Source organism: Granulicella sp. S190, assembly GCF_009766095.1.
GTDB lineage: Bacteria > Acidobacteriota > Terriglobia > Terriglobales > Acidobacteriaceae > Edaphobacter.
Genome location: NZ_LMUD01000019.1, coordinates 215,877 through 268,315, shown reverse-complemented (window position 1 = coordinate 268,315; position 52,439 = coordinate 215,877). Strand labels below are relative to the sequence as shown.

Annotated in this window: 41 protein-coding genes; 25 read left to right on the top strand and 16 right to left on the bottom strand. The window is 57.6% G+C overall.

Annotated elements, in window-relative coordinates; genetic code table 11:
• Positions 1 to 600 (bottom strand): mechanosensitive ion channel family protein (locus GSQ94_RS12985; protein WP_158944286.1); only part of this gene is annotated, 600 nt, incomplete at its 3' end.
• Between the two features lie 115 nt (positions 601 to 715).
• On the opposite strand from GSQ94_RS12985, the gene GSQ94_RS12980 reads away from it, so the two are divergent.
• A complete protein-coding gene (locus GSQ94_RS12980) occupies positions 716 to 1,075 on the top strand; it encodes a hypothetical protein (RefSeq protein ID WP_158944285.1) in 360 nt (119 codons plus the stop codon).
• A 166-nt stretch (positions 1,076 to 1,241) separates the two neighbouring features.
• On the opposite strand, the gene GSQ94_RS12975 is transcribed toward GSQ94_RS12980, so the two are convergent.
• Positions 1,242 to 2,828 (bottom strand): S8 family peptidase, encoded by a 1,587-nt coding sequence (locus tag GSQ94_RS12975; RefSeq protein ID WP_158944284.1) that lies wholly within the window; start codon positions 2,826 to 2,828, stop codon positions 1,242 to 1,244.
• A 307-nt stretch (positions 2,829 to 3,135) separates the two neighbouring features.
• On the opposite strand from GSQ94_RS12975, the gene GSQ94_RS12970 reads away from it, so the two are divergent.
• From GSQ94_RS12970 to GSQ94_RS12955, 4 genes are all read left to right on the top strand, one after another.
• The gene (locus GSQ94_RS12970) at positions 3,136 to 5,445 is read left to right on the top strand and encodes a sodium-translocating pyrophosphatase (protein WP_254063849.1); all 2,310 of its coding nucleotides are present in this window, start codon (positions 3,136 to 3,138) and stop codon (positions 5,443 to 5,445) included.
• Positions 5,446 to 5,618: 173 nt separating this feature from the next.
• Positions 5,619 to 7,805, top strand: coding sequence for a thiamine pyrophosphate-dependent enzyme (locus GSQ94_RS12965; RefSeq protein WP_158944283.1), 2,187 nt, complete (start codon positions 5,619 to 5,621; stop codon positions 7,803 to 7,805).
• Positions 7,806 to 8,026: 221 nt separating this feature from the next.
• Positions 8,027 to 10,219, top strand: a complete 2,193-nt coding sequence (locus GSQ94_RS12960; protein ID WP_254063848.1) for a DUF1800 domain-containing protein — start codon at positions 8,027 to 8,029, stop codon at positions 10,217 to 10,219.
• A 317-nt stretch (positions 10,220 to 10,536) separates the two neighbouring features.
• Entirely contained in the window at positions 10,537 to 11,835 is a 1,299-nt protein-coding gene (locus GSQ94_RS12955; RefSeq protein WP_254063852.1) for a DUF1501 domain-containing protein, read from the top strand.
• 284 nt (positions 11,836 to 12,119) lie between these two features.
• On the opposite strand, the gene GSQ94_RS12950 is transcribed toward GSQ94_RS12955, so the two are convergent.
• Positions 12,120 to 12,518 (bottom strand): DoxX family protein, encoded by a 399-nt coding sequence (locus tag GSQ94_RS12950; protein WP_158944282.1) that lies wholly within the window; start codon positions 12,516 to 12,518, stop codon positions 12,120 to 12,122.
• A 53-nt stretch (positions 12,519 to 12,571) separates the two neighbouring features.
• Complete coding sequence (locus GSQ94_RS12945) at positions 12,572 to 13,501, bottom strand: alpha/beta hydrolase (protein WP_158944281.1); 930 nt, start codon at positions 13,499 to 13,501, stop codon at positions 12,572 to 12,574.
• Between the two features lie 96 nt (positions 13,502 to 13,597).
• On the opposite strand from GSQ94_RS12945, the gene GSQ94_RS12940 reads away from it, so the two are divergent.
• The 3 genes from GSQ94_RS12940 to carB all read left to right on the top strand — a co-directional run bounded on the left by GSQ94_RS12940 (position 13,598) and on the right by carB (position 18,862).
• The gene (locus tag GSQ94_RS12940) at positions 13,598 to 13,909 is read left to right on the top strand and encodes a Rieske 2Fe-2S domain-containing protein (RefSeq protein WP_158944280.1); all 312 of its coding nucleotides are present in this window, start codon (positions 13,598 to 13,600) and stop codon (positions 13,907 to 13,909) included.
• Between the two features lie 424 nt (positions 13,910 to 14,333).
• Positions 14,334 to 15,476, top strand: a complete 1,143-nt coding sequence (gene carA / locus GSQ94_RS12935; RefSeq protein WP_158944279.1) for a glutamine-hydrolyzing carbamoyl-phosphate synthase small subunit — start codon at positions 14,334 to 14,336, stop codon at positions 15,474 to 15,476.
• 71 nt (positions 15,477 to 15,547) lie between these two features.
• Positions 15,548 to 18,862, top strand: coding sequence for a carbamoyl-phosphate synthase large subunit (gene carB, locus GSQ94_RS12930; protein ID WP_158944278.1), 3,315 nt, complete (start codon positions 15,548 to 15,550; stop codon positions 18,860 to 18,862).
• An 18-nt stretch (positions 18,863 to 18,880) separates the two neighbouring features.
• On the opposite strand, the gene GSQ94_RS12925 is transcribed toward carB, so the two are convergent.
• Positions 18,881 to 19,366 carry a hypothetical protein gene (locus GSQ94_RS12925; RefSeq protein WP_158944277.1) on the bottom strand — a complete coding sequence of 162 codons (486 nt, stop codon included), beginning with the start codon at positions 19,364 to 19,366 and terminating at the stop codon, positions 18,881 to 18,883.
• 117 nt (positions 19,367 to 19,483) lie between these two features.
• Between GSQ94_RS12925 and GSQ94_RS12920 the strand changes: the two genes are divergently transcribed.
• Positions 19,484 to 20,536 (top strand): dihydrodipicolinate synthase family protein, encoded by a 1,053-nt coding sequence (locus GSQ94_RS12920; RefSeq protein WP_158944276.1) that lies wholly within the window; start codon positions 19,484 to 19,486, stop codon positions 20,534 to 20,536.
• A 3-nt stretch (positions 20,537 to 20,539) separates the two neighbouring features.
• Here the strand turns inward: GSQ94_RS12920 and GSQ94_RS12915 are convergent, their stop codons facing one another.
• From GSQ94_RS12915 to GSQ94_RS12890, 6 genes are all read right to left on the bottom strand, one after another.
• The gene (locus GSQ94_RS12915; RefSeq protein ID WP_158944275.1) at positions 20,540 to 21,544 is read right to left on the bottom strand and encodes a tetratricopeptide repeat protein; all 1,005 of its coding nucleotides are present in this window, start codon (positions 21,542 to 21,544) and stop codon (positions 20,540 to 20,542) included.
• A gap of 155 nt (positions 21,545 to 21,699) precedes the next feature.
• Positions 21,700 to 22,452, bottom strand: a complete 753-nt coding sequence (locus GSQ94_RS12910) for an OmpA family protein (protein ID WP_158944309.1) — start codon at positions 22,450 to 22,452, stop codon at positions 21,700 to 21,702.
• Positions 22,453 to 22,537: 85 nt separating this feature from the next.
• Entirely contained in the window at positions 22,538 to 23,908 is a 1,371-nt protein-coding gene (locus GSQ94_RS12905; protein WP_158944274.1) for a DPP IV N-terminal domain-containing protein, read from the bottom strand.
• Between the two features lie 98 nt (positions 23,909 to 24,006).
• The gene (locus tag GSQ94_RS12900) at positions 24,007 to 24,867 is read right to left on the bottom strand and encodes an energy transducer TonB (RefSeq protein ID WP_158944273.1); all 861 of its coding nucleotides are present in this window, start codon (positions 24,865 to 24,867) and stop codon (positions 24,007 to 24,009) included.
• Complete coding sequence (locus GSQ94_RS12895; protein ID WP_158944272.1) at positions 24,806 to 25,219, bottom strand: biopolymer transporter ExbD; 414 nt, start codon at positions 25,217 to 25,219, stop codon at positions 24,806 to 24,808. The genes GSQ94_RS12900 and GSQ94_RS12895 overlap by 62 nt, the downstream gene beginning before the upstream one ends.
• 2 nt (positions 25,220 to 25,221) lie before the next feature.
• Positions 25,222 to 26,013 (bottom strand): MotA/TolQ/ExbB proton channel family protein, encoded by a 792-nt coding sequence (locus GSQ94_RS12890; protein WP_158944271.1) that lies wholly within the window; start codon positions 26,011 to 26,013, stop codon positions 25,222 to 25,224.
• Positions 26,014 to 26,178: 165 nt separating this feature from the next.
• On the opposite strand from GSQ94_RS12890, the gene recN reads away from it, so the two are divergent.
• From recN to GSQ94_RS12850, 8 genes are all read left to right on the top strand, one after another.
• Positions 26,179 to 27,873 carry a DNA repair protein RecN gene (recN, locus tag GSQ94_RS12885; RefSeq protein WP_158944270.1) on the top strand — a complete coding sequence of 565 codons (1,695 nt, stop codon included), beginning with the start codon at positions 26,179 to 26,181 and terminating at the stop codon, positions 27,871 to 27,873.
• A gap of 442 nt (positions 27,874 to 28,315) precedes the next feature.
• Positions 28,316 to 29,278: a 4-hydroxy-3-methylbut-2-enyl diphosphate reductase gene (locus GSQ94_RS12880; protein ID WP_158944269.1), complete on the top strand. Its 963-nt coding sequence runs from the start codon at positions 28,316 to 28,318 to the stop codon at positions 29,276 to 29,278.
• A gap of 30 nt (positions 29,279 to 29,308) precedes the next feature.
• Positions 29,309 to 31,333: a squalene--hopene cyclase gene (gene shc, locus GSQ94_RS12875; protein WP_158944268.1), complete on the top strand. Its 2,025-nt coding sequence runs from the start codon at positions 29,309 to 29,311 to the stop codon at positions 31,331 to 31,333.
• Positions 31,334 to 31,370: 37 nt separating this feature from the next.
• Complete coding sequence (gene hpnH, locus GSQ94_RS12870) at positions 31,371 to 32,510, top strand: adenosyl-hopene transferase HpnH (RefSeq protein ID WP_158944267.1); 1,140 nt, start codon at positions 31,371 to 31,373, stop codon at positions 32,508 to 32,510.
• Positions 32,511 to 32,515: 5 nt separating this feature from the next.
• Positions 32,516 to 32,962: a hypothetical protein gene (locus tag GSQ94_RS12865; protein WP_158944266.1), complete on the top strand. Its 447-nt coding sequence runs from the start codon at positions 32,516 to 32,518 to the stop codon at positions 32,960 to 32,962.
• 86 nt (positions 32,963 to 33,048) lie between these two features.
• On the top strand, positions 33,049 to 34,059 hold the full coding sequence (hpnA, locus tag GSQ94_RS12860) for a hopanoid-associated sugar epimerase (protein ID WP_158944265.1): 1,011 nt from the start codon (positions 33,049 to 33,051) through the stop codon (positions 34,057 to 34,059).
• Positions 34,056 to 34,784, top strand: a complete 729-nt coding sequence (locus tag GSQ94_RS12855) for a phosphorylase (protein WP_158944264.1) — start codon at positions 34,056 to 34,058, stop codon at positions 34,782 to 34,784. The genes hpnA and GSQ94_RS12855 overlap by 4 nt, the downstream gene beginning before the upstream one ends.
• A 35-nt stretch (positions 34,785 to 34,819) precedes the next feature.
• The gene (locus GSQ94_RS12850) at positions 34,820 to 35,893 is read left to right on the top strand and encodes a zinc-dependent dehydrogenase (protein ID WP_158944263.1); all 1,074 of its coding nucleotides are present in this window, start codon (positions 34,820 to 34,822) and stop codon (positions 35,891 to 35,893) included.
• 2 nt (positions 35,894 to 35,895) lie between these two features.
• Here the strand turns inward: GSQ94_RS12850 and GSQ94_RS12845 are convergent, their stop codons facing one another.
• Positions 35,896 to 37,341: a sigma-54 dependent transcriptional regulator gene (locus tag GSQ94_RS12845; RefSeq protein ID WP_158944262.1), complete on the bottom strand. Its 1,446-nt coding sequence runs from the start codon at positions 37,339 to 37,341 to the stop codon at positions 35,896 to 35,898.
• A complete protein-coding gene (locus GSQ94_RS12840) occupies positions 37,334 to 40,309 on the bottom strand; it encodes an ATP-binding protein (protein ID WP_158944261.1) in 2,976 nt (991 codons plus the stop codon). Before GSQ94_RS12840 ends, GSQ94_RS12845 begins: the two co-directional genes overlap by 8 nt.
• A 346-nt stretch (positions 40,310 to 40,655) precedes the next feature.
• Here GSQ94_RS12840 and GSQ94_RS12835 point away from each other — a divergent pair, with 346 nt between their 5' ends.
• Positions 40,656 to 41,573: an alpha/beta fold hydrolase gene (locus GSQ94_RS12835; protein ID WP_158944260.1), complete on the top strand. Its 918-nt coding sequence runs from the start codon at positions 40,656 to 40,658 to the stop codon at positions 41,571 to 41,573.
• A gap of 4 nt (positions 41,574 to 41,577) precedes the next feature.
• On the opposite strand, the gene GSQ94_RS12830 is transcribed toward GSQ94_RS12835, so the two are convergent.
• Positions 41,578 to 42,264 (bottom strand): alpha/beta hydrolase, encoded by a 687-nt coding sequence (locus GSQ94_RS12830; protein ID WP_158944259.1) that lies wholly within the window; start codon positions 42,262 to 42,264, stop codon positions 41,578 to 41,580.
• A gap of 64 nt (positions 42,265 to 42,328) precedes the next feature.
• On the opposite strand from GSQ94_RS12830, the gene GSQ94_RS12825 reads away from it, so the two are divergent.
• The gene (locus GSQ94_RS12825; protein ID WP_158944258.1) at positions 42,329 to 43,366 is read left to right on the top strand and encodes a M20/M25/M40 family metallo-hydrolase; all 1,038 of its coding nucleotides are present in this window, start codon (positions 42,329 to 42,331) and stop codon (positions 43,364 to 43,366) included.
• Between the two features lie 25 nt (positions 43,367 to 43,391).
• On the opposite strand, the gene GSQ94_RS12820 is transcribed toward GSQ94_RS12825, so the two are convergent.
• Positions 43,392 to 43,766, bottom strand: coding sequence for a DUF3592 domain-containing protein (locus tag GSQ94_RS12820; RefSeq protein WP_158944257.1), 375 nt, complete (start codon positions 43,764 to 43,766; stop codon positions 43,392 to 43,394).
• Positions 43,767 to 43,838: 72 nt separating this feature from the next.
• On the opposite strand from GSQ94_RS12820, the gene dnaE reads away from it, so the two are divergent.
• From dnaE to GSQ94_RS12790, 6 genes are all read left to right on the top strand, one after another.
• The gene (gene dnaE / locus GSQ94_RS12815; RefSeq protein ID WP_158944256.1) at positions 43,839 to 47,375 is read left to right on the top strand and encodes a DNA polymerase III subunit alpha; all 3,537 of its coding nucleotides are present in this window, start codon (positions 43,839 to 43,841) and stop codon (positions 47,373 to 47,375) included.
• A gap of 50 nt (positions 47,376 to 47,425) precedes the next feature.
• A complete protein-coding gene (locus tag GSQ94_RS12810; RefSeq protein ID WP_158944255.1) occupies positions 47,426 to 48,283 on the top strand; it encodes an acetyl-CoA carboxylase carboxyltransferase subunit alpha in 858 nt (285 codons plus the stop codon).
• Between the two features lie 31 nt (positions 48,284 to 48,314).
• On the top strand, positions 48,315 to 49,349 hold the full coding sequence (locus GSQ94_RS12805; protein ID WP_158944254.1) for a CPBP family intramembrane glutamic endopeptidase: 1,035 nt from the start codon (positions 48,315 to 48,317) through the stop codon (positions 49,347 to 49,349).
• 165 nt (positions 49,350 to 49,514) lie between these two features.
• Positions 49,515 to 50,600: a hypothetical protein gene (locus GSQ94_RS12800; protein WP_158944253.1), complete on the top strand. Its 1,086-nt coding sequence runs from the start codon at positions 49,515 to 49,517 to the stop codon at positions 50,598 to 50,600.
• Between the two features lie 200 nt (positions 50,601 to 50,800).
• Complete coding sequence (locus GSQ94_RS12795) at positions 50,801 to 50,980, top strand: hypothetical protein (protein ID WP_020713649.1); 180 nt, start codon at positions 50,801 to 50,803, stop codon at positions 50,978 to 50,980.
• 203 nt (positions 50,981 to 51,183) lie between these two features.
• Entirely contained in the window at positions 51,184 to 52,098 is a 915-nt protein-coding gene (locus tag GSQ94_RS12790) for a dimethylarginine dimethylaminohydrolase family protein (RefSeq protein ID WP_254063846.1), read from the top strand.
• Here GSQ94_RS12790 and GSQ94_RS12785 read toward each other — a convergent pair.
• Positions 52,095 to 52,439, bottom strand: a 345-nt coding sequence (locus tag GSQ94_RS12785) for a hypothetical protein (RefSeq protein ID WP_216843083.1), incomplete at its 5' end; no start/stop codon positions are given. The two genes, GSQ94_RS12790 and GSQ94_RS12785, sit on opposite strands and share 4 nt — an antisense overlap.

Sequence of the window (52,439 nt, the reverse complement as noted above, 5' to 3'; positions counted from 1 at the left end):
GCTGACGTTGAGGGCGGCGATGGAGTAGTCGCGGGAGAGATTGGAGACGGTGGCGATCTGGCTGTTGGGGATGATGTAGAGGGTGCCGTCACCGTCGCGGAGGGTGGTGCGGCGGAGGGAGAGGTCTTCGACAGTGCCTTTGAGGCCGGCGAGGCTGACGACTTCGCCGACGTTGTACTGGTCTTCGACGAGGATGAAGATGCCGTTGAGCATGTCTTTGAAGATGGACTGCGCGCCGAGGCCTACGCCGACGCCGACGATTCCCGCGGAGGCGAGGATGGGCTGGTACGGGATATCGAAGATGTTAAGGAGCTGGAGGAAGGCGATGAAGCCGAGGACGCCGTATGAGGTGGCGCGAAGGATCGAAGCCATGGTGCGGAGCTGGGCGGCGCGGTGGAAGTTTCCCACCTGGTGGTCGGCGCGGTTACGCATCTTTTTGACGAAGAAGAGAACCGTGCGCTGGAGGGCGAAGAGGACCACCAGGACGACGAGGATCTTGGGGAGCTTATGCGCGGCGAAGGCGACGATGTCGTTATGCCAGTCGAGCTCAATGGTTTGAACGATACGTCCGTCTTGCGGGGCCAAGGTCTGAAGGAGCATGATTACGGCGTCTCGCTTTCGGGAAATAATGCTGTGAACAGAATGCGGCAGCTGTTTGTAAGATGCAATTCAGATAGCGAGTGTGGGGACCGACAGCGGGATGGAGGTAGATGCGATGCGAATACTTCAGATGGCCGTGATAGGGATGGTTTTGGCAGTGGGGGTTTCGGGAAGAGTGAGCGAAGGACAGTTTCAACCGATACCGCAGCAGCACCTACCGGGGCAGACGCACGATCGAACGGGAGACCCTGATCCTAACGCCGATTCTCACCGGCTGGAGCAGCAGGAAGAGGTGCGCAGCGCGGAGCGGCAGAAGCGCCTGGTAGCCGATACCGACAAGCTGCTGGCGCTGGCTACAGATCTAAAGCAGCAGGTGGATAAGACGAATAAGAATATTTTGTCAGTGGATGTGATCAAGAAGGCAGAAGAGATTGAGAAGCTTGCCCATAGCGTGAAGGAACGCATGAAGGGCTAGAGGGCGTTCGCACGCCTTTTTACTGCTCCGCGTGGTTCTCCCGTTGGTTGGAATCGACGTCTTCCGGGACCAGCGGGAGGATCCGCACTGCTTGTTATACCCAGACCGGTAGATACGTCGCGAAGTGGCCGCCCGCCGCGCAAGAGGCCTGTCCGACAGGACAGTTTTATTGTGGGGTGGGCTGGGAGAGGGCAGCAGTTGCGCTGATCAGGGGAATGGAGAGGCCGGGGAGGGTGACGGCTGAGTTTCGCATGGCGGCGACGACGGTGGCGGCGCTCCAGCCGGGGTGGGCAGCACGGACCAGAGCAGCGACTCCAGCAGCAAGTGGGGCAGAGGCGCTGGTACCTATGGCTTGAACGTAAGCGGTGTGGCCGAGACTGAAACAGCCGAAGCTGTGGGTGGAGTCGGCAGGAAGGCCGTCTACGGTGTTGGGGAGACCTGAGCTGCAGGCACCTTCGATCCAGCCGCTGACACCGGTGTCGGGCCCGTCGGGATAACTCCCTCCGGGTGCGGCGAGGGCGTCGAGGGGGGTGCCATAGTTCGTGTAATAGGCGAGAGAGACGGGGCCGGGGGTGCAGGTAGCGCCGGGGGTGGTGTTCTGGGCGCAGGCGGGGTTGGTGGAGGCGACCAGGGAGAGGACATCGCGGGACTGCGCGGGAAGCTCGACGTAGCGGGGGTTGGAGAGGTCGAGGCCGTCGTTGCCGGCGGAGGCGACGAGGACGATGTTGGCCTGGGCAGCGGCGTAGGTGATCTGGTTGAAGGCAGCGAGGAGGCCGGCGCCGTCTCCGGTGGTGAGGTCGGCTGTGGCACCGACAGAGAGGGAGATGACGTCGGCCCGGTTGGTGACGGCGTCTTCGATGCCCTTCATAAGCCAGCTGAGGAGGCCACTAGCTTCACCTGCCTCACACTGGTCGGCGGGGTTGGTGTCTCCGGTGAGGGAGGCGGGCATGCGCTGGAGGACCTTGATGTTGAGGATGGTCGCGGCGGGAGCTACGCCGACGACCTTGCCGGTTCCAGGGCCGAGGGCTCCTGCTGCGAGCGAGGCGGTCCACGTGCCGTGGCCTTGCTGGTCCTGAGGGCTGCCGTCGTCGCAGGCGCTGGGGAAGGCGGATTGATCGACTTCAGTGAGGTTGAGGGCGAGGTTAGGTGCGATGTCGGGGTGAGTTTGATCGACTCCGCTGTCGATGACTGCGATTCTGATGCCTTTGCCCATGGTGGTGTCCCAGGGGCCGTGTGCGGGAGCACCGGCGATGTTGTTGCCGTAGCCTCCGACTTGCTGGACTGCCCACCCCTGTGGCGTGGAGGTGTAGTAGGTGTCGTAGGTTGGCGGGGTGGGAGGAGGAGGGAGGATCGGCAGGGAGTTGAGGATGCGGCCGTGAGTTGGAAGCCTGCCGGGGCTCTTTGTGGGAGGGACGGGCTGGCCTCCACTGTTGACCGTGGAGGAGATGGCCGCGGGCGATGGGGATGCGGTGGTTCGGAGGCGGAGAGCGGAGATGATTCGGTCGTGGAGGACGTAGGCGACGTTCGGCTGCGCGGCGAGGAGGCGTAGGGTGGTTGCATCGTCCTGAGAGACGGGAGACTGGACGGCGGCGATGCCGAGGTGTTCGTTACGCTGCGTAAGGTGGGTGCCAGAGGCGAGGAGATGAGCCTCGGCGTCGGCGGGGATTGTTGCGTTGCGATAGAGGACAAGATAGCGATGGGGAGCGATGCTGGTGGTATCGATCTGTGCGGCTGCTGTCAGGGGCAGCGCCACGACCAGGAGTGCGATGCTTCGGCGAACCAAACGGGTGCGGCATGTGGAAAAGATTAAGCCTGGGAGAGTGGACACACAGAGAACGGACACGCTGCACCTCGCTGTTGCACTGAGCTATGCATCGGCGTGGAGAGAAATTTGCATGAGTGCCAATAGTGTTCTGTGCTATTACTTTGGTTTATCGATTGCGTTAGATCTGTCTGATCCTTCTTGGTTAAGGGGCGCATTGACCCTGTCTGATTGCACGTGCTCTAATTGCCGCCTTTGTGAAGCTAAGCGAAAGTTTGTGTTCTAAGGAGACCCTTGCATGGTTGGAGTAAGTTTTTTGGCTATGGCCGTTCGGGAGCAGGTTCCGTTTTCGCCTGCGGTTGTCGACGGTAGCGACGGGCGGATCTATCTGTGGCTTGCTTTAGGGGTGGGAGTACTGGCGCTGGTGGCGGCGCTGATGCTGGCGCGGGCGGTTATCGCGTCGGATACGGGTACGGCGGAGATGCGGGCGATCTCGGATGCGATCCGCGAGGGGGCGGAGGCGTTTCTGCGGCGGCAGTACAGGACGATCGGGGCGATTGCGCTGGTGCTGGCGGTGGTGGTGTTTGTGGGGTATCGGCTCTCGCCGAGGACTTCACCGTATGCGCTGAAGACGGTGGTGAGTTTTCTGGTGGGGGCGGTGTGCTCTGGACTGGCTGGATTTACGGGGATGTACTGCTCGATCCGGGCGAATATCCGGACGGCTTCGGCGGCGCGAACGAGTTTGAATAAAGCGCTGCAGATGGCTCTGCGGGGCGGAGCGGTGACGGGACTGGTGGTGGTGGCGCTCTCGCTGCTGGGAGTGGGGGTGTTGTTCCTGTTCTTCGGTGGGTTGGAGCATCCGCAGACGGTGCCGTACCAGTTGGTAGGGTTTGGGTTTGGGGCTTCGCTGGTGGCGCTGTTTGCGCAGCTTGGTGGAGGAATTTATACGAAGGCCGCGGACGTGGGCGCGGACCTGGTGGGCAAGGTAGAGGCGGGGATTCCCGAAGACGATCCACGGAATCCGGCTGTGATTGCGGACCTTGTGGGCGATAACGTTGGGGATTGCGCGGGCCGTGGTGCGGACTTGTTTGAGTCGACGGCGGCGGAGAATGTCGGCGCGATGATTTTAGGTGCGGCACTTTATCCGGTGTTTGGGGTGAAGGGGATTCTGTTCCCGCTGATTGTGCACGCGATCAATTTGATTGCGAGCATCGTTGGCGTGTTTGTGGTGTCGACGCGCGAGGATGAGGACCCGATGCACGCGCTGAACAAGGGGTTCTATGTGACCTCGGCACTGGCGTTGGCTGGCTTCGCGGTGGCGGTTTATACGATGCTGAACGGGCCGCAGGTGCAGTGGGTATGGCTGCTGGGTTGCGGCGTGATTGGGCTGGTGACGGCGTTTCTGTTTGTGTGGATTACGGAGTACTACACGGAGGCGAAGTTTCGCCCGGTGCGGTCGATTGTGGAGGCTTCGGTGACGGGGCCGGCGACGAACATTATCAGTGGGCTGGCAGTGGGAATGGAGACACCGGCGATGCCAGTGGTGGTGATCTCGGCGGCGCTGCTGATGAGTTACTACTTCGGCGTGCAGGGGCTGGCCGGGGTTGCGGGGATCAGCGACTATGCCAAGGGGATCTACGGCACGGCGATCGCTACGATGGGGATGCTGAGTTGCGCGGCTTACATTTTGGCGATGGATACGTTTGGGCCGATCACGGATAACGCGGGTGGGATCATCGAGATGTCGAATCAGCCGCATGAGATTCGCGACCGAACGGACAAGCTGGACTCGGCGGGAAACACGACGAAGGCGTTGACGAAGGGATATGCGATTGGGTCGGCTTCGCTGGCGGCGTTCCTGCTGTTCTCGGCTTATCTGGAAGAGATCAAGACAATTGTGACTGATAAGGTTACGATTGCAGGCGGCTATATGCCGGTGGGTTGGAGCTTTACGAATATCAACCTGGCGCAGGTGCCGGTGTTTGTGGGGGCTTTGCTGGGTGCGATGTTGACTTACCTGTTCAGCTCGCTGGCGATCAAGGCGGTGGGGCGAACGGCGCAGATGGTGGTGAAGGATGTTCGCGATCAGTTCAAGGAGAATCCGGGGATTATGCTGGGGACTTCAAAGCCGGACTATGCGCGTTGCGTGAATATTGTGACGGGCGCGGCGTTGAAGGAGATGGTGGTGCCTGGGTTGCTTGCGGTGGGTCTGCCGGTGGCGGTGGGGTTGATCTTTCGCCATCTCAGCTCGAGCTACCAGGCGAGTTCGGCGATCTATGCTCCGGGTGCGGTGCTGCCGGTGCCCGCGATTGGCGGAGTGCCGGTGAACCTGGCTGGCGCCGAGGCCGTGGCTGGGTTGTTGATGGTGGGCACGATCTCCGGTGTTTTGCTGGCGATGTTGATGAACAATGGCGGCGGAGCGTGGGATAACGCGAAGAAGTTTATCGAGACGGGGCAGTATGGCGGGAAGAAGTCGGACGCGCATAAGGCTGCCGTGGTGGGCGATACGGTTGGCGATCCCTTCAAGGATACGGCGGGGCCGAGCCTTCATGTGCTGATCAAGTTGCTGGCGACGATTACGCTGGTGCTTGCACCGTTGTTTGTTTAGCTCGAGTTGAAGGAGATGGGCGGCCTCCGGGTTGCCCATCTCTTTGCCTTTTTTGCAGAGGAAAACAGAGACCATAGAGGTGCATCGGGGGGGAGTCAAGCGTGGTGGCTTACCGGTACAATCTGTGACTGTAGGGATAATGCCTTGCGGCTTTCGAAGTAAAGGATAGGTGTATGGCAAGACAGTCTGGAAGCGGTGTGCAGGAGAATAAGAAGTCGGCGGACGGCACGTTGGAGAGTCCTCTGACGCGGGAGCAGCTGGTGGAGTTCTACCGGCTGATGTATCTGTCGCGGCGGACCGACGATCGCGAGATTGTTTTGAAGCGGCAGCAGAAGATCTTTTTCCAGATCTCGTGCGCCGGGCATGAGGCGCTGTTGGTGGCGGCAGGGATGGCGCTGAAGCCGGGATATGACTGGTTCTTTCCTTACTATCGCGACAGGGCGATCTGCCTGACGCTGGGCAACACGGTGGAGGAGCAGCTGCTGCAGGCGGTAGGTGCGGCGGATGATACGGCGAGTGGCGGACGGCAGATGCCTTCGCACTGGTCGAGCAGGAAGTTGAATATCGTGTCGCCGTCGTCTTCGACGGCTACGCAGTGCCTGCATGCGGTTGGGTGTGCGGAGGCGGGACGGTTTTTCACAAAGCATCCTGATGCGGCGAAGAAGCACGATGGGGATTATCGCGAGTTCAAGGACGTGACGTTTCACGGCGATGAGGTGGTTTATGTCTCCATCGGTGAAGGGTCGACGAGCCAGGGAGAGTTCTGGGAGTCGTTGAATACGGCTTCGAATGGGAAGCTGCCGGTGTTGTATGTGATTGAGGACAACGGGTACGCGATCTCGACACCGGTGGAGGTGAATACGCCGGGGGGAAATATCTCCAGGCTGGTGGCGAATTTTCCTAACTTCCACTTTGCCGAGGTTGACGGGACCGATCCGATTGCGAGTTACAAGGCAATGGTGGAGGCGGTGGCTTATTGCCGGTCGGGTAAGGGGCCTGCGCTGGTGCATGGTCATGTGATCCGGCCTTATTCGCACTCGCTGAGTGATGATGAGCGGGCGTATCGATCGGCAGAGGAGTTGGATATAGATGCGGCAAGAGACCCGATCTCGCGGATGCAGATGTGGCTGCTGCGAGAGGGGATTCTCGACGCGGATGGGATCAACAAGCTGGAGCGGCAAGTAGATGAAGAGGTACAGCGGGCGGCGGATCGTGCAGTGATGGCGACGCTGCCGACGGTGGCCTCGATTACGACGCATGTCTACTCGGAGGACCTGAGCTCGCAGGATGAGCGGTTTGCGACGGAGCCGAAGCCTACCGCGGATGCGACGGAGCGGACGATGGCGGACCTGATCAACTGCTGCCTGAAGGATGAGATGCGGCGGGATGAGCGGGTGGTGGTGTTTGGCGAAGATGTGGCCGATGCTACTCGCGATGAGGCGCTGCGGGCGGGGAAGATCAAGGGCAAGGGTGGTGTGTTCAAGCTGACGGCAGGGTTGCAGACAGAGTTTGGCAGCGACCGGTGCTGGAACTCTCCGCTGGCAGAGGCGAATATTACGGGCCGTGCGATTGGCATGGCGGTGCGAGGGATGAAGCCGGTGGTGGAGATTCAGTTCTTCGACTACATTTGGCCTGCAATGCACCAGATGCGGAATGAGCTTTCGCTGATGCGGTGGCGGTCGAATGGGGATTTCAGCTGCCCGCTGGTGATGCGGGTGCCGATTGGCGGTTACCTGACGGGTGGGTCGATCTATCACTCGCAGTCGGGTGAGAGCATCTTTACGCATACGCCGGGGGTGCGGGTGGTGATGCCTTCGAATGCGCTGGATGCGCTGGGACTGCTGCGGACCGCGATTCGGTGCGACGACCCGGTGCTGTTTCTGGAGCATAAGCGGCTGTACCGCGAGACATTTGGGCGTGCGGCTTATCCGGGGCCTGACTACTGCATTCCGTTCGGGAAGGCGAAGATTGTGCGGCCGGGGAAGGACGTGACCGTACTGACGTATGGTGCGGTGGTACCGAGGGCGCTACAGGCGGCGCAGAAGCTGCATCGCGATAAAGGTATTGATGTGGAGCTGATCGATCTGCGGAGCCTGACTCCGTACGACTGGGAGGCGATTGCGGAGAGCGTGAGGAAGACCAATCGCGTGATTGTGGCGCATGAGGATATGTTGAGCTGGGGCTATGGGGCGGAGATTGCGGCGCGGATCGGCGATGAGCTGTTTCATGACCTGGATGCTCCGGTGCGAAGGGTGGCGGCGATGGATACGTTTGTGGCGTATCAGCCATTGCTGGAGGATGCGATTCTGCCGCAGCCGGAGGATCTTTACCGGGCGATGGCAGAGCTGGCGGCGTTTTAGGCTGTCACTGAAAGGCGTCCTGCCGGACGGGCCCGCTACGCGCGGGGCGGTCACTTCGTGACTTGTGTACCGGTCTTGGCTGGGGTGGTGCGTGGGTCTTCCCGTTGGTCAGACGCAAGGATTGCGCAACTGATGCGCTGGTTTGGTGTCTTTGATTGCAGGCGTGAGTCTGTGACTGGCTGCGCCGCGTGAGTTTTGGCGCAGTACGGTGAGGAGTTGTTATGCGATCTGGACAGAGTTGTGCCGCGATTTTTCTTGGTGGGCTGCGGGTTTTGGTTTCGGGTGTGTTGTGCGTGCTGATGATGGAGCAGCCGATGGTGGCGGCTGTGACCGCGAGGAAGGCGGTAGTGCCCTCAGTTAAGCAGATCCATGAGGAGCAGAGGGCGCTGCATGCGCTGAACCGGTTTACGTTCGGGCCGCGACCGGGGGATGTTGCAGCGGTGCGCGAGATGGGGGTGAAGGCGTGGTTTGAGCGGCAGCTGAATCCGCAGAGTATCGACGATTCGGCGCTGGAGGCCCGGTTGGAGATGTTTCCCGCGATGCAGATGGAGCAGGCGGAGATGAGGCAGCGATATCCGAGTCCGGCGATGTTGCGGCAGATGATTACGAAGGATGTGCCGCTGCCCGCCGAGCCGGTGGAGCATGCGATCTATGCGGATCAGATTGCGTTCTACAAGGCTGCGAAGGCGAAGAAGGAGGCCGCGCAGGCTGCTGCGAAGGGTGATGGGGATGCTGCAGCTGCGGGCGATGGTTCGATGGCGAAGAACGACGAGATGAAGGCTGCGCTGCCTGGGGATGGTGTGGATCCTACGACTCCTGCGATGGCTACCCATGAGGAGCAGTTTTATTCGGGGCTGGATGCGGTGAAGATTATTAATCTGCCGCCGGACCAGAGGATGCAGAGGATTTTGTCGATGCCGCCGGAGGAGATGGTGAGGTTTCGCAAGAGTCTGAGTAAGGGCGAGCTGCTGGCTGCGGCAGAGGGCCTGTCGCCGATACAGCGGGAGACGCTGGCTGCGTTGCAGGGCTCGCCGAGGATGATTGGCGCAGAGGTGCTGGAGTCGCGAATGCTGCGCGATGTGTACAGCGAGCGGCAACTGGAGGCGGTGATGACCGACTTCTGGCTGAATCACTTCAACGTGTACCTCAAGAAGAATCAGAATGAGCCGTTTCTGCTGCCTGCTTATGAGCGGGATACGATTCGGCCGCATGTGCTGGGCAAGTTTGAGGACTTGCTGGCGGCGACGGCGAAGAGTCCGGCGATGCTGATGTACCTGGATAACTGGCAGAGCATCGGGCCGGATTCGCAGGCTGCGAGGAACGGCGGCAAGCTTGCGAAGTTTGCGCAGAACCCACAGGTGAAGCAGGCGTTGAAGGATCGCGGGCTGAATGAGAACTATGCGCGCGAGTTGATGGAGCTGCATACGCTGGGGGTGCAGTGCGAGGTGAGCGCGGATAAGCCGGTGAGCATGCTGGATAAGGCTTGCGGGCGAGGATATACGCAGCAGGACGTGACGCAGGTGGCGGAGGTGTTGACGGGGTGGACGGTCGATCAGCCTTACCGGAGCGGGACATACCGGTTTGAGGAGCGGCGGCATGAGCCGGGATCGAAGACGGTGCTGGGGAAGAAGATTAGTGAGAACGGCGAGGCTGAGGGGATGGAGGTGCTGCATCTGCTGGCGACGAGTCCGGCGACGGCGCAGTTTATCTCGGCCAAGCTGGCGGTGCGGTTTGTGAGCGATACGCCTCCGCAGGCGCTGGTAGACAGGATGGCGAAGGCGTTTGTGGCGAGTGGAGGAGACATCAAGACGGTGCTGCGGACGATGTTCGATGCGCCGGAGTTTTGGTCGCCGGAGGTTTACCGGGCGAAGGTGAAGACGCCGGAGGAGTTTGTGGTGTCGGCGGTGAGAGCGAGCGGAGCGGAGGTGACGACGGCGATTCCGTTGTTTCAGGCGCTGGATAAGCTGGGGATGCCGCTGTATGGGATGCAGACGCCGAATGGATATAGCTGGATGGCGGAGTCGTGGGTGAACTCGGGCGACCTGGTGAACCGGCTGAACTTTGCGGTGTCGTTGAGTAACGATCGCATTGTCGGAGTGCAGACGGATTGGGCTCGTTTGCTGGGGGACGAGTCGGGCGAGTCGGCGGCGATGAAGGAGAAGCGGCTGGAGACGGTGCTGCTGGGGCAGGCGGTCAGTGACAGGACGCGGGAGACGGTGTTGGCGCAGTTTCAGGATCAGACGACGCAGCAGCAGGCGGAGAAGAGCTTTGGGATTCGAGCGAACGATGCGGAGCCGATGGCCCAGGTGTTGAACGTGTCTTCGCCGAGGCAAAGGGCAACGCCACCGCTTGACCGGGAGGCTGCAGGGATGGCGGGACTGCTGCTGGGTTCGCCGGAGTTTCAGCGGCGGTAAAGGTTTATGCAGATGAGAGACACACGCAGCTGCAAGAACAAGGGCGAAATGCGGGGGTCTCTCCACTGCGTAGCTCACGATGAGGCTGTGATCTGCTTCGGTCGAGATGACGTTCTTTTTGGGGTGTGGGAAGGGTAGGTAATGACAGGCGCAATAACGGGCAACGGCAACAGCAAGGGCAGAGACCAATGCGGGACTTCTTCTCTTCGCCCAGAATGACAGGCTACTTGGTGTTGATTCAGGCAACTTCTGCTGCGCAGATGCGTTTGTAAAGGTGGATGTTGAGACTGGAGTCTATGATGGCGAGCATGAAGGGTATGACAGATCAGAGCGATTGGGGATGCGATCTTCGTGGGCGCGATGCGGCGAAGCGTGGGGTGACGCGGCGTGGGTTTATGAAGGGCGGGGCGCTGGCACTGATTGGGACGTCTACGATTCCAGCGTTCCTGTCGCGGAGTGTGCTGGCTGAGGTGACAACGGCGGCGGCGAATAAGAAGAAGCTGGTGGTTCTGTTTCAGCGGGGCGCGGCGGATGGGTTGAATGTTGTGGTTCCTTACAAAGAGAAGAACTACTATGCGATGCGGCCTTCGATTGCGATTCAGGAGAAGGACGTTCTGGATCTGAATGGATTCTTCGGGCTGCATCCTGCGATGAGCGCGTTCAAGCCTCTCTATGAGCAGGGGCATCTGGCGATCGTTCATGCGGCGGGCTCGCCGGATACGACGCGGTCGCACTTCGATGCGCAGGATTACATGGAGAGCGGCACGCCCGGGGTGAAGGCGACTGCGGATGGCTGGTTGAATCGCGCGTTGCAGGCGGAGACGGTGACAGGAAAGCCTTCGGCGTTTCGCGCGGTGGCGCTGGGGACGCAGGTGCCGCGGACGCTGCAGGGAAGACTACCGGCGATCGCGGTGAACAGTCTGGCGGATTTTTCGGTGGCTGGGAAGGGATCGCAGACCTCGCCGATCAGCAATGCGTTTCAGGCGATGTATGACGAGAGCTCGGATGCGGTGTTGCATGGGACAGGGCAGGAGACATTTGAGGCAGTGAAGATGCTGAAGTCGGCAAACCCGGCGCAGTATCAGCCAGCGGCGGGAGTGGTGTATCCGAATACTCCGTTTGGCAACAGCCTGAAGCAGGTGGCGCAGTTGATGAAGGCGAACCTGGGGGTGGAGGCGGCGTTCTCCGATATTGGCGGATGGGATACGCACCAGAACCAGGGGAACGTAAATGGGCAGCTGGCGAATCGGCTGAAGGAGTTTTCGGAGACGATTGCGGCGTTCTGGAAGGATATGGGCGACGACGCGGAGAACGTGACGCTGGTGACGATGTCGGAGTTCGGACGGACGGCGCGGCAGAATGGAACGGGCGGGACCGACCATGGGCATGCGAACGTAATGTTCGTGCTGGGCGGAAGAGTGAAGGGCGGCAAGGTGTACGGCAAGTGGCCGGGGCTTGCGAATGAGCAGTTGAACGAGGGGCGGGATTTGACGGTGACGACTGACTTCCGGCGCGTGCTTGGCGAGGCTGCTTACAAAACGCTGGGTGCGAAGAATTTGGAGTTGGTGTTTCCGGGAGCACACGTGAACCCGAACGAGTTCTTAAATTTCTCGTAGGTGAGGGAGACGATCAGGTTGCGGATGTATTGAGTGTGTCACTCTTCTGTTTATGGAATGTAAAAAGTCACCCTATACAAAATAGTGGAAAAAGGACGGCAACTTTTCTTCAGAGAATGCGTCTTATTGGATGTAACACATAACAGTCGGGCTTGCAGTTCCCACAGTACCGGCTTCCAATATCCGCAACAAAAGAACTCCCCACCACAATGTAAGGCTCCCAGAGTATCGGGAGCCTTCACTCCTTCTGATTTGGAGTTTTGAGCCTAGAGTATGCGTGTGTCTCAGGCGAAGCCGACTTTGCGATCGAGTGCCACTGCTCCGGGGCCATAGAAGAGAAGCATGATGGCGAGGGCGGCAAGGGCGAGGATGTAGTTGTAGATTCCGAAGCCCTGGTGGATACCGACGGTGACAAAGGCGACGAGCATGTTGATGGCGACGAGTGCGGCGGCCAGACGAGTGAGGAGACCGAGGATGAGGAGAATGCCGCCGACGAACTCCGTGTAGGCAGAGATGTAGCCGAGCCAGTAGGGAAGGCCGAGAGTGGTGATGTAGTGGGCGTAATGGTGCAGGGCGCTCATGGGGAGGACCTTGGAGTATCCGTGTACCGCCATGGAGACGCCGAGGATAAGGCGCATGAGGAGCGCGCCGACAGGTTGCAGGCTGTTGAGCCATTTCGTCATAAAGATCCTTTTGTAAAAAGGGTATCGCGGAGTGGTGAGGACGAGGCGGGATGTTAGTGGGCGGGTGCCGGGGAAGGCACGAGCTGCGGTGCCGGTTGCGCAACGTACTGGTCGAGAAAACGAGTGAGGCTTTGACTGTAGAGAGACTCGGAGGGTGAGGGAAGCTCTACGGTGAGCCTGGGGGCGGCTGCGGTGCGGAAGCTTTTAGCGGGCGAGCTGGTGCGGGAGATGAGGAGCTTTGGAGTTTTAAGGGTGGCGAGCGGAGCGGCGAGGGGGAAGATCTCGTGGAAGAGAAGACTCACGGGGATGAGATGAGAGCGGGGATCGCGTTGGGCGGTTGCGAGGAGATCGGCTTTGGGTGCGTCGAGAATGATGGCTGGGATGGTGTCGTGACTGGCGGCGAGATGTGTGGCGAGCGAGGCTCCTACGCCGGTGCCGTAGGGGACGATTTGTTGAGCTGGGATGGCCCGGGAGACGGCGAGGTATTGCCAGGCGGAGTCAGCATCCTGGTTCATGTTTTGTTGATTGGGGCGAGTAGGAGCGCTTTGGCCGTAGCCGCGGTAGTCGAAGGCGAAGAGGTTGAGGCCCAGGTTGTGCAGGCTGGCGAGAGTTGAGATGGAGTCGGCCAGTGAGCCGTCGGCACCGGGGAGGAAGAGGATGGTGATGCGGGAGTACGGGGTACTAGTGGCGGAAGGAATCCACCAGCCGGTGAGCTGCGGAGTGGCGGACTCGTCTGGGCCGAAGTGGATGAGTTCGTAGGGTATGCCGGCGATGGAGGCGGGAGGAGCGGAGGTTCGGGTGGGATGAAGGACGAGCTGCCACTGGCCCTGATAGAAGAGCAGACAGAAGGTGAGATAGCCGCAGAAGAGAGCCGCGACAACGGTGACGAGAATGGCCTTGACGAGCCATAAAGGGCTGACGACTTCAGGGGGAGAGTTGGTTGGCTGGCTGCGCTTGGTGGGCTTTGGTGTGGGGCGGGGCATGAAGGCTTCTCCCTCGACTGTAGCATTTTGGAGTGATGGGAGTGAGTCGTTCGAGGGGCGTCGTGCCTCTAAGATGGAGAGAGTGGAGGATTTCGAGTGGCGCAGTGGGTAAGGTTGTGCGGGTTGGTGGAGGCTCCTCCGGTAGGTCGAGTGATGGAGGCCGAGGTAGACGGCGTGGCGGTGTGCCTGGCGAATGTGAACGGGGAGCTTTCTGCACTGGACAACGTGTGTCCCCATCGGCAGGGGCCACTGGGGCAGGGTTGGGTGGAGGGTGAAGTGGTGGTATGTCCGTGGCACTCCTGGGCTTTCAACGCAAAGACCGGACTGGCGGCGTATCCCGAGCATGAGCGCGTGGAGGTGTTTCCGTTGCGGGTGGAGGGCGAGGATGTTCTGGTGGATATCGAATAGTGGTGTTGCGCTGGAACCTGCAGGTAATCAAGGAGGGAACTCCTTCACGATTGAGGAAAAATTTGTTCCCGGCGTGGTGGAGAGCAGGGTAGGCTGCATCTTATGAATGGTTGCTCGGAAGAGTGGCCGGCTGAGAGGGAGTTCTAATTATGAAATTGCGCACACTATTGCTCGCTGCGGTTGCTTTTGTTGTTCTTGCTGGGTCGGTGATTCCTGCTAATGCCCAGCAGTATCATCACCATCGCCGTCATCATCGTCATCACCATCACCCACAACGGTAAACTTTCAACATCTTGTGAAAAGACCCGGCGTTCGTGCCGGGCCTTTTTGCGTGTGGGAGTGTTGGAGTGATTTGCCTGGAGCCGGTGTTTTGCAGCGCTAATGCTGATAGAATCTATTAAATCCACTCCAGGCAGGAGAGGCAATGCAGGCAATACTGGCGCTAGAAGATGGGCGCGTTTTTCGCGGTAAGAGTTTTGGTGCGCGAGCAGAGTGCTCGGGCGAGGTGGTCTTCAATACATCACTGACCGGCTATCAGGAGATCTTCACCGATCCTTCCTATGCGGGGCAGATTGTGGTTCTGACCAATCCGCATATTGGAAACTATGGGACGACGCCGAGCGATGCGGAGTCTAAAAAGCCGTTCATTGAAGGCCTGGTGACGCGCGAGTTTTCGACGATGAGCTCGAACTGGCGTTCGACCCAGGTGGCGGATGAGTATCTCGAGCGCTATGGCGTGCCTGTGATCGGCGAGGTGGATACGCGGGCCGTCGTGCGGCATCTGCGGGCGAATGGCGTGATGCGCGGCGTGATCGCGTCGGGGGAAGATCTTGACGTGGATGCGCTGGTGGCAAAGGCGCGAGCGATCAAGAAGATGGAAGGGACCGATCTCGCAAGCATTGTGAGCACGAAGGTCGCCTATGAGTGGGATGCGAATGAGCCTAAGAATCAGACCGGCGATACGCTACTGACGCAGGCCATCGACGAAGACGCCAAGAAGATGCACGTGGTGGCTTACGACTTCGGGATCAAAGAGAATATTTTACGGATGCTGACGCGGGAGAACTGCCGCGTGACGGTGGTTCCGGCGAAGACCTCGGCTGCGGATGTGATGGCGATGGCGCCGGATGGAGTGTTCTTCTCGAATGGGCCGGGAGATCCGGAGCCGCTCGAGTATGCGCAGGAGACTATCCGGGAGCTGCAGGGAAAGACTCCGATGTTCGGAATCTGCCTTGGGCACCAACTGTTTGGGCTGGCACTGGGCGGCAAGACGTACAAGCTGAAGTTTGGGCACCACGGCGGCAATCACCCGATCATGAATCACCAGACGGGGAAGGTCGAGATTACCGCGCAGAATCATAACTTCGCCGTCGATCCTGAATCTCTGGATGAGAAGACGGTGGAGAAGACGCATACGAACCTGAATGACCAGACGCTGGCGGGACTGAAGCACAAGACAGATCCCATGTTCAGCGTGCAATACCATCCGGAGGCTAGTCCGGGGCCACATGACTCGCATTATCTCTTCAAAGATTTTCGGAAGATGATGGAAGAGTTCAAAAAATAAAGCTAAAAAGCGCGGCTTTGGTCGCGCATTTTTTCGGCACAAAGAGATTCGGAACAGGAAGAAGATAAGACATGCCACGCAGGAACGACATTGCGAAGATTCTGGTGATCGGCTCCGGGCCGATTGTGATTGGGCAGTCGGCGGAGTTCGATTACTCGGGGACGCAGGCTTGCAAGGCGCTGAAGGCCGAGGGGTATGAGGTGGTGTTGGTGAACTCGAACCCAGCGTCGATCATGACCGATCCCGAAGTTGCGGACAGGACTTATATCGAGCCGTTGAATGCTGCGTATCTGGAAGAGATTCTTCGCATCGAGAAGGAGATGCTCGATCCGGATGGGTTAGGCACGAAGGGCAAGTTTGCGGTGCTGCCTACGGTGGGTGGGCAGACGGCGCTGAATCTTGCGGTGGATCTGGCGGACTCGGGCGTACTGGATAAGCTTGGCATTGAGCTGATTGGAGCGAAGCTCGAGGCGATCAAAAAGGCTGAGGACCGGTTGCTGTTCAAGGATGCGATGACGAAGATCGGGCTGGATATGCCGCGGTCTGCGCTGATCAACAACATTCGCGATGGGTTGGAGTTTGCTGCAAAGATCGGGTTTCCTGTGGTGATTCGGCCATCGTTCACACTGGGCGGTTCGGGTGGAGGGATTGCTTACAACCGCGAAGAGCTGATGGAGATTTTGTCGCGAGGACTGGATCTTTCGCCGGTGCATGAGTGTCTGCTGGAAGAGAGCGTGCTGGGCTGGAAGGAGTATGAGCTGGAGGTGGTGCGGGATCTGAACGATAACGTCATCATCATCTGCTCGATCGAGAACTTCGATCCTATGGGCGTACATACGGGGGATTCGATTACGGTCGCTCCAGCACAGACGCTGACCGATCGCGAGTACCAGGTGATGCGGGATGCCGCGATCCGGGTGATTCGTGAGATTGGCGTAGAGACGGGCGGGAGCAATGTGCAGTTCGCGGTGAATCCGCTGAACGGTCGCATGACGGTGATTGAGATGAATCCGCGCGTGTCGCGCTCGTCGGCGCTGGCGAGTAAGGCAACCGGGTTTCCGATTGCGAAGATCGCGGCACGGCTGGCGGTGGGCTACACGCTTGATGAGATTCAGAATGACATTACCAAGGCGACGCCGGCTTGTTTTGAGCCGACGATTGACTATGTCGTGGTGAAGATTCCTAAGTGGCAGTTTGAAAAGTTTCCTGGTGCGGATGAGGTTCTGGGACCACAGATGAAGTCCGTTGGTGAGGTGATGGCGATTGGCAGGACCTTCAAGGAAGCGATGATGAAGGCGGTGCGATCGCTAGAGACGGGAAAGAAGGCAACTGCAGATGATATTGAGCCGCGCCGGCTGACGCAGCGGCTGGTGACGCCGCATCCAGAGCGTTTGAACTACATCCGCTATGCGTTTGAGCGGGGAATGACGGTGCGCGAGGTTGCGCGCATGACTTCAATGGACCCGTGGTTCCTGCACCAGATAAAGCAGATCACCGATGAGATCAAAGCACTCGGTGGAGTGCCGATGGCGGAGGTTACGGCAGAGCAGCTGCGTACGGCAAAGCGGATGGGGATCTCGGATGAGCGGCTGGCCGCCGGTTGGGGATTGACCGGAGCGGAGGGAACGGCGGCAGTGCGGGCGTTGCGGAAGAAGCTGAATGTGATGCCGGTGTACAAGATGGTGGATACATGCGCGGGTGAGTTTGAGAGCTACACGCCTTATCTGTACAGCTGCTACGACGAAGAAGACGAAGCGCCGCCGACGAAGAAGAAGAAGATTTTGATCCTGGGGAGTGGGCCGAACCGGATCGGGCAGGGAATTGAGTTCGATTACTGCTGTTGCCACGCTGCGTTTGCGCTGCGCGAGGATGGGTACGAGACCATCATGGTGAACTGCAATCCGGAGACGGTGTCGACCGACTATGACACGAGCGACCGTCTGTACTTCGAGCCGTTGACGCTGGAGGATGTGCTAGGCGTGTACGAGCATGAGGCCTCTTCGGGCGCTGAGATCGGCATGATTGTGCAGTTCGGAGGACAGACTCCGCTGAACCTTTCGCTTCCGCTGAAGAAGGCTGGCGTGCCAATCATTGGCACGTCGCCGGAGTCGATCGATCTTGCCGAGGATCGGAAGCGGTTTGGCAAGCTGATCGAGGAGTTGAAGATTCCGCAGCCTGAGGGCGCGATTGCGACAAGCGTGGAAGAGGCTGTGGCGGGAGCGAACCGCGTGGGGTATCCGGTGCTGGTGCGGCCTTCGTATGTGCTGGGCGGTCGCGCGATGGTGATCGCGTATGACGATGAGGCAATCGTCAGGTACATGTCGACTGCGATTGAGTACTCGCAAGAGCGGCCGGTCCTGATCGATCACTTCCTGGAAGATGCGGTGGAGTGCGATGTGGATGCGCTGTGCGATGGCGACGATGTACTGATCGCCGGGATAATGCAGCATATCGAAGAGGCGGGCATTCACTCGGGGGATTCTTCGTGCGTGTTGCCTGCGGTCGATTTGAGTGAGAGTGTGATGCAGACGATTCGCGAGTACACACGCAAGCTTGCAATGGCACTGAGCGTGCGCGGACTGGTGAATATTCAGTTCGCAATCCAGCGTGGAACTGTCTATGTGATCGAGGTGAACCCGCGAGCTTCGCGGACGGTACCTTATGTCTCGAAGGCGACGGGGATTCCGCTGGCCAAGATCGCCTCGCGGATTATGGTGGGGCGGAAGCTAAAAGAGTTGCTGCCGGAGCAGGTTGCCAGTGGAAAGGATCTGGAGACGGGGTCGCATTTCTTTGTGAAGTCGCCAGTGTTTCCGTGGGGCAAGTTCCCGGGGGTCGATACGGTGCTTGGTCCCGAGATGAAGTCGACGGGCGAGGTGATGGGAGTTGCGGATAACTTCGGTGAGGCATTTGCGAAGGCGCAGATTGCAGCGGGACAGGTGCTGCCGCTGAAGGGGACTGTGTTTCTGAGCGTGAATGACCACGACAAGGAAGGTGCAGTTTCACTGGCGCGGGACTTTGTGGAGATGGGATTCCACCTGGTGGCGACCCATGGGACAGCGATTGTGCTCGAGCAGGCTGGGCTGCAGCCAGAGCGTGTCTACAAAGTGAAAGAAGGGCGTCCGAATGTGGTCGACCTGATCAAGGGGGACCGGATTCAACTGATCGTGAACACACCGCGCGGGCAGGATACGTTCTTCGACGAGAAGGCGATTCGCCGAGCTGCGGTAATGGCGAGAATTCCGACGATTACGACACTGGCGGCGGCGCGTGCGGCGGCTGAGGGAATCTCTGCTTTGCAGGGTGGAACTTTGAGCGTGGTCGCACTGCAGACACTTCACGCGAACAGGATTGCGGGTGAGGTAAATGCGATGGTTACGGTCAAATAAAAGCTGCGGAGAGGCTGGCTAGTAGGGATCCTGCGCGAGCCTGGCCCCGACGGCGTAGCCGACCATGGAGAGGGGGAGCCAGGTGCCGATGAGGAGCCCGTCTCCCCCCATGAGGCCGCTTCCGTGACGGAAGGTGAAGAAGGTGCGCCAGAGCTTGTCGACCGCTCCACAGTTCTCGCAGAGGCCTTTGCCGGTGGGCAGGTCTAGCACCCAGACGCAGACGATAGAGAAGATGACCAAGCCCGAGATCCAGGTGTAGGGTGCGATCTCGTTGTGCTGGAGGCGAGCCACGATGGCTCCGCCGATCATGGGGATCAGGGCTGCGAGAAACGTTGCGAGTGCCTTGGGAGCGATGGAGTCTGAGTCAGGATGACCTATCGAGATGACCACGATGACGAGCGCCAGCATCGCCACGGCGATAAGCGTATGGGTGAGAAACCAGAAGGCTTCGCGGCCGAGGTCGCCGAGAGACTTGCCTTGCGAGATGTCCCGTCCGTTCATCATGGCTGCAACAGACAGATTACTTCAAGTGGATCGTTGCGATGCGCGTTGCTCTTACATCTTTCGTAGCATGAGTAGCCCTGATCGCATGATTTGCGGATTCACTCTTAGAATAGAGAGATGCTGCTTGATGGTCTTCAACTACCGCTGACTACACCGTTTTATCCCGACGGACGCCTGAATCTGCCTAAGCTGGAACATAATGTGATGCGCTACTCGAAGACGCCTGCCGCAGGGCTGGTGGCACTGGGCGAAACGGGAGATCGGACGATGCTCTCGGACGAGGAGACGCGACATGTGCTGCGTAGTGTTGCTGCTGTAGCCACAGTAGAGAAGGTGCTGATAGCAGGGGTTTCGCGCGATAGCGTGGCTGGGACGCTTGATTTGGCGGAGGCGGCTGCGGAGTACGGGTACGATGCTGTGCTGGTGAGGAGACCTTCGATACTGCGGCAGGATCGCACGAAAGAACTGATTGCATACTTTCAGGCGGTTGCTGATCAATCGGTTTTGCCTGTGCTGCTGTGCAGTTCGAATTCACAGGATGGCGCCATACTGCCTGAAGAGAGCGTGATCGAGCTTGCGAGGCACTCGAAGATCATTGGGATCGTCGATGGGGCGGGAGATCGCGGATGGATCGAGGCGATCAAAGCAGGTTCCGCGAACGTGAAGCATACTGTGACGGTTACGACGGTCTTTGCGGCTGTGACTGGGCGAATGGAGAGCCGAAGTGAGGGATCGGAGGCGAAAGATCTGATCCTGGCTACGTCACTGACGGATGGCGGCGCGGCTGTGGCGGTTGCTCACTCGAAGCCCATGGTGACGCGGACGAAGGTGGTTGGATTTCAGATACTGGCGGGGGCTACGGGTGGAATGCTGGAGAGTCTGCGGCAGGGTGCAGTGGGAGCGATGCCCGCGTTCGCCGCTGCGGCTCCGCAGGCCTGCTATGAGGTGCTGGCGGCATGGAAGGATGGGGATGAGGGATTGGCACGGGAGAAGCAGGTAAGGCTCCAGGATGTGGCTGCAAGGGTCGAGAGACAACTTGGAGTGGCGGGGATTAAATTTGGATGTGATCTGAATGGGTATTTCGGAGGAAGGCCGCGTCTGCCGTTGCTTCCGCTGAGTGGAGAAGAACGGGCTGAGATCGAGGCGCTGATGCAGGGGATGCGGAACTGACGTCTAGTGCTTGGGGGTAACGGGGATTCCCATGCCGCTGAGTTTGCTGCGGGCCTGCATGGCCTCCGGCGAGTTGGGAAAGCGCTGGATGAGGGTGCGGAGCTCGCGGGTGCCGGCTTCGTTCTCCTTGAGAGTGAAGAGTGCCATGCCCTTGTGGAGATGAGAGGCGGGAACCTTGTTGCTGTCGGGGTACTGCTCGAGAACGGAGTCGAAGGACTTGATGGCTGCAGGATAGCGGCCGTCGCGGTAGTCGATCTCGGCCTGGTAGTAGAAGGAGTTTCCTGAGAGGGGATTGTCGGGGTAGTTCTTGACGACGTCGCCGAACTCCGAGGATGCGAGGGTGTACTTGGCGGCCATGTAATCGCCCAGGGCTGTCTTGTACAGCTCGTCCGCAGGCGGGACGGCAGGGCCCGTTGTAACGGCGGGGCCGGGTGTATCGGCGGCCTGAGGAAAACTGGCTGAGGGTTTACCCTTCTTGCCGATAGGGGCGGCAGTGGGCGGCGGCGCGGTTGTCGTGGAGGGCGGGTTGGCAGGCAAGGCTGCTGCGGAACCGCTGGGCTGAGGCATGCCGGCGCTTAGGGACTGCTGCTGACTCTGAACATCCTGCATCAACTTCTGGAGGGTGGCGATACGCGCCTTGATCTCGTCGACGGAGTCGTTGAGGGATTGAATCTGTCCGGAGACCTGATCGACCTTGCCGCTCTGCGCCTCCTGCTGGGCCTGCATCTGCTTCTGCAGCGTGCTGATGGTGATGGACATCTTGTTAATGGAGTCGGCGCTCTGCTGGACGATGTCCTTCATAACCCCCATGCGCTCGTCGTTGGACTGTTGCAGGCGGGCGATGGCGTCCTGCAGCTCCTGAATCTGGGTTTGAAGCTGCACCATGTCCTTGCTTACGGCGAAGGCCGGCGAAGAACAGAAGACAACAGCCGCGAGCAGAGAGATAGAGACGATGCGAGCAGCCAGTGCGATGAATCTGCTGTGAAGGGTTTGCTTTGCTTTGATCATGTCAGAGACGCTCGGCTTTCTGTTTTACTTCGGTTCCTCGTACGGCGTGTCGCAGAGGGCATAAGAAGAGTTGCGGTCAGGTTAGCAGAAACCCCTGTCCTTGAATCAGGACAGGGGAATGTGATGGCGGATTATGCCTGTTGTGGGTTAGCGGGTTACTTGTCCAGGGAGAATTGACCGCGGCGGTTCTGCTGCCAGCAGCTTTCGTTCTCCTCGGTGCAGAACTGCTTCTCCTTGCCGTAGCTGATGACCCGAAGCCGGCTTGCCGGAATTCCTGCAGCGATTAGAGCTGTACGCGCGGCATTGGCACGGTTCTCGCCGAGGGCGAGGTTGTACTCTGCAGAACCGCGATCGTCGCAGTAGCCGCCGATGACCACGCGAATGGCGGGGTGAGCGGTAAGATAGGCCGCGGCCTTGGAGACGGATGCAGTCGCGTCGGGACGAAGATCGTAGCTGTCGTAGTCGAAGAAGACATCCTGCACGTTCTGGTGGAAGGCGGCTTCGCTACCCATGTCTGCATCCGCTGGAGCAGTTGGGGCTACTGGAACTCGAACAGTCACACGAACGTTGGCTTCGGTCGTGCCGCCATCGCCTTTGGCGGTGAGATGGAAGTTGGTGGAGTTAGCCGGCGACACGGTCTGGGTGCCGTTGATGCTCACGTCTCCGATACCATCGATAGTGACCGTGGTCGCGTTCTGAGTGCGCCAGTTGAGGATGACCGACTGACCGAGATCGATGGCGAGCGGGTCGGCGGTGATTGTTGCGGTGGGAGCGGCGGCCGGTGCGGCAGGCGCAGGCCCGAGCGCGTTGGGGTCGATTCCGCTGGCCTTCTTGTGGCAGCCCGTGACTGCCCCTACGGCAACGAGGGCTGCTGCGATCACCAAGGACTTGCGAATTCCTGCTTGCATTACGTTCATCGAATCTCTCCTGCTAATCAGTAATAGTAGACATCAAGTTGTCTGCGAAGCGTTTCCGCAGGTACGAAAAAACCTGTTACTTCCAACTCCAGTTGGGCATGTCGGCACCTGCACCGGTAAGCTCACGCTTCTGGGTACCATCGGCCAGCATGGTCATGATCTTCATGTGAGTGGCCTTTCCGTCTGGGGAGTTGGCATAGACGATGTGCCGGCCATCGGGAGACCATGAGGGAAAGTCGCATCGGCCGCCGTCGTGGGTGAGCTGAATCCAACGCTTGGTGGCGATCTCCATGACATAGATGTCCTGCCCACCAGGAGCTCCGGGACCATACTTGCGATCCCAGGCGAAGGTAAGGAACTGTCCGTTAGGAGACCAGGAGGGCGAGGTCGCATAGCCTCCGTCGGTCATACGCTGGACGTTAGCGCCGTCGATGTCCATGACGTACAGCTGAGGGAGGTTGGTGCGGCCGCTGATCCAGGCGATCTGTGAGCCGGTGCGGGGATTGAAGACGGGCGAGACATCGGGGCCACGGAAGCTGGTGATACGGCGGGTGGACCCCCCGTTGGAGTCGGAGATCCAGATCTCGGGGTCGCCGGTACGCGAGGAGGAGTAGGCAATGTCTTTTCCGTTTGGCGACCATGCCGGTGAGAGGTTCGTGCCACCGGTCTCGGAGAAGTTCACCATGCGGTTGAGCACAAGCGAGAACATGCGGATCTGAAAGCCTTCGCGGCCAAGGGAAGAGAAGGCAAGCCGGGAGTTATCCGGCGAGATGCGTGGTGAGAGCGAGACGGTTCCGAGATGAGTTATCGCGTGCTGGTTGGCGCCGTCGTAGTCCATCTGCCAGATCTCTTTTTCGCCGCCGGAGAGCTTGACGTAGAAGATCTTGCTCTCGGCGATGCCCTGGCTGCCTCCGCTGAGACGGAAGATGATCTCATCGGCGAAGCGGTGTGCGATCTGACGTGCGGAGTCGTCGGTCGCCTCCTCGCTGTACTGCTTCGCGAGGACTTGTGGGTACTGAAGATTCTTGGCGTCGAAGAGGAAGCCGTTGCAGGTAATCCTGCTGCCCTGGACTCCGAAGCTGCCGAAGGCGACCATTGCCGCGGAGGCCGGCGCGTCGGCCCACTGTTGGAGTTTTATTTCGGCGGGTGCGCCTGGAGTGGATTGTGGAAGGAGGCTCTTGGAGACGATGTCAAAGATGCCGGCGTTGGCGAGGTCAGCGAAAAGGGTCGCGTCGAAGGTGTGCTTGAAGCCGGAGGTCTGAGGATCGTCTGAGGTAGGCTTGAAGTCAGCTACAGCGATGCGGATGTTCGAGACACCGCTGGAGGTTTCGGTCTTGAAGCCTTCCTGAGCGTGCGATACGACATTGCCTGCAAGAAAGAAGAGCAAAGCTACGAAGCTATATAGGAGAACTGGCCGGCTGGCTGGCGTTCGTTTCGGTCTATGCATTATGTCCTATGTTAGACGCAAAAATGATTGAAAGGGGTGTTTGATGTCATCGACGGTGGTTACCACTAGAGTCTTCGAATAGGACTACGCTCTTCCGACTATTGTGGATGCAGGTGAAAGGTGTATTCGACAGTAATATGATCGCCTTGAGGCAGGGGGCCGAAGCCGTCGACTCGTTGCACGGCTCGGATTGCCGAGGTATCGAGACTGGGAGAGCCGCTGGGCGTCTCTACACGTGCGTTCGAGGGAACTCCTTCGCGGTTGATGTCGAAGATGATGGTGGTGCTTTTGCCGATGGAGGCACGCGGATCCGCCTCTGCGGTGTACCAGTTCTGAGCGACTTTGCTGTTGACGATGTTGACGTAGTAAGCGAAGCGCTCGCCAAAGGTGCGGTCTTCTACAGAGACGCTGGCGGTGCCGTTCTTTACTTCAAGGGTAGACTGAGCGATTCGGATTCCAGCGGTCTCCCCTGTGACTGCTTTGGTTGGTGGAGGGGTGACCGGCTGGATATATTTTGGGGGAGTCGGTGCAGCTTTTTCTGCGGTCTTAATGGGTTTGGTGATCTTTTCCGGGATGGCGACTTCGTTTGGAGCTGGCGGCGGTTCGGTTCTTTCCTTGGTGATGACGGGTGCAGGGCTTGGCGCTTCTGAGGTGAGGACGCCGGTGTCCAAGGTGCGCTGCGTGGGCGGAAGAGGAAGCGAGGAGACCATGGTGGCCTGGATGGCCCCGGCATTCGAGGCACTCTCTCCCCAGTTGTGGCCTCTGTTGAAGAAGAAAGCCCAGCCGAAGAGAATGGCGGCGACGAGGCCGTGCAGAACGAACGAGCCGAAGAGGTTCGAGCCGATCTTGTCCTGATGGTTGCGACTGAATGTGAGAGAGGTGTCTATGTCACTCTCCTTACTTCTGGATCGGCTGGGTGACGATGCTGATGTTGGTGATGCCGGCCTGCTTGACGGCATCCATGACCGACGCAAAGGCGCCAAAGGGAACGCGCTCGTCGGCTCGCAGATAGATGATGCGCTTGGAGGGGTCGGCTTTGCCGGTGGATCTGAGGAGCGAGGGAAGCTGGTTGACGTTGACTGGCTTGTCCTGCAGGAAGACGTTCTGCTCGCGGTCGATGGTGACGACCATGCGCTCTTCCGTGAGCTGGCTGACCGAGCGCGTTTTGGGAATCGCGACCTCGACACCAGACTGAAGAACGGGCGCGGTCATCATGAAGATGAGAAGGAGCACGAGGACGACGTCGACCAGCGGAGTGATGTTGATCTCGGCGAGCGCGGTCTGAGTGCGTCCCTTGGCAGAGAAGGCCATCGCTAGAAGGTCCTCCGACGGAGCTCTTCAGGCTGCTGTTGCGGGGGTTGAGGCGAGCTTGGCGGGCTTATCATCGCCGCGTTCTCGATGGCGTTGAGGAGCTCGCGGCCGAAGTCGTCCATGCGGGCGCCGAACTCGCGGAGGCGTGCGGTGAGCTGGTTGTAGCCGACGACGGCGGGGATGGCAACGACTAATCCGGCGGCGGTGGTGATGAGTGCCTCCGAGATGCCTGGTGCGACCGCACGGAGAGTTGCTGCGCCTGCGGTGCCTAGTCCATGAAAGGCGTCGATAATGCCCATGACGGTGCCGAAGAGTCCGATGAACGGAGCGATGGCGGCGATTGTGGCCAGCCAGGTCATACGGCTCTCCATGTTGGTGAGGGCTTCGCTGGAGGCGGTTTGAGCGGCGCGCTCGAGAGCGACCGGGTTGCGGGGGAGGCCGCGTCCGCCGTTTTGGCGCTGGTACTCATCGTGAATTTCGGTGAAGACTGCGACGAGCGGGCTGGGCTTGAACTGATCGGCTACGGTTGCGATCTCGCTAAGGCGTGTGGATTTGCGAAAGGCGCGGAGGAAGCGCTGACTCTGCGTCTGTGCTTTGCCAAAGCTGGACCACTTCGAGAGCATGATGGCCCACGAGAAGATGCTGGCCAGGAGCAGGATGATAAGAACGGCAAAGGCTACGGGACCGCTATTGTGAACCATCTCCACGAGGGCGCCGGTGTTGGAGGCCACGGGAGGTGCGGCAGAGGGATCTTCCTGAAGGAAGTACATTGCAAGGGCGAGAGTCCAGACCATAGTTGTTATCCACCAGTGGTTAGTGTAAATCGTGACTGTGGGAAATGAAGCAGGCAATCGGGTTGGGGCATCTGCCGAGGTGCGGCCTGATATCAGTTTGTGGGCTGGAGAGTGGTTTCGGTTCAGGTTTGCTATTCTCGCGATACGAGTTTGCCTGAGGGCCTTATGCTGCTGGAGTTACGCGCGGAAAACTACGCTGTGATCGATCGTGCGGTCGCTACGTTCGGGCTGGGCCTTAATCTGCTAACCGGCGAGACCGGTGCGGGGAAGTCGATTTTGATTGATGCGCTGGCGTTGCTGCTGGGCGGAAAGGCTTCGGCAGACTTCGTCCGTCATGGAGAAGAGAAGGCGGTGGTCGGCTGCGTCTTTGAGCTGACGACGGGGGCGGCGGCGATTCTCGAGACGAATGGGATCGACTCTGAGTCCGATCATCTTCTGCTGCGGCGTGAGATTCTGGCGAATGGCAAGGGGCGTGTCTTTATCAATAACCAGCCGGCGACTGTGGGGGTGTTGCGTCAGCTCGCTCCTGAGCTTGCGCTGGTTCACTCGCAGGGCGAGACGATGGGTTCGTTCGATCAGGTGCAGCAACGGAGCCTGCTGGATCGCTTTGGTGCGGTCAGCACCGAAGGTGTAGCGGAGGCGTTTGCGGTGTGGAAGACGACCACCGACAGACTTGACGAGTTGCAATCTGCCGAACAGGATCGCCTGCGGATGGCGGATCTGTGGCGGTTTCAGAGTAAAGAGATCGACCAGGCTGGTTTGAATGCGGACGATGAAGATGCGCAGCTCGAGGCCGAGAAGCGTGTGTTGGGCAATGCAGAGAAGCTGTATACCGCGGCGATGAACGCGCACGAGCTGCTCTACGAGTCGGAGAACTCCGCCGAGAGTGCTCTGGGTGCGGCGCTGAAACATGTTGAGGAACTGGCGCGATACGACGCACGGTTTCAGGAGCCTGCGCAACAACTGGCCGCAGCGAAGGCAATTGTTGAAGATGTCGATGCCGAAGTGCGTGACTTCGCGGACAATGTTCACGCGGCTCCGGGGCGTCTGGAGGAGATTGAAGATCGGCTGGCGGCGCTTGATCGGCTGAAGCGAAAGTATGGACAGACGTTGAGAGAGGTAATCGACTTTGGCGCAGAGGCAGCGAGGCAGCTGGCTGAGGTTGAAAATCGTGATGCGCTGCTGATTGAGTTAAAGGCGAAGCAGGATCAGGATGCTGTGACTTACAAAGCTGCCGCGACCACGCTCACAGCAAGCCGTACAGAGGCTGCAAAGCGGCTGGAGAAGCTGGCCGAGGCGCAGATCAATGATCTTGCCATGAGTACGCGGTTTCATGTTCGCGTAACGGCGGTGGAGTCGCCGGAGAGCTGGACCTCCCACGGGTGGGATCAGGTGGAGTGCCTGATTGCTACCAATGCAGGAGAGCCGTTGAAGCCGCTGCACGAGATTGCATCCGGGGGTGAGATGTCACGCGTGATGCTGGCCCTGAAAGTGACGGTGGAAGAGGCTGTGTCAGGTGGCCAGGGGCGGAAGAAAAAGTCGGTTCTACCGCGAACGCTGGTGTTTGATGAGATCGATATCGGTATTGGAGGTCGTGCAGCGGAGGCGGTTGGACGGAAGCTAAAGACTTTATCCAAGGGACAGCAGGTCCTATGCATTACCCATCTTCCGCAGATTGCAGCGTTTGGGGATCAACATTTCCTGATTGAAAAGACGGAGAAGCGGGGGCGAACGCAGACCGAGGTTCGCAGGATGGAAGACTCGGAGCGCACTCAGGAGATTGCTCGGATGTTAAGTGGAGCAAAGTTGACGGAGACAAGCCTGAAGCATGCGGCGCATCTGCTGGAGAGCAGCCGATAATGATAGGGAGCGGCCTTGAACATCTTATCCACCTGAAAGCGGCATCGTAGGTACGAGTGATATAGATGATCAGGAGAGTGAGGGATGTCGAACGATTCCAAGAAGTGCGCGATGGACGGGTGTACGTGTACTCCGCCGCAAGGGCAGAAGTACTGCTCCGCTTACTGTGAAACTGCAAAAGGTTCAACCAAGCTTGAGTGCGACTGCGGCCACCCGGCCTGTGAGAGTCAAAAGCTATAATGGCGGACGAAAAGTTGCAACGGAACGATGCGCTGAAGGCGTAAAAAGGCGCATTTTTTGTTCAATTTTAAGACTTTTGAGCAAGTTAGGATTGCACCTAGAATGGTTCACTTTGGTTCCGATCGAGAGGTAGACGCGGTATACTAGGGAGGTGACTACAACCATCCTTGACCACGCCTCCGAGATCGGTCGCGACAATAAAATGAAAACTAAGCGGGTTCTCCTTCTCAAGCCTCGCGGCTTCTGTGCCGGCGTTGTACGCGCGATTGACATCGTACAGATTGCGCTGGAGACGTTTGGCGCTCCGATATACGTTCGGAAAGAGATTGTTCACAACAGCTATGTTGTGACGGACTTAGCCAAGAAGGGCGCGATCTTTGTTAACGAACTCGACGAGGTTCCTGAGGGAGCACGGGTAATTTACTCGGCTCACGGTGTTTCGCCTGCGGTTCGTGACCGGGCGAAGGAGCGCGGTCTTAAGGTTATCGACGCGACCTGCCCGCTGGTTACAAAGGTCCACGTGGAGGCGATCAAGTTTGCGAAGCAGGGATATTCGCTGGTTCTGATTGGCCATCGCGACCATGATGAGATCGAAGGCACGCAGGGCGAGGCTCCGGATGTGACGCAGGTGGTTTCCACTGTGCAGGAGGTTGCTGATCTTGTTGTTCCTGACCCTAATCGTGTGGCCTACCTGACGCAGACGACGCTGTCGCTGGATGAAGCCCGCGACATGATTCAAGCGCTGAAGAACAAGTTCCCAAACATCGTCGGTCCGCACTCGCAGGACATCTGCTACGCGACGGAGAACCGGCAGGTGGCGGTAAAGAATGTTGCTCATGGAGCTGACCTGGTGCTGGTGGTTGGATCGACGAACAGCTCGAATTCGAATCGCCTGGTCGAGGTTTCGAAGAATCTGGATACAAATTCTTATTTGATCGATACGGCAGATGCGATCCGGCCCGAATGGCTGGACGGGGTTGACACGGTCGCAGTGACTGCGGGCGCCTCTGCACCCGAGGTTCTGGTGAAGGATGTTGTCGAGTATCTGCAGACGATGGGCTACGGTTCGGTCGATGAGGTTGAAGTGATGCCAGAGAATGTTCGCTTTGGTCTGCCGCCTGAGATCGTCCAGGCTATCGCATCTGCTCCTCCAGTAAACCGCTAACGAGAATCGTAGACAGAGAGTTTGATTTTCATGGGTATATCTATAAGTAATCCGAAGGGCCTCGATCAGCCAGCACAGCCGCGCTTTGGGCGGATGGATGTGGGTCTGGAGCGCATTACGGATGGTGTGGCAAGGGCGAAGGATTGGCTGTTCAGCCAGCAACACCCCGACGGGTATTGGTGCGGGGAGCTCGAAGCCGACAGCATGCTGGAGTCGGATTACATCTTCATGCATACGCTGCTCGGGACAGGCGATCCGGGACGGATGGAGCGCGCTGTCAATGAGATCCTGCGTCATCAGAACGAAGACGGTGGATGGGGGTTATATCCTGGCGGGCCGTCGAACATCAGCTATGGAGTAAAAGCCTATCTTGCCCTGAAGTTGATGGGTTGGTCGAAGGATCATCCGGTGCTGGTGAAGGCACGGGAGTGGGTGCTGGCGCACGGCGGCGTGGTGGAGTGCAACACCTTTACGAAGATCTATCTTTGTGCGCTGGGGCAATACGACTATGACGCAGTACCGGCAATTCCGCCGGAGATCGTTCTGTTTCCGAACTGGTGTTACTTCAATATCTACGAGATCTCTTCGTGGTCGCGCGGCATTCTTGTACCGTTGTCGATTATCTATGCGAAGAAACCGTTTAAGAAGTTGACTCCGGAGCAGGGACTTGAGGAGCTTTTTGTAGGCGGCCGCGAACATGCCAACATGCATCTTCGCTGGGATAAGAAGAAACCGCTGGGTTGGCGTAATTTCTTTCTAGCCGTCGATCGAATCATGCACCTGGCGGAACGGGTCCACATTCGGCCGCTGCGAAAGATTGCGTTGAAGCGTGCGGAAGCGTGGATGTTGGAACGCTTTGAGAAGTCGGATGGACTTGGGGCTATCTACCCTGCGATGCTGAACTCGATTGTCGCGCTGCGATGCCTGGGGCGCTCGGTGGACGATCCGCAGATGATTCGCGCACTGGATGAGTTTGAGAAGCTGGGTATCGATTGTCCGGATGGTACAGAGGACTACCCCACGCCGACGTTCCGCATGCAACCTTGCTTTCCCCCTGTGTGGGATACGGCACAGGCGATGTACGCCCTCGGCGAGGCAGGGGTCTGCAAAGATGATCCGCGTATGTTGAAGGCGGCAGACTGGATCTTGACTAAAGAAGTCCGTCAAAAAGGCGATTGGGCGGAGAAGGTCAAGAACGTGGAGCCGGGTGGCTGGTACTTCGAGTTCAACAATGAGTTTTATCCCGATGTCGATGATACTGGGCAGGTTCTTCTTGCGCTTAACTGTGTGGATAATCCCCGGGAGCGATACCAATATGACGCCTGCCAACGTGCGTTGAACTGGATCTGGGCGATGCAGTGCAAGAACGGCGGCTGGGCAAGCTTCGATCGTGACAACACCAAGATGATCTTCCAGTACATCCCGTTTGCCGACCACAACGCGATGCTGGACCCGCCGACAGTCGATATTACCGGGCGCATGCTGGAGATGCTGGCGCTTTATGGCGTTAGCCGCAAGGACCCGCGCGTTGAAAAAGCTATTCAATTCATTCTGAAAGAGCAGGAGAGCGACGGGAGTTGGTTCGGACGCTGGGGCGTCAATTACCTCTACGGAACCTTTCTTGTTCTGCGCGGACTTGAGGCGATGGGTTTCTGGAACCATGAACCGGCCGTGCAACAGGCTGCCGAGTGGATTCGCATGGTACAGAATGCGGATGGCGGATGGGGCGAGACCTGCGGGACCTATGACGATCCGAATCAGCGAGGTATTGGACCAAGTACGCCATCGCAGACGGCCTGGGCTTTGCTCGGATTGCTAGCGGCAGGAGATACCCGGTCCGACTCGGTAGCGAAGGGTATTCGCTGGCTGATAGATCGCCAGCACGAGGATGGAAGCTGGGATGAACTTGTCCCAGGACGCAATGGCGAGAGTTACTACACTGGAACCGGATTTCCCCGCGTGTTCTATCTCGGGTACCACTTGTATAAGCAGTACTTCCCGTTGTTGGCACTGACCACGTACGAACGCGCTATGAAGAGCGGATCGGCTCACTAAACCGCCCGCAACAACAATTTATCTGGAGGAGACACCAATGGCAGTGCCAGTCTCGCAAGCCTGGACGGTTGCAACTTATGTTTTGAAGCAGAAGTTGATGGGCCGGAAGAAGTATCCGCTCGTGCTGATGCTTGAGCCGTTATTTCGCTGCAACCTGGCTTGCGCCGGCTGCGGTAAGATTCAGTATCCCGCGCACATTCTGAAGTCGGAGCTTTCTCCGGAGGACTGCTTCAAGGCTGTGGAAGAGTGCGGAACGCCGATGGTTTCGATTCCCGGTGGAGAACCATTGCTGCATCCTCAGATGCCCGAGATTGTAGCTGGATTGGTCGCGCGCAAGAAGTACGTTTATATGTGCACCAATGCTCTCCTTTTGAAGGAGAAGCTGCACTTGTTCAAGCCGAGCAAGTATCTTTCTTTTTCAGTCCATGTGGATGGTCAGCGCGAACATCATGACTTTTCGGTTTGCCGCGAAGGTGGCTACGACATTGCGATGGAGGGCGTACGGGCTGCGGTTGCGGCTGGTTTCCGCGTTACGACCAACACGACCTTATTCGACGGGGCGGATCCGAATAGTGTTCGTGCTCACTTCGACGAGATGATGGCCGCCGGTGTCGAGAGCATGATGGTATCGCCGGGATATACCTACGATAAGGCGCCTGATCAGAATCATTTTCTCGGTAAAGCGAAGTCCCGCAGAATGTTTCGCGCCATACTCTCCAACCGCAAAAAAGAGTGGCAGTTCAATACTCACCCCCTCTTTTCCGAATTTCTGATGGGGAAGCAGAACTTTGAATGTACGCCGTGGGGAATGCCGACTTTCAGCATCTTCGGTTGGCAAAAGCCATGTTACCTACTGCAGGATGGCTACGCAGATACCTTTCAGGAGCTGCTGGACTCCACCAAGTGGGAGAATTACGGCGCGAAGAGCGGTAATCCCCAGTGCGCGAACTGCATGGTGCACTCCGGACACGAAGCGTCTGCGGTGGACTATAACTTCAGCTCCCTGAAGGGACTTCTGACCACGGCCAAGAGGTATATGTTTGCGTCTCTCTACCCTGATGAGGGCGCACAGAAGCTGCTCAACGAGTGGCGACCGGAGCATGAGAGTCCGCTGATTCAGATTCAAGCTCCAGTCGGGACAACGAAGACAGAACTGCAATCGATCTCAGGAGACTAGGTGTCATGGCTACGGAACAACAGGAACATCTGAAGATCGAACAGTTGCGGCATCAGAGTGCTGACGAACTTGAGCACATTGCGGGTCGCGACCGTGAACAACTCGAAGGCTGGATACCGACGCTTGCGACCGATCAAGAGATCACCGAAGCGCTGGAGAAGGCTTTTGACTATCGCGGCGATATTACAGTCACCCGTAAAGATGGGTCTCAAGTGATTGGATACCTTTTCGATCGACGGACAGGTGCCTCTCTCGCAGATTCGTTTGTCCGCATCCTTCCAGTGAATGAGAAGACGAAGGTAAGTATCACTTACTCGGACATTACGGCGCTTGCGTTCAGTGGTCGAGATACGGCAGCAGGCAAGACCTTCGAAGCCTGGGTGAAAAAGTACTGGGAGAAGAAGGCTGCGGGCGAACAAAACATCCAGATCGAACCGGAGAAGCTGGACTAAGACTGATGTCGGGCGTAGAGTTTGCCGGATAGCATTTTGGTTGGCGCTTCAGAGTTAGTCTGCCAGTTTGGCTGGAAAGAGTGAGAGTGCGCGTATTTATTACGGGAGCAACGGGCTTCGTCGGTGGCCATGTAGCCAGAAGCTATGCTGCAGAGGGCGCAAGCCTTCGGTTGCTCACGCGGCAGACGAGCCGGTTGGATTCCCTGGCAGGCATTGACGCGGACATGGTGACGGGGGATCTGCGCGAACCAGCAAAGTTGAGATCTGCGTTGCAGGGTTGCGATGCTCTGATTCATGTTGCTGCCGACTATCGGCTGTGGGTGCGAGATCCAGATCAGATGTATGCCTCAAACGTGACCGGCACGCGCGAGTTACTGAAGCTAGCTTGCGAGGCTGGAGTACAACGTATCGTTTATACGTCGAGTGTGGCGACGATGGGTTTTCAGAGAGACGGGACGATTGTGGATGAGGCGACGCCAGTCTCATTGGCCGAGATGATTGGGCACTACAAGCGATCGAAGTTTCTTGGGGAGTTGGAGGTGATCCAGGCGGCGAAGGCGGGCCAGCACGTGATGATCCTCAATCCGACGACGCCGATTGGGCCGGGCGATTCGAAGCCCACTCCGACTGGGCGAATCATTGTGGACTTTCTGAATAAAAACTTTCCTGCATACGTGGACACCGGGCTGAACCTCGTGGATGTTGCTGAGGTAGCGCGCATGCACGTGGTTGCGCTTGAACGTGGTACGCCAGGCGAGCGGTATATTCTTGGCGGAGAAAACCTAACGCTCAAACAAATTCTAGATCGTATGTCAGCAATTACAGGACTCCCATCTCCTACGATGAAGGTGCCACATGGCGTTGCGATGGCATTTGCTTTCTTCGAGGAGAACTTTACCGGACGGTTGAGAGGAAAAGAGCCGCGTGCGACGGTAGAAGCAGTTCGCATGGGCAAGAAGATGATGTTCGCTTCCTCGGCAAAGGCAGAGCGCGAGCTTGGATTTCAGGTGCTACCAATCTATAACGCATTGCGAACGGCGATCGAGTGGTTTGTCTCGCATGGGTACGCGCCACCCCTAGACGGACATACAGCGTGAGGGGAACGATTGCGATTGTTGCCGCACTCGAAGGCGAGCTAAAACCTTTTGTGAACCACGCAAGCGCGAGGGGATGGAAGCGCAGGCAGTCGGCAAAAGGATCGTCACTTTGGGAGTTTCGCCATGCCGAGGGATGCTGGGTGGCGGTGTGTGCCGGTATGGGAGAAGTAAGGGCAACGGTGGCGTCTGCTGAGGCTGAAAAGATTGCAGCGATTGATGCTGTTTGTTCTGTCGGCTGGGTGGGCGCACTCGATGGAACGATCGGGGCGGAGTCGGTTTCACGCGCTTCAATGGTTATCGATACGAAGACGGGGGAGAGATTTCGACCAGAGGACTCGCGACCTGAGTGGCCGGTACTGACAACCACGACGCAAGTGGCGGACGCGGTGGAGAAACAAAGATTAGCCACGAGTTATGGAGCCGGTCTAGTGGATATGGAGGCTGCTGCGCTTGCCAGGATCGCGCTTGGGAAGGGCGTTCCTTTCTATTGCATCAAAGCCGTATCCGATAATGCTGACGCTACACTGCCGAACCTGAATCCATTCCTAGGGGAGAATGGGCGGTTGAGAATGCTTCCTTTTCTCGCCCATGTCGCAGTTCGACCAGGTTTATGGCGGGATTTGATGAGACTAGGAGAGCATAGCTCTGCCGCCGCGAAGAATCTGGCTGAGGCGCTCTATGCATGGTTGGATGAGGATGGGTCTCTTCGCCGATCTGCGGTCTAACAGACTCAAAGAACAAGATGGATAAGGATCAATTTATGTCACATATTATTCCTGAGACGATGCGGGCAGCGGTATATCGCGGTGTCAATGATGTTCGGGTAGAGACGATAGCGGTGCCGGAGATTGGCGATGGGGAGGTGCTGGTGAAGATCCACACCTGCGGGATCTGCGGGACAGACCTAAAGAAGATTCATACCGGATCGCATGATGCGCCGCGTGTGTTTGGGCACGAGATGGCAGGCACGATTGTTCGTATGGGAGTCGGCGTAGAGGGGTTTGCGGTAGGAGATCGAGTGATGGCGTATCACCATATTCCTTGTGGGGAGTGCTACTTCTGTCGCAAGCAGACGTTTGCGCAGTGTGAGGTCTACAAGAAGGTTGGATGTACGGCTGGGTTTGCTCCCTCGGGAGGCGGCTTTGCCGAGTACATTCGTGTTATGGATTGGATCGTGCGACGCGGTTTGGTAAAGATTCCCGATGATATTCCCTTTGAGCAGGCGGCATTTCTGGAGCCGGTGAATACTTGCTACAAGGCGGTTCAGTTGCTTGGCTTACAGGCGGATGAGACGGCGCTGGTGATTGGGCAGGGGCCGATTGGGATTCTGCTGGCGGCGCTGGCGCGGCGGACAGGAGCTACCGTACTGACCAGTGACCTGTATGCTGAGCGGCATGCAGTGGCAGCGAAGTTTGGTCTGAATCGGCCTCTCGACGCTCGCGGCGATATTGTTGCGGCTGCGAAGGCTGCTACGGAAGGGCGAGGTGCAGATGTTGCGCTGCTTGCAATCGGAAGCGATGCCCTAATCAAGATTGCCATGGCGGCGATTCGTCCTGGGGGGCGGGTTGTCTTGTTTGCCTCGACACAGCATGGCGAAGCGCCGTTCGATCCAGCGGCAGTGTGCATGGACGAGAAGACTTTGATGGGCTCTTACAGTGCTTCCGTGGCTATTCAGGACGACGTGACGCAGTTGGTATTCGAGGGCTATAGCAAGGGGTTCGATCTGACCAACCTCATCTCGCATCGGTTTTCTTTGGAGGATGCGGTGGCTGCGATCGATCTAGCGTCGCATCCACAGGCTGACTCGATGAAGATTGTGATCCAGCCTGTATGAGGTTAGTCTCGGGTGCGCTTCTTGACTTCAACGCTGAGACGCTTGATCTTCTGGTTGAGAGTGGAAAGTGGGATTTTGAAGTACTCCGCGGCCTCGGTCTGGTTCCAGTGACAGCGCTCGAGACGGTCGGAGATGATGCGGCGTTCGATCTCTTCCATCAGGTCGAAGAGGCTTGCGTTAGGCTGATGGTCGAGCAGGCTGGCCGAGTAGGTGCTGCCGGTGAGTTGCGTGGGTAGCAAGTCGGGATTGATGGTGCGCGAAGTTGAGAGAACAACGCCACGCTCCATTGCGTTTTCAAGCTCGCGAACGTTACCCGGCCACTCATAGTCCATGATGATGCGCATCGCTTCGGGAGAGAGGGAACGCACTTCGGTACCATTCTCTTCTGCATAAAATCTGAGGAAGTGAGCAGCGAGTAGAGGAATGTCTTCGCGGCGAGAGCGGAGCGGCGGGAGTTCAAGACTGATGACGTTGAGACGATAGAAAAGGTCTTCGCGAAAACGGCCTGCGCGTACGGCATCCTGCAGGTTGACGTTGGTCGCTGCAATGATGCGGACGTCAACCTGGATCTCCTGCACTCCACCAAGATGCATGAAGCGACGATCCTGGAGGACACGGAGGATCTTGGCTTGCATGTCCATCCCCATCGTGCCGATCTCGTCGAGGAAGAGAGTTCCTCCATTGGCGACCTCGAAGAGACCTTTCTTTGCAGTGACCGCAGAGGTGAAGGCGCCTTTGACGTGACCAAATAGAGTGGATTCAAGCAGCTCGGAGGGGACAGCGCCTGTATTGACCGGGACAAATGGGCGGTCGCGACGAGGCGAGTTCGCGTGAATCGCCTTCGCGATGAGTTCCTTGCCAGTGCCACTCTCGCCCTGAATGAGAACGGTCGAGCGGCTGGGGGCAACCTGAGCGATAAGGTCGAAGAGGCGTAGCATTGGCTCGCTTTTGCCAACGATGTTCTCGAAGTTATAGCGCTGCTTCAGGGTCCGTTTAAGTTGAACCACCTCTTCTTCTGCGCGATGGCGGGCTACTGCGGCACGAATGTCGGCGAGCAGTTTCTCGTTGTCCCATGGTTTTTGAACAAAGTTTTCTGCGCCGGCGCGAATCGCATCAACAACGTTGCCTACTGTTCCATACGCCGTGATCATGATGACGGGAAGGTTGGGTTGCATCTCGACGATGCGGGGAAGCAGATCCAATCCGCTCTCACCGGGTAGCGCGAGGTCGAGAAGGAGCAAGTCATATTCGTTACGCGAGAGAAGTTCCAGACCGGATGGGCCGTCACTCGCCGCACTTACAGTGAAGCCTTCGAGGGTGAGCAGCGTATCAAGGGATTCGCGGATCGCCGATTCGTCATCGATGATGAGAATGCGGGGATCGCCAACGATACGTGCGGTTCGTTGCAGGTGAAGGGTCTCGGCGGCGAGCTCAGTGGTCTCAGACATGCAACGCCTTCCTCTCTACACTTACGGGCTCGCTCTTTGGCAGTTCAACGATAGATGCAGGGCGAGTGCCGGAGGAGGGAAACTCCAACTGGAATGCCGTACCGATGCCGATTTCACTCTCTACGTTGATCTTGCCGGCATGCTCCTGCATGATGCCATAGGTGACGGCCAGGCCGAGGCCGGTTCCTTTGTGCTCGCCCTCCTGCGGTTTGGTCTTGGTGGTAAAGAAGGGATCGTAGATACGGTGCAGATGCTCCTTCTCAATGCCGGTACCGGAGTCCTGAATGCGTACGATGACGCGGCCTGCGCCATTGAAGGTTGCGATCTTGAGCGTTGCGTTGGTGGTTCCAAACATCGCGTCCTTTGCGTTCAACATCAGGTTCAAGATGACCTGCTGCAGCTTGCCCTGGTTACCATGAATACGAGCGAGGTGGGGGTCGAAGTTGGTCTCGACACGGATCTGTGAGGTTTTGAATTGATGTTCAAGCAGAGTGACTGTGTCTCGGAGAAGATCGTTCAAGTTAAGGCTGGTGAACTCGGCTCCACTGGTGCGTGAGAAGTTGAGGAGCCCATTGACGATCTCGGAGGCACGGAAGGTCTGTTGAGTAATCTTCTCGAGCACTGGGGCTAGACGTTCATCGTCGCGCATGTGCTTGGTGAGCATCTGCGTGTAGCTGGAGATAACCGCGAGTGGGGTGTTCACCTCGTGAGCAACGCCAGCAGCGAGGAGACCGATGGAGGAGAGTTTTTCAGCCTGGGTAAGTTGAGCCTCGAGCTGAATGCGGTCGGTAATGTCGTCGACCAGGATGATGCGTCCCACTGCGACAAAGTTGCGGGTAACCAAGGGAGCGATGGCGATGTTAGCGATGCGCACCTTTCCGTCGGGAAGCACGAGGCGGAATTTGTAGAGGGTATGGGTGCCATGCTCCTCGCGAACACTGTTGAAGCGGGCGACGAAGTCCGGCGGTAAGATGGCGGAGATAGGCTGACGGAGAACCTCTCCACGCGACTTTGAGTACATGCCCTCCATCTGGGTGTTCCAGCTTTCAATGCGGTCGTCGAGATCCACGGCGAAGACCCCGATGTTGATGGACTCGACGATGTTCTCGTGGAACTCTTTGAGGCTTTCAAATTCAGTGATCTTTTGCTCGAGGCGACGATAGAGCTGTGCGTTTTGAATGGCGATACCTATGTAACCGGCAAGGGATTCGAGCAACTCCATATCTTCGCTGGAGAGAAAGTCACCGTCGTCTGTGCGGCCAAGGCCGATGACGGCGACGGTGCGAGTGCCCGAGCCTTCACGGTTCGCGACGCGGCAGGGAAGATAGTAGTTGAGGTCGAGGCGGCCTGCGCTCTGGCGCTGCGCCTCTGGCAGACGAAGTACCTGCTGCGGATTTTCGAGAAAAATGTGATTGTTGGCACCCGGGCGATCGAAGTCGAGAAAACGAACATCGAGGCTTCGGAGTTCAGCAGAGTGAAGATTAGTAAGACCGTGTGAGGCCGCCAAATCAAAGTGGCGCGGTGTGAAGCCGCCCTCGCTTTCGGAGGCCAGGAAGACGGCAACTCTGGTGACGAGAAGGGTCTGGGGAAGACGCTCCACGATGGAGTCGAGAAGAGCGCGGAGGTCAGTCTGAGAGTTGATGCCACGGCCAAACTCAACGAGGGTCTCGCGGTAGTCAAAACGCTTCTGGTCGAAGACGCGATCGACTCGAGCTTGAATCGCGCGCTTGAGAGGATCAAAGACGATGCCTGTAACGATGATTCCTGCCATGAGACCCCAGATACGAAGGCTTGGCAGGCGAGTGTGGACCATCTCTGCTGTTACGGCCACGACGCCGAAGTAGAGTCCTACGAGGGAGGCGGTGGCGAGGGTGTACGTGACCCCGCGCTTGAAGATGAGGTCAACGTCCATGAGCCGGTAACGCACGATGGCCCAGCTGAATGTCAGTGGAAGGATAACCAGCGAGAGACCGGCGAGCCTCGTCAACTGGCTGGGAACGGACCAATCTGCGAGGTAAGGGATTACGTTGAGCAGGGTAAATGGAGTGACCGCGAGGAGAGTGCCGCGAGTGAGCCATTTGAGCTGCTGTCGTTCAAGAGCGGACTCGGCGCGGCGATAGCGCAGGCGAAAGACGATGGCGGCGATAACGTAATAAAGGGCCAGGTAGCCGAGGGCGATCTGGTCAAGCCGGTGTAGAAGAATTTCGGTTGCAGACCAGAAACGTATGGCCGTGTACTGCAGGCCGATGAGAAAGACTCCAGGAAGGTAGAGCAGAGCACAACCCACACGGCGGCCGACGCGGTTGCGCTGGTCCGAGGCAAAGTTGTCGGAAAAGCTGACTGCAAAGTGCAGAAAGAGCGCAGGCTGAAGCGCGAGCGCGGACATGTTGCCCCAGAAGATGAACCAATCAAAGATTCCAGGCTCTCCCGTAGAGCGGAAGCTGTAAAGCACGAAGGAAGCCAGGCAGAAGACGTAAAAGTGAACTGACTTTGGGGCGGTCCAACGCCGAAATAGCACGTAGATCCCAATACAGAGATATACAAGCGCGATGAAGCGAAAACCCTGGTCGATGGAGCGGTCTTTCGGCTCAAGGATGACTTGAATATCGAGTTTGGTCGCGCCGTTCAGGTCAATGGATTGGGGAACTGGCCGGAGGATCGAGTAAGTGGCGTGAGCCCAGATGCCGCTGCGGAACATCTCGCGGGTAAGGGGGGCAACGCGCGGAGTTGGTTGATCATTGACGCTGACCAGGATATCTCCGGTACGAATACCGGCTCGATGACCAGGAGAGAGTGCTGGAACCCTTTCAGCCCGTAGCCCGGTAGCTGCTTCGACCCACCAGATGCCGTCGGTTGGAACGTCCAAGCCATTCTCGCGGTCGAAGTTCATGGCCGCAAGAACGCAGGCAGCGACAGTCGCAACTGCGAGTACGATAGCCAGAATGCGAGTTTGGGAGGCGTTCTTCATGGAAATCCGGCGATCTGGCAAACATCAGCAGCAGATTAAGGACCAAACCCATTTGTGCTTTGTTGCACAATGGTTGAGGCATTTGTAGTCCCTTTGCCTACAGAAAATCATAACCTATTCCGTAATAGTCGAGATTGTTACAGGGCGATACGCTTTAGCGAAGCAAATGGTTCGGCGTAGATATGTTTAGAACTCAAGAAGTCAGTTCTCGAGACTATGCCTCCCCATAATTTGAAGATACGAGACTTTTGATCTGGAGATTTATTAACACTCCTGTAATACTAGAAAGCTGCATGACTAGCGTTCGATCCACGGGCGAGGCTATAGAACAGTGACAAGAAATGACATGAGCCCTATTACAGAAGGCTTCGCGGTGGTGGACGGGCTGAAGGTCCATTATCAGCGCGCTGGCTCGGGCCGTCCTCTTTTGCTGCTTCATGGTCTGGTGGGATCGGCAAAGAATTGGCGACAGAACATCAGCTTTCTCGCTCAGGATTCCGAAGTCTACGCGGTAGATCTGTTCAATATGGGAGAGTCGGAGCGGGTTCCAGGTCTGGATGCGGGGCTTGAAGCAACGGCGGACCGGTTGGCAGCCTATATGGATGCCCTGGATCTGGAGGAGGCCGATATTGCAGCTCACTCCCATGGTGGAGCAGTGGCTATGATGTTTGCTGCGCGACACCCTGAGAGGGTGCGAAGACTTATCCTGTTCGCTCCGGCAAACCCATTTTGCGATCTTGGGCACCAGTTGATCAGGTTCTACCAGACACGATTTGGAGTCTGGTTTGCGCGACAGATTCCTTTTTTGCCGCGAAGATTAAAGGCAACCGCACTCAGTCGTATGTATGGAGATCCATCGCGAGTCTCAGCGGGTGCACTTGAAGGATATACGGAAGGGCTGCATATTCCTGGGACGATGGATCACGTCATGCAAATTGTGCAGCGCTGGTTCGTAGATATGGGGTTGCTGCGATCCGCATTGGAGCGACTGGCCGCAAAGCCTACGCTGTTGATTTGGGGAGACTGCGACCGGGCCGTTGGATTGAGTTCGGCCAGTGAGTTGCAGAGCGTTCTTCTGCAGTCGAGTCTTATGGTGCTTCCTGGCGTGGGACACATCGCGTTTGAAGAAATGCCAGAGATTTGCAACCAGGCGATGCGGGAGTGGCTCTCAAAGCCGTTGGCCTCCGAAGCGCGGGTAACGGTGAGTCGGCGTCAAGAGCGTATTGCGTATGAAAGCCGCGTCATCGAGCAGGGTGCGGCTTGAGTCGTTAGCTCAAGCTGAAGGCGCTTTGCAACCATAGGCGAATCTCTTTCTGCATGAGATCAAGTTTAGGGTTGGGCGACTCCGGTGTTCCTTGAAAGAAATGATCTGCATCGGCAATCATGACCAGACGCTTTGGCTCAGGTGCTCGTTCGAAGATTTCTGCCAGGGCTTCGCGCGGACCATATTGATCATGGTCGCCACTGAGGAAGAGCTTGGGTTGCGTACAGCGGGGAAGAAACTTGTAGGTGTAATCGCGGCCTTCTGCGCGGACCGGGAGGCCGAGGCCGATGAGACCCTTGACTCGAGCATCTCCACAGCAGGCGCGCAAACCGACGTTTGAGCCGAAGGAAAATCCGGCGAAGAGGATCGGGCGATTGAGATTCTGTTCCATCCAGTCAAGCGCTGCGTGGACATCGTCCTGCTCTCCGTGACCGTTATCGTGTGTGCCTTCGCTGAGGCCTACGCTGCGGAAGTTAAAACGAAGGACAGGCAGGCCGAAGGAAGAAAACGCCTTCATGGCGTGGTAGACAACCTTGTTGTGCATGGTACCTCCGCCCGAGGGATGAGGATGGCAGACCAAAGCGGCGTAAGGCGCATCGTCACGACCGGTATTAAGCAGAGCTTCAAGACGGCCTGCAGGACCGCGTAGATCGTCAATCGAACGAATCTGGGAGGATGTGATCTGCGTCATCTCTTCAGTTTATCGGGTGTCTCTCTTATTCTTTCTTTATAAGGGATACCGTATGCTGGAGGGCATGGCGATTGACCCCATTGCACTCACTCAGCAGCTTGTGAATATCGAGTCGACCACCTATCACGAGGGTATTGCCGGCGTGTTTCTCCATGAATATCTTGCCGCACAGCGTTACGAGGTTGAGCGGACCGCAGTAGAGCAGCCGGATCGCGCCAGTACACCAGGTGCAGGGAGTGGAGAGCGGTTTAATGTGTACGCGGCCATGCCGGGCATCAAGCCTGACGTGGTGTTTTCAACCCATATGGACACTGTCCCTCCCTTTTTTGGGTGCAGGGAGGATGATGAGTTCCTGTATGGACGGGGGACTTGTGACGCGAAGGGAATTATCGCAGCCCAGGTGGCGGCAGCAGACCGGCTTCGTGAAGCGGGCGTCAAGGTTGGACTACTGTTTGTGGTGGGTGAGGAGCGGGATTCGGCGGGAGCTGCCATGGCGAATCTGTCCCCCAAGGGATCGCGTTTTCTGATTAACGGAGAGCCGACAGACAATCGCCTGGCGCTGGCCTCCAAGGGGGCACTAAGGGTAGAACTCAGGGCGAAGGGCCGTATGGCGCACTCTGCTTATCCTGAGCTTGGGGAGTCAGCTATAGACAAGCTCGTGGAGGCGCTGCATGACGTTCTAGCGATGCAGCTGCCTGTCGAGCCTGAGATTGGGCCAACGACTTTGAATATTGGGCTCATTGAAGGCGGCCGCGCTCCAAATGTAATCGCAGACAAGGCGGAAGCTCACATCCTGGTGCGCCTGGTGGGGCCTTCAGAGGAGGTAAGACAATCGATCCTGGCTACGGTGGGCGACAGGGCGGATGTTACCTTTAGCCTCGATCTGCCGTTTGTGCGGATGAGAAGAGTTGGACAGCTTCCAACGATGATTGCGAAGTTTACGACAGATATTCCAAAGTTGACTGCGTGGGGAGAGCCGTTTCTTCTAGGACCTGGATCCATTCATGTAGCCCATACGCCGAACGAAAAGATTGCGAAAAAAGAGCTGCTGGAGTGCGTGGACCTTTATGTGCAGCTGGCGGAGGATCTGGTCCGGTCTTAGGTCGCGGGATTATCAATCGACGCGCTCAACCAGAGATAATGCGGAATTGTAAGTTGTCCACGTTATCTTCTGCTAATACGGCCGTTTCGTCCGGATTCGCAGGATTGTAGCGGATGGTCACCAAGGGGCTGCCTTTGGCTTTCAATTCGGCTTCATGGTGAGTGAGCGCTACGCTACGCAGATAACCGCCGTAATACTCCCCAGCCTGCGTAAAGTGGAAGCCGGCCTCGACCTGGTAGTTCGCACCCATGGAAGCTACCTCTTCGTCGACTGGGAGAACGCGCCAATGATTGATCTCAGCCTGGGCCAAAGGCCACTGAGCGGCTAGATGAAGCTTCTTCTCCCGGTTTCGGTGACGAAGCTTGCGGCTGATTGCGTCGATCAGAAAGATGCCTGCCATCTTGGCTAACGATTCTAATACGACAATTGGGGACGTGTTTTCCTAAGGGACTGCGGGCTCTAAACTAGAGGGATGGCAGCAGAGTTTACCCACCTTCATCTTCATACGGATTACTCCCTTCTCGATGGCGCCTGCGATGTGGATAAGCTCGCGGGGCATCTAAGCAAAGTTGGCCAGACCGCGGCAGCTATGACCGACCATGGAAACATGTACGGCGCTGTGCACTTCTTCGACGCAATGCAGAAGAAGGGGATTAAGCCGATACTTGGCTGCGAACTCTATATCTGCAAAAACGAAGACCATCGCGCGGCACCTGAGGGAGACAAGTACAACCACCTTCTGGTACTCGCAGAGAATCAGGAAGGCTACAGAAACCTGGTCCGACTGACGAGCGAGGCGGCGCTGCATGGGTTTTATCGCAAGCCTCGCGTGTCGAAAGACTTTCTTGCGAAGCACTCGGAGGGGTTGATTGGATTCTCCGGCTGTCTTGCCGGGGAAGTGAATCAGTTCTTGATGGACGACAAGTACGATGAGGCTAAGCGTACTGCGGGCTTCTACCAGGATCTCTTCGGAAAGGGAAACTACTTCCTCGAGATCCAGGATCATGGTCTCGCTCCGGATAAGGCTGTCTGCGACGCTCTCTTCAAGATGGAACGCGATCTTGATATTCCTCTGATCGCAACCAACGACAGTCACTATGTGGCGGCTGATGATTCGCGAGCGCACGAGATTCTGCTCTGCGTACAGACGGCGGGTAGCATGAACGACCCGAAGCGCTTCAAGTTCGACACGCAGGAGTTCTACATCAAGAGCGCGGAGGAGATGCTGCGGACGTTCTCGCAGAATCCCGAGGTGTGCACGCGGACGATGCAGTTCGTCGATCGCTGCAACGTGAAGATGATGAAGGTGGATAATCCCTTTCCGGACTTTACGGTGCCCGTGGGAGAGACGCTAGATAGCTACTTCGAACAGGTATGCCGCAAGGGATTAGAGATGCGGCTGGAGACAGCGGTCGCTCATCTACGGTCCAGAGGGTTGCTGAAGAAAACCACCCTTGATTATCACGAGCGATTAGATCGCGAACTAAACATCATCAAACAGATGAAGTTTCCCGGCTATTTCATGATTGTCTGGGACTTTATCAAATATGCGCGCGAGCAGAATATTCCAGTGGGGCCTGGACGTGGATCGGCCGCGGGATCGCTGGTGGCCTACGTGATGCAGATTACGGATATCGATCCGCTGCAGAATGAGCTGCTGTTTGAGCGGTTCCTCAATCCGGAGCGTGTGTCGATGCCGGATATTGATATCGACTTTTGCATGAACCGTCGCGGCGAGGTGATTGAGTACGTCAATCGTAAGTATGGCCGGGATCAGGTTGCGCAGATCATCACGTTCAACACGATGGCGGCTAAGGCGGCGATCAAGGACGTGGGACGCGCACTGGATATGCCTTACGGCGAGGTTGATCGCATCGCGAAGATGATTCCGCCGACGATTGGGATCACTATCGACCAGGCGCTGAAGGATTCGCCAACGCTGGCGGGGGCGTACGAGGGCGACCCTAAGATCAAGGAATTGATTGATGCGGCGCTACGTCTGGAAGGGTTGGTGCGTGGTGCGGGGGTACACGCTGCGGGCGTGGTGATCGCGCCAAAGCCGCTGACGGAGCTGGTTCCGGTAACACGCGCGAAGAACGACGATATCGTGACCGCGTATGACATGAAGGCCGTCGAGAAGATGGGTCTTTTGAAGATGGACTTCCTTGGACTGACAACGCTCACGGTTATCGACGATGCGTTGAAGCTGATCAAGTCGACGACGGGGATCGATGTAGACATGTCGACGGTGCCGCTGGACGACGTGAAGACCTACGAACAGGTCTACCATCGTGCGCTCACCTCTGGCGTATTTCAGTTTGAGTCAGGAGGAATGCGCGACGTTCTGCGCAGATACAAGCCGAATACGGTCGAGGATCTCACCGCACTGAATGCTTTGTACCGTCCCGGGCCGATCCAGGGTGGGATGATCGACGACTTCATCGAGCGTAAGTGGGGACGGCGGGCGGTGAGCTATGAGTTGCCTGAGCTTGAGATGATTCTGCGCGAGACGCTCGGGGTCATCGTGTATCAGGAACAAGTGATGCAAATTTCTAACGTGCTGGCGGGATATTCGCTGGGCGATTCCGATCTGTTGCGGCGCGCGATGGGCAAGAAGGATCCGGCTGAGATGGCAAAGCAGCGAGATCGCTTTATGAGCGGTGCCGCTGCTAATAAACACCCGAAAGATACGGCAGGGAAGATCTTCGACCTGATGGCGCAGTTTGCCGGGTATGGATTCAATAAATCGCACTCGGCGGCATATGCGCTTCTGGCCTATCACACGGCGTGGCTGAAGACTCATTATCCAGTGGAGTTTATGGCGGCGTTGCTGACGAGTGAAACGTCGAAGCCTGAGAATGTCGTGAAGTACATCTCGGAGTGCCGCGAGATGAACATCTCGGTTGTGCCGCCAAATGTACAGGTTTCAGATGCGAACTTCACACCGATCAACGGCGCGATTGGATTTGGTCTGGCGGCGATCAAGAATGTAGGACATAACGCGATCGAGTCGATCATCGCGGCCCGAACGGCGTTGCAGGCAGCAGGGAAGCCCGGGTTCTCCAGCTTGTGGGAGTTCTGCGAGAAAGTGGATCTGCGCTTGCTGAACAAGCGAGTGCTGGAGTCACTGATCAAAGCCGGCGCAATGGATGCGTTTGGGGGAAGGGCAGCTTTGTGCGGCGCTCTCGATAAAGCGATGGAACGGGCGCAGAAGTCGCAACGTGATGAAGCTGCGGGTCAGCATGGCTTGTTCGGGATCTTCGACTCGGATCTGCATCCCTCCGCCTCAAATCATGGGGAAGACGCTTTGCCCGGCGTTGCGGAGTGGGACGAACATACTCGCCTGCAAAACGAAAAAGAGGTGCTGGGATTCTTTGTCTCAGGGCATCCGATGGATAAGTACCGCGAGAAGCTGCGAAACATGAAGGTCATCGATACCGCGACTGCGTGCGAGATGAAGCCGGAGCCGCAGGTCTTCCGCCGTGGTCGCAACGAGGAGCCGCAGAACGAGATCTCGATTGCCGGGGTAATCACCGGCCTGAAGGTAGCGAAGTCCAAGCGCTCCGGAGAGATGTATGCGCAGGCTTCGCTTGAGGATACTGTCGGCAAGATCGAACTGATTGCGTTTCCGCAGTCCTACGAGAAGCTGGCAGAGAAGCTGAAGATCGATGTACCCGTGGTGGTTCGGGGCGTACTGCGGGGCGAGGAGGACTCGGCGCCGAAGCTGGCGGTCTCAAGTATTCAGGCTCTTGAGGACGTGAAGATCAAGCTGCCCGATTCTCTGCGGATCAAAGTGCCGCTCCATAACCCTGATACGGCACTGCTGGAGAAGCTGCATGCCATTCTGCTGGGTGCACCGGGTAAAGGGAAGCTGCTGCTGGATCTTGAAGAGCCGGGAGAGTTTTGCGCAGTGCTCGAGCCACATAATTGCCTCGTAGCCGCGGATAAACTTTTTATTGAAAGGGTTGAAGAGTTGGTGGGCCGAGGAGGGGTTCGGATCATCGACTAGGCCGTCGATGCCATACAATCATTAGAGCAGCAACGAAGCATCCTTAGACAATGGCAGAACACGAGACCGGAAGAACAGCGCACTCCCAGGCAGCATCCGCACCAACTCCCGAGGCTTGGATCAAGACGGAGCTGGCACGGCACCCACAGCGTCCCTACCCGATGGACTTCATTGCAGCGTTGTTTACCGACTTCAGCGAGATTCACGGCGACCGAGCCTTTGGCGATGACGCTGCGATGACCTGCGGCATGGCTTTCTTTCACGGCGAACCCGTATTAGTGGTGGGTAACCTGAAAGGACGCACCCTGAAGGAGCGTGTGGCGCGCAAGTTCGGAAGCCCCGATCCCGAAGGGTATCGCAAGGCTTTACGGGCGATGAAGATTGCAGAGAAGTTTGGCCGACCTGTCTTTACGTTTCTCGATCTGGCCGGGGCGAATCCTGGTATTGGAGCAGAGGAGCGGGGCCAGGGGGAGGCCATTGCTCGGAACCTCCTAGAGATGTCACGGCTACGTGTGCCTACCATTGCGACGATTACCGGGGAGGGTGGATCTGGGGGTGCGTTGGCTCTGGCGGTTGCAGATCGTGTGCTGATGCTCGAAAACGCGATCTACTCTGTGATCTCTCCGGAGGGCTGTGCGTCGATTATGTGGAAGGACGCCGGAAAGAAGCAACAGGCCGCAGCCGCTCTGAAATATACGGCGGTCGATGTGAAGCTGCTTGGTTGCGTCGATGAGGTGCTGCCGGAGCCTTGGGGTGGGACACAGAACAACCCTGAAGAGGCTATGGCGCTGGTGGACGAGAGACTGCAAAGTCATCTCGCGAGTCTTCGTGCACTGCCCGTCGAGTCACTGCTGGAGCAGCGCTACACCAAGTTTCGCAATATTGCGCAGTTTTACACCACCGCTTAGCGGTCTACGAACCTCACTGGAGTAGTCAGCGTTGCAAGCGTTCAATCCGATACACTCAGGCCGCTCTGAGCGCACCCTGCAACTGGCGCTCTTCGTAACCTCCGCGACCTGGTTTCTCGCCTCGGATGTTTTGGCAGGACGAGCCGCTCGCGGTCTGTCGGAGCGATTTGATCTCGCTTCCAGCCAGCCTCTGCTCGCTGCGTTGTTCCTTCTCTTTTTGTTAGCAGTTGGGTTTTCGATCCTTCAGGCGATAGCGCGACGCCATTCGACTTTGCGCGAAGTTCTTGGACTACCGAAACGGGCTACCTCTCGTAGGGAGTGGATCCTCGGAGTCGCCGTCGGCTGGGGTTGCGTCGTCATGACTGTCCTTCCGATGGCACTTGCCGGACGGTTGAGTGTGCAGTTGTGGATTCAGCCGCGCGCAATATGGCTCTTGCTGTTGAATCTCGTGACGCTGGCGGTTGCGGCTTTGGCTGAAGAGGTTGCGTTTCGTGGCTATCCCTTCCGGCGTTTGATTGAAGCTATTGGGCCTGTTGCAGCGACTATCAGCATGTCGTTGTTATTCGGACTTGGACATGCGCTCAACCCGGGAGCTACCTGGACAAGCGTGATAGTCACGATGCTCGCGGGATTGCTACTCTCGATAGCCTGGTTGAGAACTCATGGATTGTGGCTGCCATGGGGGCTGCACTTTGCCTGGAATGCGAGCATAGGCATCCTGTTTGGACTTCCTGTGAGTGGGATCAACGACTTCGCCAGCGTGGTGCAGACGCGGGCGTTTGGACCGCTTTGGCTGACCGGCGGCGACTACGGTCCGGAAGGTGCACTTTTCACGGCAGCAGTTCTTCTTGCTGGCCTGGTGGTCCTGGTGCGCATCACACGTGACTACGCATGGGATTACACACATAGGCCGATTGTTGCAGGCGGCTACGCCATTGAGGTGCCACCGCCCGCAGCGCATGCAGCAATGGAGCAGGAGGCCAGACCTGCAGCCGCGGCTTCGCTTGTCCAGATTCTTCCAGTAACGCCTCAGACACGTTCCGTTGACGATGAACCCAAGTTTTAGCGGGGGGTGGGGCTTCATCTTGATTTGAATCCGGCTGCTATCCAGAGAAAACCTTGTGGTCTGGTCGAAATTATGCAGATTGGCTCTTGTCAAAAGGGGAAGAGAAGGCGCAAGCTGGTGTTACTCCGAGGTGCTCCGGTGGCACTCTTCCCGTACAGATCGGCTATGCTGCTAGGTCTCCTGGCCCTCTCGCTGAAGACGATCTCAGGTCAGGTCTTCGTGGTTGGAGAGAAGACTGCGACTGCGGATATCTCGACGGATTTTTCTCCTACGCATGTCTCTCTTCAGGACACTCCTATGACGGAGCGTGGACGACGGGAGCTGGTTCGAAATCTTGAAGCGGAGCAAGGGTTTGCTCATCGCGCACTGCCGGTAAGTCCGAGTGTGACCCTGCGTGCCAATGGCCCGATCAGCCCGGGTGGTGCTGACTACAAAAAACTGATCTATCAGAAGGGTGAGGCTGCTGCGCTTGGAGACCGCGTCATCATTACTTCGATGGAGATCAAGCCAGACCGGATCGTGCTGGATCTTAACGGTGGCCCGTATGTAAAACATCGGTTTTTGCGCCATGTGCAGCTGAATGACGCGCCGGTTACTCAGGTTAATGACGAACGGGCGAGCGGATCGAGGATAACGTTGATCTTCGAGGGGCGTGTGCCTGAGATCTCTGCGCCTGAGGTAAAAGCTCTGCTCGAGCCTGTCATTGACTTTGGGGTGAAGACGTCAGAGCAAGCCTACGCGGATACGTTGCCGCCGATGTTGAAGGAGGCCATTGCCGCGCATGAGGTGTTAGTGGGAATGAACCATCGCATGGTGCTGGCGGCCTTAGGCGCGCCAGAAAGCAAGATGCGGGATCAACCCAGCGGAGATGCGAACGGCGGTCGATATGAGGAGTGGATCTACGGGCATGTTCCGCAGACGATTCGCTTTGTGAGGTTTGTCGGAGACCGTGTGACGGTGGTGGAGATTGCGGCGCTTGGGAAGCCGATCGACATTCACGATAAAGACGAGATGGCCGGCTACAATTCTCCGGAACCTACGCGCGAGGTGGCGATGGGAGACAAAGCACCGGATGGAGCGGCAGAAAAGACCAGCTCTGCTCCTACCCTATTGAAGCCTGGGGAAGCAGCTTCGGCCGGAAGTTCCAACAATAAGGTGCAGTTTCCGGACGATAACAAAGGTGGAAAATCCTCTCCTCCATCTGCTGCACCACCTTCCAATAACCTAGCTTCGTTGGCGCAGGCACACTAAACGCTCGGGTCGTGTAGACTTGATGGAGAGCCTTACTCGCAGTTCTTCTCCTCGATTCCCGCCGCGGTTCGTCCCGGACAATCTTTACGAGAAGCACCGGATGATGAGATTCTGCTTGCCCGCGAGGGTAGCAGCCGATTGAATTATTCAATGCGTGGGCCGAAAGATTCGTAACGTTCGTATTAGGGAGAGCAAGCATTATGGCGAAGATTGCCAAGACCGGCGACCGTAAGAAGGTCATGGATACTAACAAGAGCACGGATTGTCCGAAGTGCTCCAAACCGACCCGCATCGTGAAGCGCGTGAAGGATCGCGAGCGCGGTACTCCGGGCGGAGTGTATATCTCCTGCTCGGCGTGCGACTTCTTCGAAAAACTCTAAGATTTTCCTTGAAGAGAGTCTGGACAAAGAGCCCTTTGCGGGCTCTTTGTCGTGTGTGGGACTGTCTTTTGAATAGCTTCGTGGCGGGCTTGGTTCCGTTACAGGCGATGCACCAAAGTTGTACAAATAATTTACTCGCAAAGGCTTGACGATCGTTGTTTGAGACGGGCAGACTCGACGCTGGAAAGTAGGAACCTCGTTTTATGATGACCAGCAGCCCGGCAGTGACCTCCTCTGTTTTTGCGCCTCTCCCCCACTTCAACCGCCCGACATTTTTGATGTGTCCTCCTGAGTTTTACGATGTGGACTACGTCATCAACCCGTGGATGGCGGGAAACCTGCATCAGCCCTCGCGGGATGCAGCGTTTATGCAGTGGAAGAGCCTGTATCGGCAGTTGCAGAAGGTGGCGGATGTGCGGCTGTTGCATGCGCGTGAGGGATCGCCGGATATGGTGTTCGTGGCTCATGCGGCGGTGGTTCAGCATGGGCTGGCGGCGGTGTCGAGCTTCGCTCATCCGCAGCGGCAGACGGAAGAGGGACATCTGCGAAAGTGGTTGCAGGACGCGGGTTTTCTGCTGTGGGAGACGCCGAGGGAGACTTCGTTCGAGGGTGAGGGAGATGCGCTCTTTGACGCCAATGGCGGTCACCTGTGGGCGGCGCATGGGGTGCGGACTTGCAGGCATAGTCATCGCCATGTGGCGGATGCATGGCATACGCCGGTGACCTCGCTGCACCTGGTGGATCCCCGGTTTTATCATCTGGATCTTTGTTTTGCGCCTCTAAGCGGCGGGTATTTGTTGTACTTTCCGGAGGCGTTCGATGCGGCTTCGCTTGAGAAGATCGAGGCGGCTTATGCGGCGGAGAAGAGGATTGTTGTCAGCGAGTTAGAGGCTACACAGTTCGGCTGCAATGTGATCAATGTAGGGCGAAATATCCTGATGGGCGCGGTCGAGACGGATCTGGCTGAACGTTTGACCGGGCGTGGATTCGATGTGACGGAGTTAGCTTTGAGTGAGTTTCAGCGCGGGGGCGGTTCGGCGAAGTCTCTGGCTTTGCGATTGAGCGATTCGGCGCTGGGGTCGAAGGTGGTTGAGACAGATCTGCGGACGCAGTTTTAGGTTTTATGCGGATAGATTTTTCTGACGTGGTGATTCGGCGTTTTTACTGGGTGTTTTGCAGAAATGCGTGTTTTTGACGTGGTGTTTTGGTGGTGTAGCTGTGGTGGCTTGCGTGGCTGAGGCTGGTTGTTAGCAACGTGTTTTTTGCTGGCTGAAAGTGTGCCAACTTTTTCAAGTTTATTTTCGTTCCGGTGGGCCGGGCCGAGTGTGGCGCCTGTCGAAGGAGAACGGCTCGCGCGTAGCGCGAAGGCCCACATCTCAAAATCGAGATATGGGGCAACCGATTTTCCGACGTTCATTTTGCCTGGGCTGGGGTTGACTGTGCCTGGGCGATTTCGTCG

Coding starts and splice junctions, on each gene's coding strand:
- GSQ94_RS12980 (WP_158944285.1), top strand. CDS start 716: ATGCGAATACTTCAGATGGCCGTGATAGGGATGGTTTTGGCAGTGGGG.
- GSQ94_RS12970 (WP_254063849.1), top strand. CDS start 3,136: ATGGTTGGAGTAAGTTTTTTGGCTATGGCCGTTCGGGAGCAGGTTCCG.
- GSQ94_RS12965 (WP_158944283.1), top strand. CDS start 5,619: ATGGCAAGACAGTCTGGAAGCGGTGTGCAGGAGAATAAGAAGTCGGCG.
- GSQ94_RS12960 (WP_254063848.1), top strand. CDS start 8,027: ATGCGATCTGGACAGAGTTGTGCCGCGATTTTTCTTGGTGGGCTGCGG.
- GSQ94_RS12955 (WP_254063852.1), top strand. CDS start 10,537: ATGACAGATCAGAGCGATTGGGGATGCGATCTTCGTGGGCGCGATGCG.
- GSQ94_RS12950 (WP_158944282.1), bottom strand. CDS start 12,518: ATGACGAAATGGCTCAACAGCCTGCAACCTGTCGGCGCGCTCCTCATG.
- GSQ94_RS12945 (WP_158944281.1), bottom strand. CDS start 13,501: ATGCCCCGCCCCACACCAAAGCCCACCAAGCGCAGCCAGCCAACCAAC.
- carA (WP_158944279.1), top strand. CDS start 14,334: ATGCAGGCAATACTGGCGCTAGAAGATGGGCGCGTTTTTCGCGGTAAG.
- carB (WP_158944278.1), top strand. CDS start 15,548: ATGCCACGCAGGAACGACATTGCGAAGATTCTGGTGATCGGCTCCGGG.
- GSQ94_RS12925 (WP_158944277.1), bottom strand. CDS start 19,366: ATGATGAACGGACGGGACATCTCGCAAGGCAAGTCTCTCGGCGACCTC.
- GSQ94_RS12920 (WP_158944276.1), top strand. CDS start 19,484: ATGCTGCTTGATGGTCTTCAACTACCGCTGACTACACCGTTTTATCCC.
- GSQ94_RS12915 (WP_158944275.1), bottom strand. CDS start 21,544: ATGATCAAAGCAAAGCAAACCCTTCACAGCAGATTCATCGCACTGGCT.
- GSQ94_RS12910 (WP_158944309.1), bottom strand. CDS start 22,452: ATGCAAGCAGGAATTCGCAAGTCCTTGGTGATCGCAGCAGCCCTCGTT.
- GSQ94_RS12905 (WP_158944274.1), bottom strand. CDS start 23,908: ATGCATAGACCGAAACGAACGCCAGCCAGCCGGCCAGTTCTCCTATAT.
- GSQ94_RS12900 (WP_158944273.1), bottom strand. CDS start 24,867: ATGCCGTCAAGCAGGCCGGCATCACCAACATCAGCATCGTCACCCAGC.
- GSQ94_RS12895 (WP_158944272.1), bottom strand. CDS start 25,219: ATGGCCTTCTCTGCCAAGGGACGCACTCAGACCGCGCTCGCCGAGATC.
- GSQ94_RS12890 (WP_158944271.1), bottom strand. CDS start 26,013: ATGGTCTGGACTCTCGCCCTTGCAATGTACTTCCTTCAGGAAGATCCC.
- recN (WP_158944270.1), top strand. CDS start 26,179: ATGCTGCTGGAGTTACGCGCGGAAAACTACGCTGTGATCGATCGTGCG.
- GSQ94_RS12880 (WP_158944269.1), top strand. CDS start 28,316: ATGAAAACTAAGCGGGTTCTCCTTCTCAAGCCTCGCGGCTTCTGTGCC.
- shc (WP_158944268.1), top strand. CDS start 29,309: ATGGGTATATCTATAAGTAATCCGAAGGGCCTCGATCAGCCAGCACAG.
- hpnH (WP_158944267.1), top strand. CDS start 31,371: ATGGCAGTGCCAGTCTCGCAAGCCTGGACGGTTGCAACTTATGTTTTG.
- GSQ94_RS12865 (WP_158944266.1), top strand. CDS start 32,516: ATGGCTACGGAACAACAGGAACATCTGAAGATCGAACAGTTGCGGCAT.
- GSQ94_RS12850 (WP_158944263.1), top strand. CDS start 34,820: ATGTCACATATTATTCCTGAGACGATGCGGGCAGCGGTATATCGCGGT.
- GSQ94_RS12845 (WP_158944262.1), bottom strand. CDS start 37,341: ATGTCTGAGACCACTGAGCTCGCCGCCGAGACCCTTCACCTGCAACGA.
- GSQ94_RS12840 (WP_158944261.1), bottom strand. CDS start 40,309: ATGAAGAACGCCTCCCAAACTCGCATTCTGGCTATCGTACTCGCAGTT.
- GSQ94_RS12835 (WP_158944260.1), top strand. CDS start 40,656: ATGAGCCCTATTACAGAAGGCTTCGCGGTGGTGGACGGGCTGAAGGTC.
- GSQ94_RS12830 (WP_158944259.1), bottom strand. CDS start 42,264: ATGACGCAGATCACATCCTCCCAGATTCGTTCGATTGACGATCTACGC.
- GSQ94_RS12825 (WP_158944258.1), top strand. CDS start 42,329: ATGGCGATTGACCCCATTGCACTCACTCAGCAGCTTGTGAATATCGAG.
- GSQ94_RS12820 (WP_158944257.1), bottom strand. CDS start 43,766: ATGGCAGGCATCTTTCTGATCGACGCAATCAGCCGCAAGCTTCGTCAC.
- dnaE (WP_158944256.1), top strand. CDS start 43,839: ATGGCAGCAGAGTTTACCCACCTTCATCTTCATACGGATTACTCCCTT.
- GSQ94_RS12810 (WP_158944255.1), top strand. CDS start 47,426: ATGGCAGAACACGAGACCGGAAGAACAGCGCACTCCCAGGCAGCATCC.
- GSQ94_RS12800 (WP_158944253.1), top strand. CDS start 49,515: ATGCTGCTAGGTCTCCTGGCCCTCTCGCTGAAGACGATCTCAGGTCAG.
- GSQ94_RS12795 (WP_020713649.1), top strand. CDS start 50,801: ATGGCGAAGATTGCCAAGACCGGCGACCGTAAGAAGGTCATGGATACT.
- GSQ94_RS12790 (WP_254063846.1), top strand. CDS start 51,184: ATGATGACCAGCAGCCCGGCAGTGACCTCCTCTGTTTTTGCGCCTCTC.